The organism is Photorhabdus sp. RM322S, from assembly GCF_042879395.1.
GTDB classification, from domain to species: Bacteria; Pseudomonadota; Gammaproteobacteria; order Enterobacterales; family Enterobacteriaceae; genus Photorhabdus; species Photorhabdus khanii.
In genome coordinates this window covers 1-57,671 of sequence record NZ_JBHFKW010000002.1, presented here as the reverse complement: position 1 = coordinate 57,671, position 57,671 = coordinate 1, and the positions used below count along the sequence as shown (strand labels likewise).

Genomic DNA, 57,671 nt, shown 5'->3' with positions numbered 1-57,671 from the left:
TTAACTTCAACAATAGCATTGTTAAGGTTAGTTATATCTGTCATATCGACTCCAATCTTATTGAATGTTTAAAAAAATAGTCGGCCAGTTTTATTTAATTCAAGCATCACTGCCCGCTCTATATGTTTATTTTCAATCCTTTCACCGTTATCATTTTCGGCTAATATTGATGATAATAAGGCAATGTTTCTGATATTAGCTCCAGTCAGATCTGTTTGTTTAGCCAAATACTCAAAATCAAGTTCGTCTGATAAATTGAGTTTTTCAGGCCAGATTGCTTGCCACATCTCTTTGCGTAATACTTCATCGGGGTAAGTAAAATGAGAAATAAAGGTAAAACGGCGATTAAAAGCACTGTCTAAATGACTGCGATTATTGGTGGCTAAAATCACTAATCCCGGATAATTTTCCAGTCGTTGTAATAAATAAGAAACTTCAATATTGGCATGTCTATCCTGAGCATCTTTGGTTTCACTACGTTTGCCGAATAAGGCATCTGCTTCATCGAAAAACAGCACCCCGGAATCCGATTCTGCCAGATCGAAAATACGAGATATATTCTTCTCGGTTTCACCGATGTATTTATTCACAACGGTAGAAAGATCTACTTTAATCAGATCAACACCAAGATGCCCGGCAATCACTTCTGCGGCCATCGTTTTTCCGGTCCCTGACTCACCATAAAATAGGGCGCTAATACCAGTGCCATAACCTATTTTTTCCTGAAAACCCGCGTTTAATATTTGGTCACGGTAATTAATGGCGGCAATGATTTCTTTCAGTTGTTGAGTTAATCCCGCTGAAATTACTAAATCATTAAAATTGCGCTTTGGGGTTATTCGCTGGGCTAATTTACCGAAATTTTGTTGAGCGCGGAAACTTAATGCTTTACGCAAATCCGCTTCTTCCAATTGGCCTTCCGGTTGTCGCAGGGCCTGGTATTGATAAGCTTCTGTAAGAATTAGCGGTAATGTTTCCGGTGTAAATGAAAAACGTTGACATAGCTGAGTAATATCCATTTCCTGAATGACATTATCCGGCAGATTTTCTTTCAACATGGCTTGCTTATCCGCCAAAGTAGCGATCGGCATCTCAATTTGCACCATTGGCAGATGTTTAATCCACACTAATGAATCCCCCGGTTCTGCCAAACAAACCACTTTCAATTTTGGTTGATTCAACAGGGCGGATAATTCGTTGTGTAATATTTTCTTTTCCTCTGCCAGTAAAGAAAAGTTGCGAATTAATAAGCAGGCATCGTGTAGTCTGGCTTCTCTTATTACGCCTGTTAGCAGGTCAGATATTGCGGTGGTGTTCTCTTCGTCTGGCAAACGGGCTAAATCGAGGGTTAAGGTATTGATGCCATGAAATGCCATAATATTACTCACTGTCAGTTCTCTGGCGCTATCCTGTTTTCCTCTGAGTATCACCAGCGGGCGTATTTCGTCCGTTTCATTTAATAATATCTTTTCAAGTGAATGATAAAGAATTTGCGGATACCGAGTGTGTAGGGCAGGGTGACACCAGTAAGCACAAATTATCAAGGGAGGTAGAATGACTCGCTGACCTGATAGAAAATGCCAGACTGCATTGTGAGTCAAAAATTGAGTTTGTAGCCAAATGGGTTCCTCTTGGTTATTGAGTCGTAATAAATGGTGACTAATTAACGGAGTTTGCGGTAAAAAGCTGTTTTGCAGTAATTGCCAATCACTTTGGCGTTGGCTAAATAATTCAATCGCTAAAGCAAAACTGGGCCACTGTTTTTTACTGTTACCGTGCAGAACAGCAAATAGTGCATGATAACGGCTGTCAAAATGTGGCAATAAACCTAGTAGTAAGACATTACACTCAAATTCAGTAAGTTCAAAACGCTCTATCAGCAATGATAATGTACCGGAAATAGACTTATTCTCTGTTGCCTCATGATTAATAATATCATTCTGTTTTAACCAATGGGGAATGCCTAATGGTTTTATCAAACGTTGCTCTATTTCATCTTCGGTCAGTAAAAAACTTTCTGGTAAGGAATCGTACCAATTTCCCTTTTGGTAATAGTAGCGTTGTAATAGCAGATCAATACGTTCCAAATGAGGATAAATCCAATGTAACTCTGCTGCCATACAGTGGTTATTTGTTAGAGGAAAGTTCATATAAACCTTTTAAATATTTTGCCAGTCGATCTGTAAAGGGCGATCCAACCAGGGAAGTTTTGCGATATTGAGCGGCCAAGGCCAATCGGTTAATAGCGCATCGAATGGTTCATGTTGTACCGTAATTTTGATTTCCTGTTTATCGACCAGCAATTCACCTGGTCGTTGTAAAAATAACTGGCGGACATCATTGCGGCTTAACTTTTTCCAACTGGGAAGTTGTCTGATAATCGTGTCCAGCCATTGATCTGCTATCAATTGTGTCTCTGGTTCAACAGGGAATGATTCCGTATCTTCATTGGCCGTTAGCCCACACAGAACGCGATTTAGTGTCTTTCGTTCTGTTTGTGTTTCTTCGGCTCCCCAAATGAGATAATCGAGGAGATCAACCGCGCTGAACTGGGCTTGACGATGGATAAATTTTTGCTTTTCAAGCAAACCAAGCTGATTAAATAATGCGGGTAGTATTGGCCAAAGAACCAATATCCCCGCATTACTTACCTGATGTGGCAGAGCTTGTTCAGATAATAAAGTTGGTTCAGAGTGTGGCTTGTTATTAGATCGGCGTGGGTTGCGATTATTTCCTCCCGTTGTAATAAAGTATTTCGACAGATATTGGTATTCTTCAATTGACAGATGTTTTTTACATAACTGTGAAATTGGTTTTGTTTGCCAGAATTGTTCCAGCCACTCATTCAGTGGGGAATTGTGAGCGATAACTTGGCGAAATAGCACAATAATAGGTGCTGTATTAAGCGTACCCTTATTAATTTCAGCTATGATACGTGAGATGATTTTTGCATCGGGTTTAGGTATTTCCTGTGTATTATGCCGTTGTATATATTCCAGTGCATTGAATACCAGTTGTTCGGAGGAGACAGGCTCCTCCCGATGTTGTGGTCTGTTTATTTTTTCTGATAACTTACGATTAATGGCGGTTAATAAAGTCGGTTGCCTGATAGACAGAAGTTTTTGCAGGCTGTGTTCAGATAAGCAGCTTTTTGCCAGTAATAGTGTCCAGTTGTTTTGTACCTGTGTTAATTGATTAATGAGTTGTTTAATATTGATATCTGTAATTTTACTATTTTTTATTTTCTCCATTGGGTTTGATGTGGAATCTTTCTGATGTAAGTAATGAATGAAATCATCAGCATTAATTGAATTATTATCGTGTAATAAAGGGAAAGTACCAGTAACTTTATGAGATATAGATTCTTTCGAAAGGATATTTTTCTCCTGATTATTTATCTGATATTGGTTTAATGCCTTACTTAGAGTAGAATTGAGCTTAACAGGGAACAGTGAATTAAAATCATGCAAGCTTATTTCGCCAAGATTTAGGATTAGTGTTTTCAAATATATATTATGATTAATGTCATGTTGGTTAAAGCATGAGTTGATTAGTTGTTTTATATTGGATTGATTAAGCAGGGAGCCATGCAGTACTTTTTTAGCCATCAGTTGATTATTAGCTTCAATAGTAATGGTGATCCGGTTTAATAAATTTTTCTCTGACGTCATGCTAATATTCTCTCTATGATTAATAGATAATTTAAATTTTCAATTTCTTGATAAATCTTAAAGTTTCATAATAAAGGCTAGGATATAATACGGTACAGTGACATTATTTTTATGGTTGTGTTCACCGCTAGTCAGGTTTATAGGGTGAGAATGGGGGTCCCCATTACCATCTATAGCTGTATGCGGTGCATAAGTAGGCTCCGTGCTACCAGTCCCTCCCCCAGAGACAAAAACGGTACGACCTGCATTATGATAATCATGATGGCAAAACTCATGATATTCGTAGGTTTCTCCTTGAATATGGGAATGCTTACCATTCTCGCCCGGTGTGAGTGAATGCCCTTCCGTATTCCCTCTGATATGTACACTTTGGTTTTCTGATGTGAATGTGAATTTTTTATCGTTTTTATTGCCCGAAAAAAGATTTGAAGAATGACCATTAATATCCTGTGTTGTACCTCCCATGATAAATCTGTTGATAAGATTAGGCGTTCCATCTGTTTTACCATCACATAATGCCCAACCATCAGGAATGCTACTGCCAGAGAACATCACAATCATTCCTCGTGGGAGTACATTATTGGGATCAATATTGACTCCGTTACTGTCTACCTTAATACCGTTACCTGCTTTGATTGAAACACCATTTTCATCAACGGTAATACCATTGTTAGCTTTAACAGCTACATTATCGATATTTACAACAATTCCATTTCCGGAGCCAACACATATTCCATTGTCTTTATTGATAAGACCTCTGCCAAGGTCTACAGATAAAATATCATCTTTTAGTATTAATGGAGAAAAATCTTTGCTGGAAATGATTCCCATTTTTAAATTGAGCCTACCACCATCATCCAGTTTCAATCCTTTTCCAGGTCCGTTTTGTTGTGGTGCTCGTCCGATTGCTTTTCTTCCCATATCAGCAATATCAATTAAGTTGAAGAAATCCGTTTGTAACGGAATACTTCCTTCTTTAAAGCGATTTTTTAAGTCACTTGCTGAAATGTTATTATCTTTTTCAGTTATCGAATTTTTTTCTGTGCTCATTTTTATCACCTTATATTATAAATGATATTAGATTTAGCTCCAAGGCCATATTAATATTTCCTTTGTGATTAATAAGTATGTGTGAACCTACTTATATACTTTACCATAACTAACTGATTTATTTTTTCATAATATATCTCATGAAATGTACGAATATTTCTAGATGACCACTTCCCCAGGATAAGTTCCAATTATTATATGATTTATTAGTATTGCCTGAAATTATATTAATATTACGGCTGGTTTGACTGTCATTTAAATTAGGAGTGCCATTCTTTCCATCACATAATACCCAACCATGAGGCACAGGTTCATCACTATAAAATGGCACAATTGTTCCCCTGGGAATAATGGAATTAATGATTGCATTTATATCAACACTGACACCATTGCTATCTACTTTAATACCACCATTATCTTTGGCCTTGACATCTAGTCCCTCGCCACCTACTTTTACCCCCCAACCAATTCCTACAGATATTCCGCCAGATTCTACTTTAATTGTTGAATTTTTAGATTTCACGGCAACATCATTTGTATTTACCTTAATACCATAACCTTCGCCGACGCTAACACCATGACCTTTTGTTAATACGATTCCCAGACCATCATCTACTTTTAATCCTCTGCTTGACAGGGATAAGCCAGTTAATGCCCGATCATTATTTGCTAACTGAATAGAGACACCATTACTATCAACATTAATACCATCACTAGCTTTAACTTTTATACCTTCATTAACTATTTCGATACCGTGATGATCATCGACTTCCAGTTTATCATTATTAATCCACAGTCCCTTACCTCTGTTTACTGCTAACCCATCAGCACCAGATATTAGGCTTTTATCCTTAATTCTTACACTTATTCCATCCTGATTCGCTTGTAAGCCACCATTAGCGTAAATTTTTACCGCTAATTCACTATTATCTTTCAGTTCTAGGGCTGAATTAGGGTTATTGGTTTGACCGGGTGCTTTACCAACTGCCTTACGACCAATATCAGCAATATCAATCAAGTCGGCAAAATCAGTTTGTAACGGGATACTGCCTTCTTTAAAGCGATTTTTTAAGTCACTTGCTGAAATGTTATTATCTTTTTCAGTTATCGAATTTTTTTCTGTGCTCATTTTTATCACCTTATATTATAATTGGTATTGTATCTTTATATTTTAAATATCCAGTATCTATTTCTGTATAATTAAATAAAAGTAATTGGTAGTATTTAAATGTTTAATGGAGAGATCTTTGGTATAAAATAAATTAATATTTATTGCAATCAGTTAAGGATAACTTCTGGAGTTCTATTAGAACTATCAGTATTCACTGGGATATGTTCTCCAGTATAAGGAACATATAATAACTGATTGTTTTTTATTGCCTCTTCATGCCATTCACTTTCATCTTGACCAATTACCTCAACACGTTGTTGTATAGTGGCAATTCGCATACTACCAATACCTGTTAACCCAGAGGGTAGACGTCCCAGGGTTAACGTTTCTAATATTTTATATGCCTCGTCTCCTAAAGGGGCTCCATTGTTTTGCCAACGTTTATAGGTAATTGCAAAATTCGCGAAATGTTCTGGCGACAGCCAGTGAATAATCATAGAAATATGAGCAGGAAATTCAGCTAAGATTTCGTTTTTTACCCAAGATTCCAGTTTGTGGGGATCAACATTGTCATTCTCAATTAATTGGCGATTAATCACTACGCTGACAACAAATGAAAAGCGATCGGTATGGGCATATTTTTCACTGGAGAAATACCAACGATAACGCCATGCTTTTGCTTTTGATGGGAAATCATTTTGTTGATTTTCGCATTTCTTAAGTTTTATCCGGCCTCTAATGCGATCAAACTCTTTCACGCAAGCTTTAAGTACATAATCAGATGGAGACTTAGAACGAACAGGTGTTCCCGTAGATGGATGAGATGGCTTGTATGGTGAAATCACATATTTTAATGTGATTTCGTCATTTTCTTTGATCATAGCAGGAAAAGGGCTATGAGGACTGGAGGTGATCCAGAGTTCATCTTCTTCTTTATTATTTTGGTGTGTTTCATCTGCATGAACCAGTTGATAATCCATATCTTCCATCCACACTGGGCTGTCGTCCCAACGCAGTTTACCTTCTTCAAATGCCTTTTTCACTCTGTTCAGATTATGCTCCAGATCAGTACTGTTGCGGGTGTTGAGAGAGAATGAATCTTTTCCAATGTCAGTGATCATTTGACCACGTAATGTGAATTCTATATTACTTGTATCTTTAATAATAATCAGGTTAATCACCTGACCATGTAGTAACCGGCCTTCTGTATCTTTTTGCGTAATAATTAAGAGGTGACTTTTAGAATCTGGATCATTTTTAATTTCCAAATAATTAGGTGTTTGTTTTTCATCGAATATTGTATCAGGTTTTACTGGTAAGAGTTGACGATGTTCAATCAAGTAAAAGGGGAGTTTATCCAGCTCTAGTTTTTCTTCGAAACACTTTCCTCCCAAGCCAATACGGGCGGCAATACGTTTTTGAAGCGCCGATACCTTATCAATACGAATATTATTACGTTGATAGGCTAATTCAGGTTGTTGAGCCAGATAGCCACGTTGTGTAGACAGAAAATCCGGTGCGCTTGATGTAAGTGGTTTGGCTGCACAATGAGTACCAAAATATTTCAACAAATGATTCAGTATCTTCAATTCCTTTGCGTAGTTTTGCTGATGGATACCGTTATTATTATTGATTTGAGAATCATCATTTAACTTTTTAATTAAATCGGGTTTTATTTTCTGGTGGATTTTTTGACCAACAGAGTTGGTTTGAAAAGGCCATTGTGAACCATATATCGTATTTCCCCGTTGTTTAAATGCCAATAGCTTTTGTAATAGGGCGAGTTCATCGCAACTATTCGCCAACATTTGTTCAAAAGGCAGCATAAATTGATGTAATTGCACTTGCTGTTGGGTATTGGTCTGTAATCCATAGCAAGCGGGTAATTTATTGCCTGCTGGGTAATAATCCCGTACTTTACGATGTTTTCCCCAGTTCAATAGTTCCGGCTGTGTATTAATAAGAGGTTCTGTAATTATCTTTTCTTCTATCTGTTGTTTAGTCACGACAATTTTAACCCCGCCTTTGGCTGTCATGGTGAGCGATGAGATAATGGATGTTAATGGATCGTTGTCCCATAGTATGGGGTAGTGTCCCGGAGTGATTTCCCAGGACCAATTATCTTCTGGAAGAGGAGAAATTATTGTTTTATTGTATTGTTCAGATAAATTCAAACTAGTGACACTTTTTACCCCATTGATTGTGAGTAGCCGATTAACCAGAGGGCTTAGATTTAATACTGTAGGATGGGTATAATCTTTGATCTGCGGTAATTCTGGTATCCAACCGTGACGTAAATAAGGGCCTTCAAATATCTGTTCATTACTGTAACCTTTTTTAATCATATCCTGTGTGGTATAGCGTAATGGGCTTCCAAGCACCAGTTGTTCCGCTGTCATATAAACTTTAGCGAATATATCAGCGATATCTTTGGCATTATCGTTAAGCTGAATATCAATTTTCAATGGCAGAACGACTGGTTTTAGCCAAATTATTTTACTAACTGATTCCCCCAAGTTACGGTTTTCTTTCAGAAAATCTTTGAGTTTTTTATATACCAGAGGCGGATTTTTATTGTCACTATAAGTTTCCCGGCTGGGACGTAAATAAAGCCAATAGTTTCCTTTCAGCGTTAATTTTCTATCTGGTTGGGAGTTTTTAAAACTATACTCTCGATTTTCTTTGTTATACCAGTATTCATAACGTTTACTTTCAGGCTCACGAATGAGCTGTGCATCGTTAAAGAAAAAATAACCATCACTTTTATCGTTGCTATGTAAATCCAATAAGGCCCGGCGATAATCCTCTTCGGTGATAGGACCACAGGTTAATATCTGTTGTGGGCCAAACTCCTTAGGGAAAATACCATCACCGGGTGTCTGTTCCTCTTGTTTAGGAGTAAGGATATCTTTCAATGATAACGAATGGCGGTAAGCTAAATCAGATGCGCCATAACAACAGGCTTCCAATAAAGTGATACCGGGATCATTTTCCCCTGTATCACTCCAGTTCTTTCCAGCTTGTTGCTCAATAACGGTTTTTGCCTGGGTAAGTAAGGTATCAAAGGTAATATCGTCTTTAATGATAGGAAATAGGGTATCTTGATTATTCATTTGTTAACTCCTTCGTTTAGGGGTTTTTATTCCAGACTAAAATCAGTACTTCATCATCGTCAGCGTCTATACTTTCACCAACGGCACTCTCTGATTGACTGGCTTTTTTCAGCGTTAATTTAGTGACCCGTTCAACCAAAGAGGATTGTTGAATCGTGGCTAATAACTGGTAATAGTCAATGCGATTACCTGGTGTTACGCCGATAGCGATATTTTCTCCCCACGGCATATATTTTCGTCTTAATTCTTGTTGTAGTTGATGATGTCCATAATCAGGGTTAACACCCGAAATAAATATAACTTGATAATTTACCTTGACATCAATGTAGGTTGGATTTTTGATTTCAATAGTTGTCCAGAGACTACTTAATCGATCTATCCATTCGACCATTTCTGTTAACTGGGCCGGATTCAGCTCTGGACGTAGCGCATCATGATTATCTCTATAACGGTTGTCGGGGATTACAATCAATAGTCTCTTTTCCGGTGAAGGAATCTTAGTTAATTCATTGACGGAAGGATGTTTGACATCAAATAAGCTGACAAAATTCTCTTTTAGTAAGGTGACAATATCATTCCAGCTGAGCGCTCGGTTACGATGAGAGAGCCGGGCGGGAATCCGCGTGAGGAATGCTTGTTCTGTTTCTTTTGGGCGCCCGTTCCAGGATGCCCAGGGTTGAGTCACTTCACTGATGGCAACAGATGCATTGACCGGTTGTTTAATGCTGTCGGCAGCCAATTTGTTGATAAGGTGATCTTGCTCAACGGTTTCTGAGTTGATTAACGTGGCAGTTGTGGCGTTATACAGTATACCTTTAATTTTGGGGTAATTTGGTGGGGTTATTTTTATCTGTTTTTTTTCCTGATCTATCTGTGCTTTCAGCCAATACCGTCCATACGGCATTTTGTATGCTTCATTTGAAGCATCCTGTGGTAATTTAGTACTCCAAGCTCCCCATTCATACAAGTTACGGGTTTGGTCGTCAACCTGCTTAGTTAGTGGTTGCCAGGTACTTAGATGATTAAGATAAGACCAGGATAAAGCAAGTTCTTTAGTGCCTTCTAATTGCCAATACAAGGATAAAGTTTGCCCTGGTAGTACACCTGTAAAGCCTAAATAGAATGTGTCATTGGTCAAAGGTCGTGTTTCTCTTGGTGTATCGTCCCAAATAAAATAGGTCAGGGGATGAACGGCGAATTGCTTGGTTTCAGCTGTGGTGTCGTCGATCTTGATTCCTGTAATTTTGGGTAGAGTGGTTCCCTGAGTGGTGCCCAGTTTTAATACCGGAACATTAAAATTCAGGCCCTGAAGGATATCAGATGAGTTGGCAGGTGCATCACCAGATGATAATTCGAGTTCAATAGTCGTCTGGTTAATAAGTTTTATTGACAGGGGAAGCCAGTTATCTCCCGAACTTATCTTAGCGGTTATGTGTTTAGGCTCACCATCCCAAGAGTTTTCTAAGGTCAATGTAATAAGATGTTTTCCCGTTAGATTGGCAAATAAAGGCGAGGCAATCGGGTAGATGGACAGGACCGGGATGTCATAGTCCGTTGGACTAAAAAGCTGAATACCGTTTGCTGGTAATTCAATGTTACCTAAAAGGTTAAGAGGTGTTGCAGATTTCCAGCCATCGTCATCTTTTCGATACCAACGCAGGTCGGTTAGTGTTACCTGATTCGTCTGTGGTGCCATTTGTGCCTTTATCCAATACCGTCCAGCCGGCATTTGAGAGGCTTGATTAGAAGCATCCTGAGGTAATAGGGCACTCCAACCTCCCTTATCAAACAGATTGCGGGTTCTGTCGTGAATTGGCTGAGTTAATGGCTGCCAGGTATTATTTTTATTCAGATAAGACCAGGATAAAGGTAGTTCTTTAAGCCCTTCTAACTGCCAGTACAGGGATAAAGTTTGCCCTGGTAATACATCGGTAAAGCCTAAATAAAATGTGTCACTGATTAATGATGGCATTTCTGCATTTGTGTTGCTCCAGCCAAAAGGAGTTAGGGGATAAACGGTATATTGCCCGGTTTCAAATTTTGCTTTGAATTCAACATGTAATGCACTGATTTTTGGGGTATAGGGTTGATTTTTATTCGTGGGATTTTGCAAATATTGAGCATGCATAAAATCCTGTCCAGACAATTCTATACGTATTGATGCCGGCCAGTCATTGGGCGATGGGTTGTCTGCAAAGGAGTAATCCATTGCAGGTAAGGTAAACGTTAGGCTTTTTCCTTGTGGTTTTGTATCTTCACGAAATAATGCTTGAGCCTCATTTCCATTGAGTACGTCTTTCGTTTTTTGAGAAGTGACTAAATAACCTTGTACTTTAAATACGTCATTATTGTCAGGTTTAGGATCGTATGTGTCATACCATGTTTTGAAATTCTCTGTAGGCAATCCAACCCATTGAAGAGTCAGAGTAAGTGTTGCTTCTTTAGAACCATACCATTCAGGAGCCACTAAATTAAAACCAGAACCTGACGATGGTGATTGACCAAAAGGGAAACTGGTAGCATTTGTTTGTTCAATACCGTCATCAGAGGCATAGAGCACATTGTGGTTGCCGTTAATATTGATCTCAATACCTGTAATCTTGGGTAGAATAATTCCTTGAGTGGTGCTCAGTTTTAAGACCGGTAGATCAAACGTCATATTATCAAGATTGTCTGGAGGGCTGATAGGAGCGTCCTTAGCTGATAAGCAAAGTTTAAGATGTGTGTTATTTTCTTTTTCTACCAATAAGGGAAGCCAATCATTTCCCGAACTGATTTTAGCGGTGATGTGATGAGGATTACCCGTCCACTCGTTTTCCAGTGTGACCTTAATACTACGTTCTCCTTTCGACATGGCAAATAAAGAGGAGGTAATCAGATAACCAGATGAAACCGGGGTATCGTTAGAGGTTGGGCTAAAAAGCTTAATACCGTTTTCAGGTAATTTAATATTATCTGAAAGATTAAGGGGCATTGCAGATTGCCAGCCATCGTTATCTTTCCGATACCAACGCAGGTCGGTCAGTTTTCCTTGGTTCGCCAGTAAATCTGCATCTGATGCATACTGTAATGGGTTTCCGGCACTGTCCTGCCCGGCATCAAAGAGGGTTCCTTTAGGGATAAGGTATTCTGTATTGTCTGTATTTAGGGTAATGCCTAAAGCAACGCTATCCGCTTGGGCACTTCTGGGTTTTAGACCCAATAATTCCCGGTAATAAAGATCACGATGCCGCGCAGGGAAGGTGTTGAATAATACTTTGGTTGTTTCTAATAGTTTTAAAAAAGCCAGGACAAAAGCTTGATGTGCCGGTAAAAAGCCCTTTGCTTTATTCGCATTTTGATAAATATCCGCTAGTTTTTCAGGATTATTTTCCTGAATAAAGTAGAAACTGTCCCAGAACTTATTTTTATCTTGACCGAAAGGAATTTTTTCAGCGTATTCTTTAAGCCAGTTTAAAATATCCAGCGTACTTCTTTCATCAAGTTTAAAATCTGTATCTGGTACGATAGCAGCAAGTTTATTTTCTAATTCGGTGAGTCCCATATTATACCACCTGTTATTAGGCTATATCCCTGATATATTTTCAGGAGTTCGTTGTTATTTAGAAATAAGGTTGAAGGTTTTTTTATCCGGCATTGATAGCATATTGACTGGCAATAAAACGGCCTTTTCCCATACTTGGTGTTGTCACATCAGGCCCGGTTGATGGGTTATTCGCCGGTTGTGTCGGGGTAAAACGGGCAGTAAATTGCTGTCCGGCAACAATGACTGTGATAGGACTGCGACAAAAATTCACCTGTTGGCTGGCATCTAATTGGGCAATGGTGACCATACCCATGCCGAGTATCGGATGGGTGGGGGTAATATATTGCGCCTGGAGTTGTACCTTTTTTTCATCACCCACAATAACGATCTTTTTGCCTTGGATTTGCGCGTGTCCGCTGCCTCTGATAGTCGCCAGCCCTAAAATGGTGACCTGCCGGTTGCCGAATAATGGTTCGAATAGCAGACTATCGCCATCGACGATCAGTTGTTTGCTCATAAGCTCACCTTTGCCCGACCTTCATTGACTTCAAGAATCCCTTCAAGCTGTTGAGTGATTTCGCTGCCTCTTAGGGCATAAGTCACTTGAATATGTAGAGTATTCGGTGAGCCTGTTTTCTGATTGACTTGAATATCTGTGATTTCTGCTCGAGGTTCATAGCGTAGTACTCGCTCTTCAATACGGGTTTGAATATCCGACAACAATTCGTCACTGATATTTTCAAACATATAATCATTTAGACCACAACCATAATCTTCACGCATAATTCGTTCGCCGGGTTCAGTCAGAAAAAGGATCTTCATACTTTGGCGAACATTTTCGGCGCCTTCGGCCATTGCTATTCCAGTTTCAATAGAAAACTCTAGCGGAAATTTCCAACCGCGACCATAAATATCGGCTAATATTTGATTCGTCATTCCAATACCTCACTACTGTGTTAAGTTAATTTTCGCACCCTTAATATCGACGCCGGATTTTCCTGTGGCTGACAGGGATTTTTCCGCTTGTATTTTAATTTCCTGGGCCTGAGTGATGAGATTCTGAGTTGAATTAAACGTAATATCTTTATCCTGTTGCAGAGAAACTTTATTTTCTCCGCTATTAAGTGCCACTGTGTTTTCTTTGTTATCGAATATTAATGCTTGTTGTTTATCTCCCTGTTTGATGACTAAAGTTTTCACTGGATTTTTCTCACTGGGTTCTAACGGAGATTTATTTTTAGGATTATGCATGGAACCTAATATCACCGGAAAACGGGGATCGCACTCAAAGAAACCAACAATCACTTCATCCCCCGGTTCTGGATAAAAGCAAAATCCACTTTCATGACTGGCATAAGGTTTACCCAGCCGGGCAAAAAGTACACCTTGAGTCAGGTTTAACGCCGGGATTCTGATCGGAATACGGCCCAGTGATTGGCTGTCTTGTTGGTATTTTTCCACAATACCGATATGCAGCTCTTTAACTTGCGGTACGGGATGTTCCACGTCTGGCTGCATACCTAAGGTTAACCGGGTGCGCCAGCCTTGTCGTTGATTAATTCTCTGACTGACACCGGTGATAATCACCTGACCATCCATGCCTTGACCAAAGCCGTTTAGTGCAAGGAGATCACCGGGTTGATAGTGGTCATTGCCTTCAACTTCAACGCTGCCGGAGATGTTATGGCTTCGCAGGTTATCCATGATGCCTTGAGCAAGATGTTTGGTTTGTTCATTATCCAGCGGGTAGCTGAGAACCCATTGCCATTCTTGACTGGTGAGGGTTTCGATGCTGTCTATTGCCAGCTTGTGACTGCCAAGCCCGCTGTTTTTTGCCTGAGTTCCTTGGGAAAGCTTTTGTTGGGCAATATCCCAGGCGCGTATATTCACTGTCTTAGGGCTGTGTTGGTTATTCCATTGCAGATCCGCTTCAAACAGCACGATGTCCTGATCGCCGCCACGTGGGTGGATCGTATGTACAGTTGAATGATTCAGGGCCTTAGGTGTTGTCAACGTCACCGATTCATTGCCGGGCAGCAGCCAGGTGTTAGTGGCAACCAGTCGGCTTTTTAAGAATGCCCAGTCATTGCAACGAAATTGCACCATTTGTTCATGAGTGGTTTTGAGTTGAGGCGCTTGTTTTATCTTTGTTTGAATACCGTTTTGATTGAATAGTTTCTTGATAATCGCTTCATCACTCTGTTTATTGAATAGCTGCGAGTGAAAGCTATGGGTTAGTTTTTGTAGATGATGTTTTACTGTCAGAGTAACGATGCTGTCCTGACCTTTAAGCCCCAGTGTCTGTCGAACGATGACGCCCTTAAACAACACGGCTTTTTGGAGTTGAACAATAAGTTCATGGCTTGGACGGCAGCTTGCTAATTCAGCCTGCGTCTTGGTGTCAAAAATATGACCGGCATCACCAGCTATGCCCAGAGTGATGTTGGCCGAAGGAATGCCATTGATGTGATGGTTTACTGTCAGGCTGATGACAGTAAACTGGTTGAGTGTTTTGCCACCTATCTTGATGGTTACTGAGGGTATTTTCATGCATCCCCCTTAGCTTGCAGTGTTTGTCCGGGGGTAAAGTCATCAAGATTATCCAGTCCGTTTTGCCAGGCCAGAGAGAGATAATCGATGCCACCGGCCAGAGAAGCACCTGCACCCAATGCTATCAGTGGCAGGGAGAGCATATCGGTTACGCTGACTGCGGTGGCTGGCGGGGATTTTAATTGCCGTTCGGTAGCTTGAATAACGAAGCTTTCGTCTGCAACCAGCGATAAGGTGGCACTGGCCCGCAGCGGCGTGGCGTCCCGATCAAACAGGGTGTAATTAATGGTGAGGCCATTGGCACGGCAGGCAAAATAGCCTTTGTTTTCCCAGCGCATTTTGCCCCATTTGATTTTAAGGAAGTGGGGCACTTTGGTGCTGGCATCTACCGCACACAGGGATTTCAGGGTCGCAAGCTGGGTTTCTATTGGTGTGTTATTACCGGGCATGGATGCATCAAACAGCAGAACTAATGACAATCCGGCTGGCTGGGATAACATATAGCGGCTGCTTTGGCTGGCACGGTTAACACTTTCATCTTGTTGATAGCGGGTTTGATAATCGAGTTGGATCGTGTCGGGGTTATACATGGCCTGTAAACTGCCGACGGAAACTTTCCCTTCCCGGTCTTTGAAGGCGGTGAGGGTGAGTCTGGACAGGCCGCGTTCAATTAAGCTCATAATAGCCTCCTGTTTCACGCAATGCGTCTAACACTTCCTGTTTCACCAGATCAATCAGACGGGCGTTATCCAGTTTTTCCTGGGCTAATGTTAGTGGGGATAATGGGTCACTCGCGGAATCGGTGACTTTGGCCTGAATAATCAGTTCCTTAATTTCTATAGTCATGCTTTCACTCCTAACCAGCGCATATCCTGGTAACGTAATTCCAGGGAATTCACCAAAACGGCATTGCTATTGGCATCAAAGTCGCTGGTGGACCATCGAACCGGTAGCGCATTACTGATTGTCCAGCTTCCCACGGGTAAAGACTGTTCATTTAGCAGCATGACGACAACATCGGCATAAATCGCTTTTTCGCCGCGCAGGACGCGATCAAACACTAAGGTTAGCGGTGTGATCGTCATGACACCACGCTCCAGCACCAGGCTGCCATGCTGGATTTTTTCGGCCAGCCAGACATTTCTGGCGTTTTCCCCGCCCTGGCTGTGTTGGGTGGTTTGCAACTCACGGTTCAGACCTGATATCCGTTGAAAGGCGATGTCGAGCGGGCTGGGGATATTGTTAAAAAGAAAGCTGGCGATAAAACGGTGTGACACTGACGGGGTGTATAAATTGTGCATGTTTTGCCCCTGTTTAATTTAATGGGTGGTTCCGGTACGGGTATCAAATGTCAGATTCAGCTCAATAAATTCCGCCGGAATTAATAGGGCCAGTTTGATTTTCATGATCATTTTCCCGGCCAGTATATCCGCTTCACTCATTGATTCGTTCACACCCAGTAGTAACTCAAATGCCTGATCTTCCTGGGTGCCGCGCAATCCGCCTTTTAACCATAACTGACGCAGCCAGTTGTAGGCCTGACCTTTAAACTTCATCCAGGTGATCGCGTTATTAGGTTCAAAGACAAAGGCACGGCCCAGTTGAGTCATATGGGTTTCGATATAGGAAACCAGACGGCGGATTTGGATATAGCGCCAGGGAGAATCGGGTATGTTGTCCAGAGTGCGGCATCCCCAGATTTTAATGCCTTTGCCGGGGAAGCTGCGAACCAGATTCAGTGAGGTACTGTCCCGATTAAAGAGGCCGTCGGCTTCAATATAAGAGCGTACCGGGCTGATCACCTTGGCTAAAGCTACATTGGCGGGCGCGGTCCATATTCCTTTCTGGCTGTCGTTACACTGGATGACGGCGGCGACCGCAGCGGTAGGCGAAAGTACGATATGTTTATCTTTCTCCTGATAAGTGCTTATCAGCCTTGGCCAGTATACGGCACCCCACTGTCGATCACTTGAGGAAAAATTAGCTAGGCAATTAGCTGCTAGTGTTGGATCGTCCGGGGCATCCAGTAATCCCATGATGCCGCGCCGACTTTTACAAAGGTCGAGTATTGATTGCCATGCTTGTTGCCAAAGGTTTTCTTTAGTGTGGGTGATAGCCTTTAATCCTAGGCTGTCGAGTGGTTCTATGAAAAAATCAAGTAATAATAACCCGGCTTTTATTCCTTGGGTAATGATATCATCTTGGTTAAAGCGGGTAATATCAGGAGCGATAATTAGCGTGATTTCATGTTCTGCGGAAATCGCTTGTTTCACCCACTCCTGTTGTAGGGCGGTGATCAATAATTGAAAATCGGCTAGCGATTTATCATGACCCAATGACAGTACATAGGCTTGTTGTCCGCCGTTTTCAAAAAAGTGGCGCACTGAATAATAGGTTAATCCTGATTCACCAAAATTTGGGGTAAAATCAGTCAGGCTGTTTAGTTTAACGGTGGTTTTATTGCTTGGTTTTTTTGGGGTATAACCAATAAAAACGGGTACACCGATAAATTTATTATTTGGCTTCAAGGATATAGAGTGTTCCGTTATTGTGACTCCAGGCTGTTTTGTCTCTGTTGTCATTATAATCTCCTCAATGACTGAATGGACGCGGTGTTAAACCGCGCCTCAGTACGATTACTGTGCTACGTTTTGTGAAAATTGAAGGATAATAAATTCAGCCGGACGCACGGCGGCCATACCGACTTTGACAATCATTTTGCCTTGTTGAATGTCAGTGTCGGACATGGTGACACCTTTACCAATTTGGACGAAGTAGGCTTCTTGCGGTTTATTTCCCGCTAGTGCTCCTTGTTGCCAAAGTTGATAGAGGTAGTTGTCAATGGCTGCTTGAACCCGTTTCCAGGTTGGCTGGCTATTCGGTTCAAAGACAGCAAATTGCATTGCCTTTTTGATATCCCGTTCTGCCGCATTAAATAAACGTCGAACCGGGATATAGCGCCAATTGTCCGTTTTATCTAATGTGCGGGCTCCCCAAATTAGTGTGCCTTTGCCGGTAAAGGCACGGATGACATTAATACCCGCTTCATTCATGGTACCTTGATCGGTATCTGTGATCGCCACAGACGGTTTAGCATTATTCAATGCCAGGTTAGCGGGAGCTTTCCAGACACCACGATTGGCATCGGTTGCGGCATAGGCACCCGCGACTGCGGCACTTGGGGGGAGAGTAATTGGTATTGTTGGTATGTTAGCAACTTTCCATTTACTATCGATTTCTGTTTTAGCCTTAGCATATTCTCCTGGAGAGACAGTTTTCAGTGCAGCTAGTGTAGTAGCATCTTCATAACCGCTCAGAGTAATATCAGCATCTGCTGGTTGGCTATAAGTAAAAGAAGTCACTAAATCAGGGTAATAGACAGCGGTTTTATCTAGTTGGGTATTGGGTTTATTGGTTCCATCTGAACTATCAGCAATCAGGAAGTAACCTACTTTTTTATCCCCTAATAGCGGGTTTACTGCACTGTAGACCGCCTGTTTTGTGTGGGGTGTTAGTGTTGTATCCGTTTCAGGACAGACCAGTAAGGTAATCTCTTGTTGTTTTTCAATCAGATCTGGCAGTGCTGCTAATTCTGTTTCTCCTAACGGCAACAGATAACATACGCCGCCGCCATTGTTAAAGTAGTGTTGTATTGCAAAGGCACTCAAAGAAGTAGCTGTGACAGTAGCTGCATATGTATAAGTTTTTGGGGAATTCTCATCCCCACTTGTAGTTGTAGCTTTCACTGATACGGCCGGTGAGAGTGAAAACTGCGAAGTAAAATCCAACCAATTGGCGATTCTAATACAGCTCCCTTTTGCGGGTTGGCTCCCGTCTTTTTTGAAAAACTTACCAATAAAAACGGGAATCGCTGTGGGGCTGGAGTTAATCGATAGTGATAGTGAGGCGTCTTCTTCAATATAAACGCCCGGTGTGGCATAGGTTGCAGAAGCCATAAGGTTTTCCTTAAATAAGGTAAATAGGCGGTGATCCTGAATCAATTACCGGCTCTATTAAGACTGGGCAACGTTCTGGGTAAATTGCAGAATAATGAATTCAGCAGGCCGAACCGCCGCCATACCGACTTTGACAATCATTCTTCCCTGTTTTATATCGTCTTCGGTCATGGTGGTGCCTTTACCGATTTGCACAAAGTAAGCCTGTTCAGCTTTGTTGCCTGCCAGTCCGCCTTGTTGCCAGAGGGAATAGAGATAGTTATCGATAGCCCGGTGTACGGCTTTCCAGGTTGGTTGGCTGTTGGGTTCAAATACCGCGAAACTCATGGCATTTTTGATATCCCGCTCCGCGCTGTTAAACAGGCGGCGAACCGGGATATAACGCCAGTTATCGTTATCCTCAAGTGTGCGAGCTCCCCAGACGGTAGTACCGGTATTTGGAAATTCACGGATCATATTGATGGCTTTAGCGGTATTATAGGTACCTTGCAAATCATCTGTGACTTTAAACTTCGGTTTCACTCCGCCTTGTAATACAACATTTGCAGGTGCTTTCCAAACACCTCGGCTGTTATCGACACTGGCATAAATACCGGCCATCACGGCGCTAGGTGGAATATCAACGTTGGTTTTATTTGTCCCCCATTCGGCAGTTAGCCAAGGGTAATAAACGGCGGCAAAAGAGTTTTGGTCATAATCATCTCGAGATGTGCCATTAGAATTTAACTCTCCGGTTGGACCATCAAGAATGGCAAATAATCCTTTTCCTGATTGACAAAGTGTACTTACCGCAGTCTTGATATCTTCTCCGGCAGCAACCAGTAATGTGACATCGTCAAGTTTTGGAACTTGATTTGTTAGTTCACTCGTTTTTACGATATAGCAATATCCACCGCCATTAATAAAATAGGCACGTAATGAAACATCAAGCGTGTCGTCGGGATTAAACGGCCCGTTTTTTATTTTTAAATACTCCAGCCAGCTATTAATACGAATATGGGTATTAGTTGATATTAATGAATTTTCATTTTTGACAGCAAAAACAGGCACTGCCGTTGCACTGGAGCGAACAGAAAGTGACAGTGAGGCGTCTTCTTCAATATAAACGCCGGGATAGGTTGTCGTTGTTGGCATATATTGCCTCCAATTATTGGGCGGTATTTTGTGTAAATGTTTTAAGCTGCCTGAATGGTTACCCGATCCGCAGTAAGTTTTATTTCTTGAACTGCAATATCATTGCTGGTGGCATCAAAAGAAGGGGAGGTTAATGAAGTTGGGAACGCATTTGCTACGCTCCAGGTCATTAAAATTTCTGTCCCGGCTTCATTGGTCAGATTAATTGCAACGTCTTTTTTCTCAACCTGATTAAGCTGAATGGAATTAAGCCAGTCAAAAAGTTTAGTATCCCCAGGGAATACCCCTTTACGTAGCGTAATATTGATTAACTGACGTTGGCCCGGCATTTTATAATAATTACCGGTACCATCTTTATATTCTATTACATCATACGTAATATCGAGCCCAGAAACGCTGTTGAAAGGGATTTGTTCATCACCAACGGAGACAACAAATCGATAAGTAGGAATAGGATAGTTAACAGCGATTTGATCTGTAGTTGTGGCCATAATTATTTCCTTTATTTTTCATTTATATTGCGAATTAAAAGTGATTATTGCTTTGTTTTTATTAGCACTGAGCTATAGACAATAGCTACCGCACTAACCTGATTTGCCTTGGTTATTCTTTATATAGAAACGTTACTCGGTGAATTTGAGATCACATTGATGATCACGTTGAATTATAGTGAACCCAAGTTAATTTCAAATACTAATTATTAATATTTAAAATTATCAATTAATCAAACTATAACTACATAAATTATTTTGTAATCACATGGTTATATTTTTCTATAAAAGGATGAATAAATAGTGTGTTATAAATTTTGATATATAAATGATGGTGAGTTTTGGCAAAGCGATTTGTTAACAGAGGGTTACGTATACTTATTTTCTTAAGTTTAATATGTCAGATTATTAGGTTTTAATAACGAACAATGGAGATTAATGTTGCTGTTTTATAGTTTTCCTATAATAACAAATATTTTTTGTGGGGATTCTAATAGAGATAACTTGGATTTGTTTCCTTTACTTATTTCCATATTACTATCTATTATTACTAGGCTATGATTCATATCGTTTGGTTTTTATGGATAAAGTTACTTCTGGTTTTAATAACCTAATTAATCTGTCTAAAGGAATATTATCTTATGAATTACAAATGCTTATTAACTATTTCAACCGCAGTATCGTTTGCCATTTTTAGTTTTTCATCATTTAGTCACGATAAACTTTCTCTTCCTGCTACTGAAATCACTAAAAAAGTTAATGCTGAGATGGCATCAACATTACCATTCAATGATAAATCTGATTTTGATGATGCTAAACGAGGTCTTATTGCCAGACCTGATTCTCTGATTATTCGTGATGATAAAGGTAACGTAATATTAGATCTTGATAGTTATCGTAAATTTATTACCGATAAAACACCGGCTCCAGATACCGTTAACCCCAGCTTGTGGCGTAATGCACAACTTAATGTGGAATATGGGCTCTATAAAGTGAGCGATCGTATTTATCAAGTGCGTGGTTATGATATAGCTAATGTGACCTTTATTGCAGGAGATACCGGGTGGATTGTTTTAGATCCGGCTACATCCACTGAAACAGCAAAAGCAGCCTATGATCTGGTCAGTAAACACTTGGGTAAGAAGCCGGTGGTGAGTGTGATTTACAGCCATTCTCACGTTGATCACTACGGTGGTGTACGCGGTATTGTCAACGAGGAGGATGTTAAAGCAGGAAAAGTGCAAGTTATTGCGCCAGAAGGTTTTATGGAACAGGCTGCTAGTGAAAAGGTGATTGCCGGTAATGCCATGAGTCGTCGGGCTATTTATATGTTTGGTTCTTTGTTGCCACGGGCTCCACAGGGGCATGTAGGGACAGGTTTGAGTGCGGAAGTTGCGACTGGAACGGTAACGTTGATCCCACCAACACGTACTATCAAGCTGACGGGTGAAAAAGTAACGATTGATGGTGTGGAGATGGTATTTCAGGTGACGCCTGGTACGGAAGCTCCCGCAGAGATGAATACTTGGTTTCCACAATGGAAAGCGATGTGGATGGCGGAAAATACCACGAATACCATGCATAATATTTTGTCGTTGCGAGGTGTTCAGGTACGTAATGCTTTAGCCTGGTCGAAATATATTGATCAAATTATTGAGTTATATGGGGATCAAGTCGAGGTAAAATTCCAGAGCCACCAATGGCCGATGTGGGGTAAAGAGCGTGTGGTGGATTATTTTAAAAAACAACGCGATTTATACAAATATATTCATGACCAAACAGTGAATCTGATGAATAAAGGCTACACGGGTGAAGAAATTTCCGAGATGCTCAGATTGCCACCAGAGCTTGCACGTTATTTTCCGAACCGTGGCTATCATGGATCACTGAGCCATAATGTGCGGGCGGTTTATCAGTTCTATATGGGTTGGTACAGTGGAAATCCTTCTGATTTGAATAACTTGCCTCCGAAACCTTCTGCGATTAAATATGTGGAATATATGGGCGGTGAAGCGGCGTTGATAAAACGGGCGCAGGCTGATTTTGATAAGGGCGAATACCGTTGGGTGGCTCAAGTGCTCAAACATGTTGTTTTTGCTAATCCCGATAGTGTGGTGGGAAAAACCTTACTGGCTAAAACTTATGAGCAGTTGGGTTATCAATCCGAATCAAACTCCTGGCGTTCGATCTATTTGCAGGGCGCATCGGAACTGCGTCACGGTGTACCAAAATCTGGCGGCCTGAATGCTGGTAGCCCGGATACTATTCGTGCCATATCACCTGAAATGTTATTCGATTACCTGGCAGTGCGGTTGAATGGGCCTAAAGCTGCCGGTAAGAAATTGGTGATGAACATTAATCTCACCGATCTCAATAAGCGTTATACACTGACCGTGGAAAATGGGGTGCTGAATTATACGGATAAACAAGTGACACGGGCTGATGTCACATTAACGTTAGCCAAGACTGTTCTGGATAAAATTCACTTGAGCAAAGAAGAGTTTGACGATCAGGTACAAAAACGGAATGTGAAAATTAAGGGCGATCGCACTAAGTTTAATGAATTTATTGGGATGCTGGATAACTTTCCATTCTGGTTCAATATTGTGACGCCTCGAGCAGAGCAGAATATGATGTAATTCCTGACATCTGGTTGCTGATTTTTAAATACAAACTACAGCGGTTACGCTGTAGTTTGATTCAATATAGTTTTATGAGGAAAGTCAGGCTGTGGGACGAGCGACGATATTACGCGTTTCCATTCTGACTTCTTCAATACGGACGTTGATAATATCATTCAATTGGTAAACGGCTTCACCTTTGATAATCACGGTGCCGGTTTCTTGACTACATTGCAGTTCATCGCGCACCGCATGCAGGAATGGTGCCGGTATAAAGGCGACCGCGCCATTCTCTACCAGACGGACACGCAAACCACCGCGGGTAATATCAATGACTTCTGCGGTAAATTGTTGTTCGGTTCCTGCATGGGGTTGCAGGAAACGCGCATATAGCCAATCACCCACATCGCGTTCAGCCATACGGTTCAGGCGGCGACGTTCAGCCAGTTGCAGGCAGGTTTCTTCTGCTGGTTTTTCTGCATCCGTTTTTTGAATAATTGCTTTCAGTAAGCGATGGTTAACCATATCGCTGTATTTACGGATGGGTGATGTCCAGGTGGCGTAAGCATCAAAACCGAGGCCAAAATGAGGGCCAGGCTCAGGTTTAATTTCTGCAAAAGTTTGGAAACGGCGAATACGGCTATCAAGGAATTGTGTTGGCTGTTTATCCAATTCACGACGTAATTTGCAGAAGCCATCCAATGTCAGCAACTCTTCTGCATTTTCTTCGATACCATTTTCTTTTAGTAATTCAACCACTTGTTCAATCTGGAGTGGCTCAAAACCGGTATGGACATTGTAGACGCCAAAGCCTAACTTATCGCGCAGTATTTTTGCCGCGCACAGGTTAGAAGTGATCATCGCTTCTTCAACAATACGGTTTGATGCACGGCGTTGTTCTACGACGATATCCAGCACATAACCATTTTCATCAAGGATAAAGCGGTAATCAGGGCGATCTTTGAAAATCAGTGCATGTTGATGACGCCATTGGTTACGGCGTTCACTCATTTCTTTCAAGAGATTGATTTGCGTCGCAATGGATTCAGAAGCAGGTTTCCAGCTACCTTTTCCTTCCAGCCAGTCAGAAACCTCGTCATAAACCAGTTTCGCTTTTGATTCAACCCAGGTAGAGAAAAACGCGATATCGTCACCAAGCTGACCATCTTCAAGAATAGACACCTGACAAACCAAGGCGGGACGGCGCTCATTAGGACGCAGAGAACATAAGTTTTCTGACAGATCGCGTGGCAGCATGGGGATATTGAAACCTGGCAGGTAGTTAGTGAAAGCACGTTGATGAGCAATCTTGTCCAGTTCGCTGTCAGCCGCGATATAAGCTGTTGGATCAGCAATGGCTATGCTGAGTTTCAGGCTGCCGTCATCTTGTTTGACGACATGCAAAGCGTCATCCATATCTTCTGTGGTGGCACTGTCGATAGTGACAAAATCCAGAGAAGTTAAGTCTATCCGCTCAAGATCGCCATCATTCAACTGGCAATCGGCCGTCATCTCTGGCGCATTACGTTCCAGATTGTGACGGGTCAATGTTACCCACCAGGGCGCATAGTGATTGTCGCCTTCGGTGATATAGCCGGTAATTTCTGCATGAAAGCCACGGCTTCCTTTCAGAGGATGATGGCGCATTTCAGCGACGGCCCAGTCACCGTTCTGAAACGGATGAGTGACTTGATTGGCCGGGCGGCAAGGGATGGCGTCTTTTAGCAGAGGGTGATCAGGAACGATCCATAAACGGTTGTCATTTTCTTTTTTCTGGATACGGCCAACGAAGCGATTTAGAAATGGTTCGACCAATGTTTCGGGTTCGGCGATCTCTCTTTCTTTATCAGTATGAATAGCGGCGGTAACCCGATCGCCATGCATCACTTTTTTCATTTGTGGAGGCGGAATGAAATAGCTTTTTTGTCCGTCGACTTCCAGAAATCCGAAACCTTTTTCTGTGCCTTTTACGAGGCCCTCTACGCGGAGTGTCTGGGAATGAAGTTGCTGTTTTAGCTGTGCAAGCAGCGGATTATTTTGAAACATAATATCCGGAGAAAGTTGAGGGTTATTATCAGATAGTTTTGGAACAACATTTTTACGCGAATCAGCAGTGTCGAGCAAGTAACATCTTCAAAATAGCATAAAACAGTATGGATTTTGTAATGAAAATTATAATAGTTACGCAGGGTAAACTTTTTCTTTAAGCTTAAAAGCAATATAACATGGTGAAAGTTGAAAATCGTATTTGCAAAATAAATCACCTAATAGCCCAAATTTTTTGCAATCTGGATTTAAGAGGGATTTCCATTATTATGGTAGTATAATGCGGTTTTTTGTTGGAGTGAGTGGCTATGAACAAAGTAAATTCAAATTTCACGACAGCAGTAAAGCGCGCTGCGAGGGGCATGTTAAGGCGTCAAGTGGAGCCTTCAAATCGTGCTAGTGCTGTTTATGGGTTTAGTAATCATGCTCTGAAGAAATCTGGTGAAGAGCTGAAAATAGCATGGAGCTCCGCGTCTCTGTCTGTTAGGCATCCTAAAGGTTAGTGTGGTGTTGTGGCTAAAGAATATAGTTGTATCTATGAACAGTTAGTAGACTCGGATGATGATATTCATGGAATCATTTCCTATTCTGTCTACAAACGTCAAAAAATTCAGTTCATTAAAGATTTTAAACAAAAACATCAAAGAGCGCCAACAGATATCGATCTTCAACCTTTCAATGAATTATCAATGTCTCCGGCGCAACTTGAGTTTTACCGTAGCGAGGCTACTGTGTTGACAGAGAGGTTTTTGGCTGATGTTCTTGAAGAAGATCTTGAGGAAAGGGAAGTATTCTTTTCAGCAAAAGTCCATTCTGAACTGAATAATATTAAACCTAACCATGTATTAGATATTATCAAAGGCGCTGCTGGTTCTCTGTTATTCGTTCTTTTGACTGGTGTATTGTACTTCTCTGTTTGGTCTTTATCGACGTCACCAAAGATGGTTGTCGAGCAAATATTTGATGTGAAGATTGTATCTGCCAAAGACTAAGAGCATGAGAAATAAGTTAACAGGAAATTGGATATTCTTGATAGCGTGTAGAATTTCTGATTCTAATTGGGTGTAAGGGGAGGGTGAGTGAAATCATCTTCTTTCCGATCATTCGTCTCACCGCAACGGCCCTTAGCCTTTTACAACTCTTGTTTGCAATCGTACTCGCATAAATCTTCAATAATGCAAGAACCACAACGAGGTTTACGGGCTATACAGGTATAACGTCCATGTAAAATAAGCCAGTGATGGCAATCGACTTTAAATTCAGCCGGAACGACTTGCAGTAATTTATTTTCGACTTCATTGACATTTTTACCGGGAGCAAAATGAGTACGGTTACACACCCGAAAAATATGGGTGTCTACAGCAATGGTTGGCCAGCCAAAAGCGGTGTTTAACACCACATTGGCTGTCTTGCGGCCAACGCCTGGCAATGCTTCCAATGCAGCACGATCCTCAGGAACTTCACCATCATGTTTTTCCAGTAAGATCCGGCAGGTTTTAATGGTGTTTTCCGCTTTGGTGTTATACAGGCCGATGGTTTTTATATACTCTTTCAGCCCATCCACGCCGAGGTTAAGAATGGCCTGAGGTGTGTTGGCAACCGGATAGAGTTTCGCTGTCGCTTTATTAACACTGACATCTGTCGCCTGAGCTGAGAGCAGTACTGAAATAAGCAGCTCAAAGGGCGTGGTGAAAACCAATTCAGTCGTTGGTTTTGGGTTGTTATCGCGTAAGCGCGTTAAAATTTCGATACGGCTTTGTTTGTTCATATCAAATGGTGCTCTCTGGTTCTGGTGATATTGCTACTGCATTGCTTTTTTCTTTTATTGCTCTGGTTTTCATTTTTTCATCAATCAGGTATTTTGCTGCCAGCATTAATCCCAGGCCAATAAAAGCGCCCGGAGGCAAGATAGCCAGTAGGAAAGGGGAATCCATATGAACAATTTCTATCCGTAATATTTTAGCCCAATTGCCTAGCAGCAGATCAGCGCCATCAAACAGAGTTCCATTGCCAAGAATTTCCCTCATAGCACCGAGAACAAACAGCGCAAAAGTGGCACCTAATCCCATGGCTAAACCATCAATGGCAGAAGGCATGACCGGATTTTTGGCAGCATAGGCTTCAGCGCGACCAATAACAATGCAGTTAGTGACGATCAATGGAATGAAAATCCCCAGTGATTCATATAGACCAAAAGCGTAGGCGTTAATCAGCATTTGTACGGTACTGACAACCGAAGCGATTATCATGACGTAAATCGGGATGCGGATTTCATTGGGAACCCAGCGACGCAGGCTGGACACAGCAATGTTGGTACAGACCAGAACCAGTGTGGTTGCTAGCCCTAAACCCAGTGCATTGGTTGCCGTGGAAGACACCGCCAGCAGTGGACATAATCCCAACAGCTGTACTAAAGCGGAGTTATTTTTCCACAGCCCTTGGGTAAACAACTTTTTGGTTTCACTCATGATTTTTCTCCACAGGGCTCCAGAGAAGAGAGATGTTCAGGTACAGTTTGTAAATAGAGAGTGGTCCACTTGACGGAGTTTACCACAGCGCGTGGGGTAATAGTGGCACCGGTAAATTGATCAAACTCGCCACCATCTTTTCTCACCGCCCAGTGCCGGTTATTATCTGATTTTACGGTTTTCCCTGAGAATACTTTGATCCAGTCTGAAATCCGGGTTTCAATTTTATCGCCCAGGCCAGGGGTTTCATGATGTTCTGTTACTCGTACGCCTAACACTTTTCCTGAGAAATTTGCCCCGACCAGTAACTGAATAGCCCCTGAATAGCCATCTGGTGCTGTACTTTCCAACGCTGCGGCCACCGGCTGACCATTTTTGCGGGCCAGATAGAGACGATGAGGTAGTTTGTTTCCCAAAGCATCGGCACTGATCAAATAACATTCGTTTTGCATATCGTTGTCATACAAAGCAGGTGGAACAACCTGATCAAGCAGTGACTTATGCTGTAACGCGGCCTGTTCTGCAATGGTACTTTTAGTCAGTGAATTCACAACAGCCGTCAATCCGGTAGTAATTGCAGCGAAAATAGCCAGTGTGATGCCGTGACGTCGCATTGTTTCTAACATAACGGCTCCTTATTTGTGCCCGTAAGCGCGGGGTTGAGTGTAATGGTCAATCAGTGGCACGGTGATGTTCGCCAATAAGACAGCAAATGCTATCGCATCAGGATAACCACCATAAACACGGATGACCCAGACTAGCAAGCCAATCATTGCGCCAAAAACTAAACGACCTTTGGGTGTTGTGGATGCACTGACCGGATCGGTTGCAATGAAAAATGCGCCCAGCATGGTTGCACCAGAAAATAGTTGTAATAATGGCGGGGAATAACGGCTGGGATCAATCAACCAGCTTGCGAGTGAACATAGACCTAACATGACGATAAATGCCACAGGAATTTGCCAGCTTATAACCTTTCTGTTGAGCATAATAAGCCCGCCAATAAGATAGGTAATGTTGACCCATTGCCAGCCAACGCCTGCCAGAGATCCCTGTAATATTGGCTGACGCAGAACATCATCAATGTTGTGTGTCAGTAAACCGGTTTTAAAACTATCCAGTGGTGTTGCCTGGCTTATTCCGTCGAAACCTTGCTGCAACTGTTGCAATGTTGCTCCATCGGGAATATGCCCGGTGAAGATCACCATCAGACTGTCCAGCGGTGTGATTTGTGCTGCCATCAAATCCATAGGCGGCAACCAACTGGTCATTTGCACCGGGAATGATATTAGCAACACGACATAACCAACCATTGCCGGGTTGAACGGGTTTTGACCAAGACCACCATACAGGTGTTTGGCAATGATCACGGCAAAAGCGGTTCCTAGTACAATCAGCCACCAGGGAGCCAGTGGTGGAAGACTGATCCCTAAAAGTAAGCCTGTCAACAACGCGGAATTATCCTGCAAACGAGTCATAATCGTCTGTTTACGCAGAGACAGAGCAAATGATTCCGCCAGCAGGGCAGTAATAACTGCAAGCAAGATTTGGAACAATGTACCGTAGCTAAAAAAGTAAGTTTGTACCGCAATACCGGGTATCGCTGCCAGCACAACCCACAGCATAATGCGGCTGGTGCTTTGTTGATTGTGTGTAAAAGGCGAACTTGCGACTTTTAGCTTTTTATTGTCAGTTTGAACGGGCCTGAATTTCATTGATAACAATCACTATTCTGTTGAAATTTTCTGTTGTTCCTGAGCGGCTTTTTTTGCCTTAACTCTGGCAATAGCGGCAGCAACGGCAGCTTTGCGCGGATCAGTTTCTTCTGCTGGCGGTGTTTCTGCCTGAATGTCGGTTACTTGCTGTGTTTGAGCTTTCTTGGCTTTGACACGAGCAATAGCGGCAGCAACGGTAGCTTTGCGCGGATCAGTTTCTTCTGCTGGCGGTGTTTCTGCCTGAATGTCGGTTACTTGCTGTGTTTGAGCTTTCTTGGCTTTGGCACGAGCAATAGCGGCGGCAACGGCAGCTTTGCGCGGATCAGTATCTTCTGTTGGCGGTGTTTCTGCCTGAATGTCGGTTACTTGCTGCGTTTGAGCTTTCTTGGCTTTGACACGAGCAATAGCGGCGGCAACGGCAGCTTTGCGTGGATCTGATTCTTCTGCTGGTGGTGCTTCTTCCTGAGTTTCAGCTACTTGCTGTATCTGAGCCTTTTTAGCTTTAACTCGGGCAATGGCAGCCGCGACTGCATCTTTACGCGGATCTTGCTTTTCATCAGCGGTAGATTCTGGTTCTATTGTTTCCAGTGACGGTGTCACTTCCTGACTTTGGGCAGTTTTCTTTGCTTTAGCTCTGGCAATCGCGGCTGCCAATGCGGTTTTGCGAGGATCTTCTGAACCTGTTGGTTCAGGTGTAACAGTATTGATATTTTCAGTAGCCTGTTTTTCTGCCTGACGAGTACGAAGCTGCTCTTTTCTTGCCTGACGAGCGGCGATGACTGCTGAATTGTCTGGTGCTTGTCCCGGTTCTATAGAAACAATTTTGCCAGCGTCAGCCTGTTTTTCCTTCACACGGGAGAGCGCGGCTTGCACAGCATTTTTATCTGTATTATCGATCTGGACAGCGGCTTTTTTATGTCGTTCCTCGCGAGCCAGTTTCTCCCGTTCCATACGAGCTTGTTTAGCTTCGAAACGAATTTTGGCTTCCGCTGAACGGAGGTTTTCCTGATCCAACGCCTGAATTTCAGCTTTCTCCTGGCGGTAATATTGCACCAGAGGAATATTACTCGGGCAGACATAAGCACAGGCACCACATTCAATACAATCGAACAGGTTGTGATCTCTGGCTTTCTCATGCTCTTGTCCACGGCTGAACCAATAGAGCTGTTGCGGCAATAAATTGGCAGGGCAGGCTTCCACACATAATCCACAACGGATACAAGCCTCTTCCGCTGTATTTGAGTCCATTTCCTGATGTGATGGTGCCAGAATGCAGTTACTGATTTTAACCACAGGGACATTTAAGTCAGGTAAAGTGAATCCCATGAGAGGACCCCCCATAATCACCATCTGTTCTGATTGTGGTTCAAAACCGGCTAATTGGAGAAGAAATTGTACCGGTGTACCGAGTCGCGTCCAGAAGTTCCCCGGTGAAGCGACTGCTTCGCCGGTAAGGGTGACGACACGTTCAATCAAAGGTTCGCCATCAATAATGGCACGTTTGATCGCAACCACAGTCCCGACGTTTTGCATCAGAACACCGATAGCAGAGGAGCGGCCGCCGGAAGGCACTTCTTTACCGGTCAAAATCTTGGTCAGCTGTTTCGCGCCACCGGAAGGGTATTTGGTCGGAATAACCCGGACGATGATAGATTTATCGCCGTTTAGAGCGGTTTTCAGTGCTTTTATTGCTTCTGGTTTATTATCTTCGATACCAATCAGGATCTGTTCCGGTTTAAGCAGATGTTCCAGAATACGAATGCCTTCAATGAGTTCGTCCGCATGTTCCTGCATCAGGCGGTCATCAGCGGTAATATAAGGTTCACATTCTGCGGCATTGATGATCAACGTCTTAATACCATGCCGGCCACTTTGCAGTTTGGAGGCAGTAGGAAAGCCAGCGCCACCTAAACCGGCGATACCTGCCTGATGGATGCGGTTAAGCATCGTGTCTGCATCAAGTGATTGATAATCAGGTGCCTGAACGCGTTCACACCATTGATCTGTACCATCAGGGAGCAAACGGACACACAACTCTTTCAACCCGGATGGGTGCGCTGTTATGCACGGTTCAATGGCAATGATAGTGCCGGAAGTTGATGCGTGAACCGGTACGGTACGTCCAGTGCCAAACGTCAGAGGCTGGCCTTTAAGCACTTTATCACCGGCTTTAACCAGCAATTCGCCTTCGGTACCCAAATGTTGTTGCAACGGGATGATTAGCTCTTCCGGCAGTGGCGCAATGCGCAATGGTGTTTGGCTGGATTGCAGCTTCATTTCAGGTGGGTGAATACCACCTTTAAAATCCCAGATTTTGTTTTTGTTGAGTAAATTGAACAAATTAAGCATGGTGTTCAGCCTCAATGTTTTTAACCGGGATACGGTTAACGGAAGCTGCCTGGGATGGCTGAACAGTGATATTCTTTACCGGAATGGTTTTTAAATCCCACTTCCAGTTCGCAGTCGTTGTTGCCACAGGGATCATCGTAATACAGTCTGTCGGGCAAGGAGCAACGCACAGGTCGCATCCAGTACATAAATCTTCAACAACGGTATGCATGGCGCGGGTTGCACCAACGATAGCGTCTACAGGACATGCCTGAATACATTTAGTGCAGCCAATGCAATTCTCTTCATCAACAAATGCGACTTTGCGGACCGGGTTTTTTATGCTTTCATCACCATCCAGTGGTTGTGGATCGACCCCAAGCAGCTCGGAGATTTTCAGCATGACTTGTTCACCACCAGGCGCACATTTGTTAATAATTTCACCATTATTCGCCACAGCTTCAGCATAAGGGCGGCAGCCAGGATAACCACATTGCCCGCACTGGCTTTGCGGTAAAATATCATCAATGTTTTCAACGATAGGATCTTCTTCCACCTGAAAACGACGAGCAGCAAAACCCAGGATTAACCCAAAAATTAACCCTAGTGCACTTAGTGCACCAATAGCAATCCATAACGATATCATCAGAACTTCACCAAACCACTAAAACCCATAAAAGCCAGGGACATTAATCCTGCGGTAATCAGGCCGATAGATGAACCTTTGAAAGGGGCGGGTACATCGGCAACGGCCAGGCGTTCACGAATAGCGGCAAACAGGACCATCACCAGAGAGAAACCGGCAGCGGCCCCGAAACCATAAATAGCGGATTGCAGAAAATCGTGTGATTGATTGATATTCAGTAGCGCTACACCCAGTACGGCACAGTTAGTGGTAATCAACGGCAGGAAAATACCCAGTAACCGGTATAACGTCGGGCTGGTTTTACGTACAACAAGTTCTGTAAATTGCACCACAACGGCAATGACAAGAATGAAACTCAGGGTACGCAGATAGATTAAATCCAGGGGTAGCAAAATAAAGGTATTCACCAGCCATGAACATACCGAGGCCAGTGTCATAACAAATGTGGTAGCAAAGCCCATCCCGATGGCGGTTTCCAGCTTTTTAGAGACGCCCATAAAAGGGCATAAGCCAAGAAATTTCACCAGGACGAAATTGTTAACCAATACGGTTCCGACAAATAAAAGAAAGTAGTCAGTCATTGCTGTGCCTGAAATAAAGTCGTTTACTTTTTATAAGATGATAAAAATGCCCGCACCTTACTGTGGGGCAATCTATTGTTATGATAACAACCGAAGAAAATTGCGGTTATCGATCTTGTGTGAAAGTCATTTTGACCCGGAGAGAACGCTTAATGTAGGGAACAAAAATAGCGGCGGCTAATAGTGGCCATGCCAATGCCCGTAAAGCAATTTGATCAGGAACGGGGGAGAAGGTGAACGTTTTCAATGCGATTAATACGGTAACAATAAGCCAGATAATAAAAATTTGCGGGAATCTTTTTGACCGGCGGAAAAGCAGTTTCAATACCCATAGGGTGAAACACCACATTACCGCGGTAATGGCAACAGAAAGAAACCACATTAAAGTAAAGTGATTATTCCCGATGCTCAACGAAGGGTTCTGACTGAGAAAAGTCATAATATATAAAGCGAGCATGACACTGGCACTGAGAAAGGTCATGATCAGATAAGCAGCTGGGGCCAGAATCCAGCCATTAATTCTGTGGTAATCATTAGTTTTATACATAAGCTATTCCCACTAAAGCTATGTGAAAAAGAAATAGTAGGCGATTCTGTCTGGTTAGTGAATAGATTAGTTCAGAGATAATTTGCGAAACGGTAATCACCGATGATATTTTTTCCTGATGTTGAATTGCAGCATATGAATAATAAGTTTGAGGACCTGTTATGAGTGATCTGTTAAAGGTTGGGTTGGTGGGATATGGTTATGCCAGCAAAACCTTCCATGCACCATTAATTGCCGGGACTGCCGGTGTTAAATTGGTTGCCATTTCCAGTAGTAACGCTGAAAAAGTGAAATCAGACTGGCCAAATATTGCGGTCGTATCCCGTCCTGAGGATCTTTTCAACAATCCTGAAATTGATTTGATTGTTATTCCCACGCCTAATGACACTCATTATCCTCTGGCACAGCAGGCACTGGCAGCCGGTAAACATGTTGTGGTGGATAAACCTTTTACTATTACGGTTGAACAGGCCGAATCTTTAAAGCAACAAGCAGAACAGGCGGGGTTATTACTTTCCGTATTTCATAACCGCCGTTGGGATTCTGGTTTTCTGACGATAAAATCCCTGATTAAAGAAAATAGATTGGGAAAATTGAAATATTTCGAATCCCATTTTGACCGTTATCGTCCGGTTATTCGTCAAAGATGGCGTGAGGCGGCGGGAGAGGGAAGCGGTATTTGGTATGATTTAGGCCCTCATTTACTTGATCAGGCGGTTCAATTGTTTGGTAAACCGCAATCCATTACGGCTGATTTGGGGATGATCCGCCCACAAGCTGAAGCGGTGGATTATTTTCATGTATTGCTGAATTATCCGGATATCAAAGTGGTTCTCCACGCAACAACACTAGCGGCGGCTGAATCTGCGGTTTATACGCTGCATGGTATGGAAGGCAGTTACGTGAAATATGGTCTTGATCCTCAGGAAGAACGATTGAAAGCAGGGGAAAGGCTGCCACATGCCGATTGGGGATATGATATTCGTGATGGAATTGTGACGCTGTCACGTGAAGATGAATTAGTGACGGAATATATCCCGACGTTGCCCGGTAATTATGCTGCTTATTATGCTGCGATCCGCGATGCTATTACGATAGATAAACCCAATCCGGTAACGGCAAGTGAAGCCATTCAAATCATGAAATTAATTGAAGCCGGTACCGAATCAGCAAAACAACAACGAACAGTGGCAGTTTAATCGTGACTTTTATTGATTAGTCCGGCTTGCCGGGCTAACTATTTGCAAAGCAAGGAAAATAACTGATGACTTGGTGGCAAAAGTTAAGAATAGATCCTTTTTTGATGATATTAGTGACGGTAGTTGTTATTGCGACATTCTTGCCTTGTGAGGGGGAAATTAAAGTCTGGTTTCAACGGCTAACGACGGCGGCTATTGCTTTGCTGTTCTTTATGCATGGGGCTAAATTATCCCGCCAAGCCATTATTGCCGGTATGGGGCATTGGCGGCTTCATTTAGTGGTCTTTCTCAGTACTTTTGTCTTATTCCCGATTATAGGATTGGGATTGAATCTGCTGGTCCCTGAGATCATGACATCGGCAGTTTATTGGGGATTTCTTTACCTTTGTGCATTACCAGCCACGGTTCAATCAGCCATTGCTTTTACTTCTGTTGCGGGTGGTAATGTTGCTGCTGCCATTTGCAGTGCTTCGGCATCCAGTATTTTGGGGGTATTTTTATCGCCAATATTAGTTGGGTTGATGATCCATACACAAGGTGAAGGCAGCGCTGATACATTGGAAGCAATAAAATCCATTGTGCTTCAATTGATGGTTCCCTTTATTATCGGGCATCTGTCACGGCCATTGATTGCACGTTGGGTGGAGAGACATAAAAAACTGGTTAATATGACGGACCGGTCATCAATTCTTTTAGTGGTTTATGTGGCTTTTAGTGAAGCTGTGGTAGAAGGCATCTGGCATAAGATTGATGGTTATTCACTCCTGATGATTGGGGTTGTTTGCTGTATTGTGCTGTCGGTTGTGTTGGTTATTAATACTTATATTGCCCGCTGGTTGGGTTTTAATAAAGAAGACGAAATTACAATTGTTTTTTGTGGTTCGAAAAAGAGTCTGGCTAATGGTGTGCCAATGGCAAATGTTTTGTTCCCGGCTGCGACGGTTGGTGTGATGTTGCTGCCATTGATGATTTTTCATCAAATTCAGTTGATGGTGTGTGCGGTGTTAGCGCAACGTTATGCCAGGAGGTTAAGACGGAAATAGATGTGTAAATATATTAATGCAATTTTACATTTCAGATACTTTTCTTTCGAGATCTAAAAGATTCACCATCTCCCGGTGAAGAGAATGTTGGCAGGGTGTTCTGTTTAATATTTTAGCTTTCGAGGATTTGGATAAAAAACAGCTATAAAAACCATTAATTTTGAGGGGATAATTGTCATCGGCTTTATTCTCTGATCTCGGTATTTTGTTTGGTGACAATTATCAGATCATAAATAAAGCCTTTTTTCTATCTAAAATAACCGGTTGGCGCTAAAGATCCTGTTTATGAGTAGGGTATAAGAGCTGTCAGGGTTTGGCCGGGGGCCATTGCTGGGCAGCATGGAGCACGCGCAGCACAACCACCGTACCGCTGTCGATGCGATAAACAATCACATAATTAGGCCGCACGACGATTTCACGTGTGCCGCGCACGCGGCCGGGGCGGTACAGTTTAGGCTGCTGCGCAACGAGTTCGATTTTAGTATCAAAGTCTGCGTCAAGCTCAAGCGCGGCATTGGGGTTGTTTTGTGAGATGTAATCAAAGATACACTCCCGATCTGCTTCCGCGATCTTTCGCCAAATGATTTTCATATGCGACCCTATACAATGCGTTTACGCAAGGCTTCACGTTTGGCGGCAAATTTGGCCTTGACATCAGCGTGAGGGATACCTCCGGGTTCGTCTATGGCTTGCTGCACCTGCTCACGAAACCACGCATCATATGCAGCCGCCTCGTGGGTACGCTTGAGCGCTTCGGCACGATCGGGCCTGCGAGAGGTCGAGGTATTGAGAGTGTCGGGGGTGTAGTTTGATGAATCCACGTCGAAGCGGGCAATGCCAATTTTTTTGAGGTAGGAAACCAGCGTCTCGAACTTGCGAAACAGCCGCACATTGCGGCTGCGCTGAGCTGCAAGTGGTCGCTCGTACATTCCATAACACACCATTACGGTCCAGCCACCTGGCTGGCCTACGATGTGCGCTCCTCTGACAGCTCCGGCTTCCACAAGATGGGAGAGTGTGCCGTGGTCGATAGTTTCAGCCATGTTGTTACCTCGCAATTTTTGAATATTTCACAATAGGTCTATTATAATTTATAGTGCAAATTATAGTAAATTGCAATGCTCTTAATTGTTACTTCACTCAAAAAGGGAAGGATGTAGCTTGAGGTGTTAAATAAAGTGAGTTTGATTTATACTGGAATGGGTGTTTTACCCTTCGTAAAGTTTTGTTTTAATCAGAAACCCGCACGTTGCCGCGTCGGGTTTCACTTTTTCTATTTCAAAATGAAAACCGTACTCCAGCTAGCTCATTAATTCTGGTGCCGGGATACCAACACTCAAATTGTGACTTTAGCTCGCCATTCAGAACGGCCGTCCGAGGAGAGCATTTAAATGATTGCCCCACAGTTTTTATGCTCTCAACTGAGTTGGTAATACGCCACATAACAATATTTCGTTTACCCGTGACTTGTTCAAATGAGCGTTATTATAATTGTGTACCCGAAAATAAATCATCGTCTCCATCATCAAAAATAGCAAAAAAGGATTCTGGTTTTATTTCACAGGATAGGACCTTTTCATCTCCATACTTATCTGTTCTATAAAAGCGATAATGAATAAACTGGTTATCCCATAATATAATCGATATGACGCGGCTTAATTAAATGTATTCTCATTCGCATAATATGATTGATAACCATTCTCTTTTTCACCCATCCCATCAGGCACGATGTATTGATTATTTAGTGAATTGAAAAATAGTATAAATTTAAAAAATATAACCGATCGCTATCGCATTGAATGACCCTCATGACAACAAAATAGATAAGTCGCTATCACCTTATGAAAATAAATACTATCTTTTTTGAGAAAAACATCATCTCGTTTAGGTTTTGTTAATATATTGTCTGTTGTTTATCCCATTTGGCGAGTTTTTTCTCTGATAAGCGCTAAACAAAAAGTGCTTTTTTTAAAAAAATATCTTGCTTTTTTAAAAGACAGTTTAGAAAATCACCCTGGTTAGGAAATGGCCTGTCCGATAAATATCTTTATTTATGGGGGTGGTCTTGTCGGTGTTCTCTTATTTTCTGCTCGGTTAACTGCCTGTCCTGAAATACCTGAAACCGGTTTTATCTTCCTGAAATTCATTATGGCCTGACTCAGGTTATAGAGTTCTTTTTTATTATTGAGGAGCCGCTTGTGGCACAGAGCTTTCAAAACGAAATCCCCAAAGCGCGGATTAATATTAAATTGGATTTACATACCGGGGGGGCACAGAAAAAAGTCGAGTTACCGCTGAAATTATTAGTGATGGGCGATTACAGCCATGGTCAGGAACAGCGTCCCCTTTCGGAAAGAGAAAAGGTGGATATAAACAAAAACAATTTTGACCGGGTATTGGCTGAATTTAGCCCCACGATGAATCTGACGATTGAAAATACCCTGGCCGGCGACGGAAGTGAGACGAATATCGCGCTGGCTTTCCGACAAATAAACGATTTCGAGCCGGAGCACGTCGCCCGCCAAATTCCCCCACTGCGGGCATTGCTGGCGATGCGTAATTTGTTACGCGACCTGAAATCTAACCTGCTCGACAATGCCACTTTTCGCCGGGAGTTAGAACATATCCTCCAGGATGACCTGCTGAGTGATGAATTACGGGCAGAACTGGCGGCGCTGGCCCCGCAGGCAGACTGATTATCAGCCTGTTTTCATAAACTTTAAGTCAGGAGAGACGAATGACGGTACAAGAGCAAACTACTGCGGCTGTGACTACCACAACCCACAGTGAAGGCGGGATTTATTCCGCGTTGTTTGAAAAAATTAATTTACAGCCGGTCGAACAACTGGGCGACATCGACCGCTTTCAAAACAACGATGCCCTGGCCGATGTGACGACGGATGAGCGCGTGACCGCGGCGGTCAGTGTTTTTCTGACGCTGCTGAAAGCATCGGCTCAAAAAGTTAAGCGGCTCGACAAAACCTTGTTGGATCATCATATCGGTGCGCTGGACAGTCAAATCAGTCGTCAACTGGATGTGGTGCTACATCACCCGGCATTCCAGCAAGTGGAATCGGCCTGGCGGGGCCTGAAATTTCTGGTTGATCGGACCGATTTTCGCCAAAACGTCAGAATTGAAGTGCTGGATGTGGCTAAGGCGGATTTGCAGCAGGATTTTGACGACGCGCCGGAAATTATCCAAAGCGGTTTCTATCGCCATACTTACATTCAGGAATACGATACACCGGGTGGCGAACCTGTCGGATCGGTGATTGCCAATTATGAATTTGGCGCAGGGGCGCAGGATATTGCCCTGTTACGGAACATTGCTAAAGTGGCTGCGGCGGCGCATATGCCCTTTATTGCCGCCGCCGGTCCGGCGTTCTTCGGCAAAGACACGATGGCGGAAGTCGCGGCCATTAAAGACATCGGTAACTACTTTGACCGGGCCGAATACATCAAGTGGAAATCCTTCCGTGACAGCGACGATGCCCGTTATATCGGCCTGACGTTACCGCGGGTGCTGGGGCGTCTGCCGTATGGCCCGGATACCGTGCCGGTGCGAACGTTTAATTATGTCGAACAGGTGAAAGGGCCGGATCACAACAAATATTTGTGGACCAATGCCGCGTTTGCGTTTGCAGCCAACATGATGAAAAGCTTTGTCAACAATGGCTGGTGTGTGCAGATCCGCGGGCCAAAGGCCGGTGGTGCGGTGACTGACTTGCCGATCCACCTCTACGATCTGGGGACCGGCAGTCAGGTTAAAATTCCCTCGGAAGTGATGATCCCGGAAACCCGCGAGTTTGAATTCGCTAATCTGGGCTTTATTCCGCTCTCTTACTACAAAAACCGCGATTACGCCTGTTTCTTTTCGGCTAACTCAACGCAGAAACCGGCGGTGTACGACACCGGTGAAGCCACGGCCAACAGCCGTATCAATGCCCGTCTGCCGTATATCTTCCTGCTGTCCCGCATTGCCCATTACCTGAAGCTGATTCAGCGGGAGAACATCGGCACCACCAAGGACCGGCGTCTGCTTGAAATTGAATTGAACCACTGGATCAACACGCTGGTGACGGAGATGACCGATCCGTCTGACGATTTGCAGGCCTCTCATCCGCTACGTGAAGCGCGGGTGATTGTTGAAGATATTGATGACAATCCGGGGTTCTTCCGGGTCAGGCTGTATGCGGTGCCGCATTTCCAGGTCGAAGGACTGGACGTCAATCTGTCTCTGGTTTCTCAGATGCCGAAAGCCAAAGGGTAAACCTCATGAAAATTTCACGCCCGCTCTGGATTGAGGACGCCTTTTTGACCCCTCAACAATTTCAGCAACAAGCGAACTGGGAAGCGCTGACCAACAATTGTATTGCACACCTGGGGTTGATCCATCCCTGGGGGGTGCTGGATATACAGTTTGATCAGGATGCCCTGCGCTTCAATCGGCTCAAAATTCAGCATCTTAGAGTCCGTTTACCGGACGGAACGTTGATTGACACGGATCATGCTGACAATCTGCCTGCGGCCTGTGATTTGCAGCACGTTGTGCCGGCGGATTTGCGAACGGTTGAGGTATTACTGGCATTACCGCTGGAACACGCCAACGGCGGGAATTGCCGTCAGCATAGTGAAGACGTCGCGCCGGGGCAACCGCCGCTGCGTTATCAACAGGAGTGGGTTGAAGTACAGGATAGGTACGGCAGTCTCTGTGAGTCCATGGCGGTTGAGCGTTACGCCTTTTCCCTGCGTTTTGAGCAGGATGAAAATGGGGCTTATCTGACCTGTCCGCTGGCGCGTCTGGTACGTGACGGGCAAGCAGGCTGGACGATGGATAACGACTTTATTCCTCCGTTGCTCTCTTTTGCTGCGCATCCGCCCCTGTTGGAACAGCTCGATCTCTTGCTGACTCAGCTACGGGCTAAGCGTACTCGTCTCATGGGGATGCGCCGTGAGAGTAATCAACGGATGGCCGATTTCGCCGTGGCTGATGTGTCGCTGTTCTGGCTGTTAAATGCGCTCAACAGTTATGAACCGGTGTTGAATGATTTTAAAGCGGCCCCGGCGTTGCATCCGGAGATCATCTACCGTGAGCTGGTCAAGCTGGCGGGTGCGTTGTTGACCTTCTCGTTGGATCATGATCTCGACGCGATCCCCCGTTATCAACACCGTCAGTTGAGTGCGGTTTTCCCGCCGCTGATGCAGCTTATCAGCACCCTGCTTGAAGCCAGCTTGCCATCCCGGGTCGTTGCCATTGAACTGGTGGTGGTGCGCGAGAATCAGTGGAAAGCCTCGTTTCATGATAGACGCCTGTGCGAAGAGGCCGATTTCTATCTCTCCGTGCGATCGTCGATACCGGCACACCAGTTGCAAACCCAGTTTCCGCAATTATGTAAAGTGGGGGCACCTGATGATATTGACCGGCTGATTAACCGCTCATTGAGCGGTGTGCCTTTGCGCCCGCTGAGCCATGTGCCGGCGGCCGTCCCGCTGCGGTTGGAAAACCAGTATTTTGCTTTCGATCTGAATAATCCGCAGGCTAAAGCCATGCTGGCGGCGGGGAGCTGTGCTTTCTACGTCCCGGGAACCTTGTCGGGTGTTCAGTTAGAACTGTTTGCGGTATTACGCTCATGAACAAAGTGATGTCAATTGACCCCCTGATACTCGATATCGGGATAGTGGTGATTGCGCTGAAAAACGGGGATAAGTCAGTGCAGGGTGAGGCGTTATATCAAAAAGGGATTGCATTGATAGAAACGACACAGCAGCAATTAAGAGACCATGAGGTGAGCGAAGATGACGTCACCCAGGTGATCTATGCCTTATGTGCTTTGCTGGATGAAACCGTCCTGAGCCGTCCTGACCGGGATGATGGGCATGAAACCTGGTCGAAGACGCTGTTGCAGACGCGATTTTTTAATACCCACCATGCCGGGGAGCGGCTGTTTGAACGTATCCGTCAGGTGCTGAATCAATCACACCCCTCCCCGTTGGTCCTGACGGGCTTCCAGCGCGTATTGGCATTGGGTTTTCAGGGCGGTGATAGCGTACAGATTGCCCAGGAACGCCAGTCCTTACTGGCGGCATTGACTGAACGTGCGGGGGAAATGGTGGTGCAGCCGCACCAGGCGATCCGAACCCATGCGCGCCGTCGTCAGGGGCGATTCTGGCGTTCACGCTCCCTGGGGTTCTGGGGGTGTCAGGCTGTGCTCGCGGTGGTTTTGATGTGGTGGGGTCTGCATCTCTATCTTCAGCAATGCCTGTCTGTTGGGTAAGGATAAGGAGAACACATTGAGTGGCGCATTAAGAAGAGCACTCTGGCTTTTGGCTGGCGTTTTGGCGGCGGTGCTGTGCCGGTTTTTCTTCCCGCTGAGCAAGGTATCGGTTGCCGTGTGGCTGGGGGTGATCCTGATGGTCACGATAATTGCCTGGTGGCAGACTGGCCGCGCTGTGCGGGAAATGTCCTGTCAGGACCGTGTGGGTCGTTTGCTGGCGGCACTGCCTGCGCCCTCATGGCGTCAGCCTGTGGTGCTGACTTGCGGGGAGAATGTGGCCAGCCTGTTTGCCGGAGAACTGCTGCGCGTCACGTCACAGGGCTGTTTTATCTGTGTACGGCGGCAAAGTGAGATGAGTGCGCTGGCGGAAGCGATTATGGCGGCCAGACCGGACTGGTCCCCTCAGATCAGTGTGTTATTAACCCTCTTCCCTGAACAGCAACGGGATCAGGCGGTTATGACGGCCCAGATCCGGGCGTTTCGTTATCAGGTGGCGAGTGTGGCCCAACTCACCGCTTGTCATACACCGGCGTTCATTGCGGGCTATCTTGATGGGGATATCAGCCCGTGGTTTGAATTGCAGGCAGGCCACCCGATGATGACGGTATGGAGTGAAAAACGTTCCGCCATCGGAATGAATACCTGGTTGACCGAAGGGGAGGCACAGCAACGCACCGACCGTTTACAACAGGCGGTTGCGGTTGCGGCCTGGCAACGTTGGATGGGGGAAAACGTGCTGAGCGAGTGCCAATCACCGGAGCAGGCCAGCCCGCCGTGTTATCCCCTCGCGATGGCATTGATGTTTTTGCCCCAAACCCCGCAGGTAAACAACCTGTGGACGAAATGGCTGATCGCCCGTACTACCTTACCCCGTATCAGCCACAGTACTGCGGGTGCGGTGAGTGTCTCGCCTTTTCCCGATGCCCTGCTGCGCTTGCTGCCACGTTATGGGGGGGATACACCGCGCCGGCGGGCGGTGGCTTGGGGGATGGGCTTGCTGACCGGGTTTGTTTGTCTGGCATTGACCGCCAGCGCCTGGAATAACTATCGCTTGTGGCGCCAAATATACAGTGACTTACAACAGTATCACGCGATGGGCATGAAAGAGGCTGGCGCTCGGAGGCAGGCTTACCATCAACTCAAGCTTAACGCGGCATTGCTGGAAAAATACCGTCGTGATGGCGAACCGGTGCGTTTGGGGTTGGGGCTTTACGTGGGCGATCAGCTTTATGCGCCACTGATGGCGGCTATCAACCGCACAGTGTTACCGGTATCACCGCCGGTTTTGCCGCAGAGAGATAAAACACGGCCGCAGACATTGAGCCTTAACAGTCTGTCACTGTTTGATGTTGGCCAGTCTCGCCTTAAGGCCGGATCGACCAAAGTATTAATCAACGCGCTGATCCACATCCGTGCTAAACCGGGCTGGCTGATTATGATCACCGGCCATACCGACTCTACCGGCGATGCCGCGAAAAATCAGGCGCTGTCACTGGCGCGGGCAGACGCGGTACGCGACTGGATCTTACACACCAGTGATATACCCCCCGCGTGTGTCGTCGTACAAGGCGAGGGCGCAACGCAGCCGATCGCCACCAATTCAACACCTGCGGGGCGTACAGCCAACCGCAGAGTTGAAATCCGTCTGGTACCGGGCGCCGTCGCCTGTCGGTGACGGCAACAAGTGCCAGGCTTTTTATCAACAACAACGTCGCCGGTGCAGGCGACATCACATAGCAACAACAGGAGTCCTATTATGGCGATCCCCGCTTATTTATGGTTGAAAGATGACGGCGGTGCCGACATCAAAGGGTCTGTCGATGTGCAGAACCGGGAAGGCAGCATTGAAATCGTGGCGCTGGAACATGCGCTGCATATTCCGACGGACAACAACACCGGCAAGTTGACCGGAACCCGCGTGCACGCGCCGCTCGTGTTCACCAAAGAAGTCGATGCATCCACCCCGTATTTGTATAAAGCGGTCACCTCCGGCCAGACCCTGAAATCGGCGGAAATCAAGTGGTACCAGATTGATGACGCCGGTCAGGAGAAAGAATATTTCACCACTAAACTGGACAACGTGAAGGTGGTGAAAGTGGCACCGCTGATGCATGACATCAAAGATCCGGCCAAAGAGAAGCACAACCATCTGGAACGTGTGGAGTTCCGCTACGAAAAAATTACCTGGACGTACAAGGACGGCAACATCATTCACTCCGATGCGTGGAATGAGCGCAATCAGGCGTAATGCCCTGACGGCGGCTATGCCGACGGGATAGCCGCCATTTAACCTAACAGGCGCGGCGTGATTGCGGCGCCTGTTCAATACAAAATCCGGTGGGAGACCCCACCAGACAACTTTTTACCCGGGAATGGGCACAGTTTGGGCAAGCAATCACGGAGGCGTCTCAGCCGTGCGGTCGCTATGGCGAAACGTGATCCCCTGCTTGAAGTGGCCTGACCTCATGATATGACCGGAACTTGATATGGATACAGTCTCTACTGCATTATTGCGTCGCTTAAATCCCTATTGTGCTCGGGCGTTGGACGCGGCGGCGGCGCTTTGCCAGACACGGGCACAGGCTGAGATCACGGTAGAACACTGGCTGCTCAAACTGTTTGAAACTGGTGAAGGCGATATGGTCGTGATTGCCCGGCGTTATGAATGGGCGATGGACGCGCTGTGGCAATCGCTGCTCACAACGATTGAGCGGCTGCCTCATCGCCTTCATCAGCGTCCACGGTTGTCGACAGCCCTGTGTCATTGGTTACAGGCGGCCTGGCTGATTGCGTCGCGGGAAGAAGATCCGGTATCTATTCGCTCAGTGCACCTGTTGCAGGCGCTGTGTAATCAGCCGGTGTGGTGGCGTGCTCAGGATACCTGGCCGTTACTCAGCCTGAGTGAGACCCAGCTGCAACGTCTGCGCCCGTTGCTGGATCAACAATCAGAGGAAAGTCCGGAAAGACAGGCCATGGCGGGTCTGACCGAGAGCGGCGCCGAATTTGCCGGAGCGGAAATGGGCACCGATGAATCAGCCCGACAGACCGCATCCTTACCCCCGGCATTACAGGGCGCTCTGGACCAATTCACGCAGGATATCACGGCCCGGGCGGCAGAGGGTCACATCGATCCGGTGTTTGGCCGTGACAGTGAAATCCGCCAGATGATCGACATTCTGTCGCGCCGGCGTAAAAACAACCCGATCCTGGTCGGTGAACCGGGAGTGGGAAAAACGGCTCTGGTGGAAGGATTGGCCCTGCGTATTGCCGAAGGCCATGTCCCCGCCAGCCTGAAAACCGTCAGCGTGCGGGCGCTGGATCTGGGGTTGTTGCAGGCGGGAGCCGGGGTAAAAGGCGAATTTGAACAGCGGCTGAAAAATGTGATGGCGGCGGTACAACAGTCACCGACCCCGATTTTACTGTTTATTGATGAAGCCCATACGCTGATTGGTACCGGTAATCAGGCGGGCGGCGTGGATGCCGCTAACCTGTTAAAACCGGCGCTGGCGCGGGGAACATTACGCACCCTTGCCGCCACTACCTGGTCGGAATACAAACAGTATTTTGAACGGGATGCGGCACTGGAACGGCGTTTCCAGATGATCAAAGTGGACGAGCCGGACGATGAAACCGCCTGCCTGATGCTGCGGGGCCTGAAAGCGCATTATGCCCGTCATCATGGTGTCCATATTCAGGACGCCGCGGTTAAAGCGGCGGTCACCTTATCCCGCCGTTACCTGACCGGGCGCCAGCTGCCGGATAAAGCGGTGGATCTGCTCGATACCGCCAGTGCGCGGGTGCGGATGAGTTTGGACACCGTACCGGAAGCATTGACGCTGCTCCGGGCTCAGTTGACTGCACTGGAGAGGGAGCAACAGGCGATAGCGGAAGATAGGGCGTTGGGGCAGCCTGCTTGTTCTGATCGTCTGGCCCAGATTGCGGCACGGCACGGTGAGCTGTGCCGGCAACAGCAACAACGGGAGGAACAATACCAACAGGAAAAACAGCTCACGCAACAGTTACTGGCTATTCGGCAGGACATCAGCCGGCAGGGGGAGTTAGCCGCATTACAACAGCGGCTGGCAGCCTGTCAACAGGGGCAACCGTTGCTATCACCGGATGTGGATGTGCGCACCGTAGCGACAGTGGTGGCCGACTGGACCGGTATTCCCTTAAGCAGTTTGCTGAAAGACGAACAAACCGACCTGTTGCATCTGGAGCAGCATTTAGCGGAACGGGTTATCGGTCAGGCTCCTGCGTTGCGGGCCATCGCCCAACGTCTCCGGGCGGCGAAAACTGGCCTGACCCCGGAACAGGGGCCGTTGGGGGTGTTTCTGCTGGTTGGGCCGAGCGGGGTCGGGAAAACCGAAACCGCGCTGGCCTTAGCGGATAGCCTGTTTGGTGGCGAGCGTTCACTGATCACCATTAACCTGTCGGAATACCAGGAGGCACACACGGTTTCCCAGTTGAAAGGTTCTCCCCCGGGGTATGTGGGTTACGGGCAGGGGGGTATCCTGACGGAAGCGGTACGCCAGCGTCCTTACAGTGTTGTGTTGTTGGATGAAGTGGAAAAAGCCCACCGTGACGTGCTGAACCTGTTCTATCAGGTGTTTGATCGCGGTTTTATGCGGGACGGTGAAGGGCGCGAGATTGATTTTCGTCACACGGTGATATTGATGACTGCCAACTTGGGCAGTGATCCGCTGATGGCGCTATTGGCCCAACAGCCCGATGCCCCGCCCGCGCTGTTACATGAGTTGTTACATCCCATTCTGCGCGACCACTTCCAGCCGGCCCTGCTGGCGCGTTTCCAGACCGTCATTTACCGTCCGTTATCGGCGGAGGCACTCAGGCGCATTGTGGACATCAAATTGGGGCAGGTCACCCGGCGTCTGCATACCCATTATGGCCTGACCTGCACGGTGGGAAGTGGCCTTTGTGACACATTGGTAAATGCCTGCCTGCTACCGGACAGTGGTGCCCGCAATATTGACAGCCTGCTCAGCCAGCAAATTTTACCGGTGTTATCGCAGGCGTTGTTGGAACGTCTGGCACACCATTATAAACCTGCCGAGGTGACGTTAGGTTTCGATCAGGAAGAGGGGATCACCCTCTCTTTCACCGAGCAAACTGCGGTATCTGATATCTGAGGAAAACGATTGATGGATAGAAAAATGCTTCGCGCCCGTCAGCGCCAGGCGGGTAAAGCCGCACTGCCAGGCCATGCCCGTTACCGGCTTGAAGTGCGGCGCTGTGACGCAGTGCTGGAGGTGTTCAGCTTCACCGGCGAAGAGCGCCTGTGCGCCCCTTATTGCTACACCATTGATTTCACCAGCCCGAACAGGGATATCGACCCGGCGGTGATGTTGAACAAACCGGCCACGTTTATCTTGCAGGCACCGGAAAACCGGGAACAGGTGCGTAAAGTACACGGCGTCATCACCCGGTTTAACCGGCTTGCCACCTCGGTGGATGAAACCCACTATCAGGTCTGTCTGGAGCCGCGTCTGGCGTTGCTGCACCATACCCGACGCTGTGCGATTTACCAGAACCAGTCAGTCCCGGAAACGGTGGAAAAGATCCTGCGTGACCGCCACGGTTTTCGGGGCCAGGATTTTCTGTTCACCCTGGTGCGGGAATATCCCCGGCGGGAACTGGGGGTGCAGTGGCAGGAGAGTGATCTGGATTTTATCCAGCGTATTTTAGCGGAAGTGGGGATTGGGTATCGCTTCGAGATGGACAGCCGTCTGGGGATTGACGTGGTGCGGTTTGGGGATAACCAGCGTAATTATCAGTACGACGTGCGTTTACCGTTACGTGACCCGGCGGGCATGAATCACAACGACCGTGATTCGGTGTGGGATTTGCATGTTGAACATCAGGTGGTCACGCAAAGGGTGAAGGTGCGGGACTACAACTACCGGGAAGCGGGCAATGACCTGCAATATCAGGTCAGCCAGGATCGGGATACTACCGTAGTCGGTGAAATTTACCGTTATGGCGATAACATTCTGGCACGGGGAGAACCGATCCAGCCCCAGCCGGAAACGGCAGGATTTTATGCCCGTTTGCATCACGAGCGCGATTTGTACCGGCAGCACCTGATCCGGGGTCAAAGCTCTTCCCCCATGTTAGTCCCCGGTTTAGTGCTGGAGCTTGAAGGGGAGAGACCGGCAGGGGTGGGAAAAGCGGGGGTACTGATTGTCTCCATGCGAAGCAGTGCCCGGCGTGACAGCAACTATCTGGTCAGTTTTAGCGGTATCCCTTACAGCGAAATCATGAGCTACCGGCCGGCACTGCGGGAACGACCGGTGATATCCGGCACGGTGCCGGCGCGGGTGACCAGCGACTGGCCGAACGATACCTACAGCCATATCGATAAAATGGGGCGTTACCGCATCAAGTTTGATTTTGATTTGGATGAATGGCCGCTGGGAGGCGAAAGCCTGTGGGTGCGTTTAGCCCGACCGTATGCCGGTAACACCTACGGCTTCCACTGGCCGCTGCTCCAGGGGACCGAAGTGGCGGTGGCGTTTGAACAGGGCAACCCCGACCGGCCTTATATCGCTCATGCGTTGCATGACTCGCGTCACGAAGATCATGTGACCCTCGACAACGCCAGACGTAATGTCCTGCGTACCCCGGCGAACAACAAATTGCGGATGGACGACGAACGCGGCAAAGAACATATCAAGCTGAGTACTGAATACGGCGGTAAGAGTCAGCTGAATCTGGGGCATCTGGTGGATGGACAGCGACCGCACCCCAATCAGCGCGGCGAAGGGTTTGAACTGCGCACCGACGACTGGGGGGCGATCCGGGCCGGGAAGGGGTTGTTTATCAGTGCCGATCAACAGACCAAAGCCTCGGGTCAGCAACTGGATATGTCGGCAGTGATAGAGCAATTAGAAACAGCCCTGTCTATCGCTAAATCCTTATCGAAGGCAGCTGAAATCGGCCAGGGTAAACCGGGGGACTCGGCAGGACAGGTAGTTCTTAACCAAGTGCTGGAAGGGTTGAAAAAGCCGGGGATCCTGATGCATGCACCACAAGGGATAGGGATTATCAGCCCTGAAACGGTCAGAGTGGCATCGGGTCACCACAGTGTTGGGGTGATAGCGGGGAAAAATGCTGATATCAGCGCATTAAAAGACATTACTGCTGTTGGTGGTGAGTCAGTGAGTCTGTTTGCGCAAAGGTCAGGCATGAAATTGTTTGCTCATCAGGGAAAGCTGGAGATACAGGCACAGGATGATGAACTGTCAGCGCTGGCTAAAAAGGATATTGACATAACTAGTGCTGAGGGAAAGGTCACGATCAATGCCAGTCGGGAAATCGTATTGTCCAGTGGCGGTGGTTATATTCGGATTAAAGACGGCAATATCGAATTAGGTTGCCCCGGCAACATATTACTGAAAGCAGCTAATGTGCAAAAGATAGGCGCTGAGAATATTAATGCCCCAGTGCCGGCTCTGCCCCGGGGTTTTAGTGGGTTTTTTACTTTGAAAGATCAGGATAGTGGGCAAGTTTTACCTCACAAGCGCTATCGCATTACCACAGCGGATGGGCAGGTGTTTGAAGGGGTGAGTGATGAAAACGGTAAAACAGTTGAAATTCATACTGCGACACCTGACAAGCTGAACATTGAACACTTTTAAATTCTTGAGAGGAAAATTGTATGGCCGTAACGACCGGAAAAACCGCTGTAAAACCGCAAAATACCGATGTGCACGTGAAGGCAGAGCCGGCACTTTATTTTCATCCTGACAGTGAAACCCTGATTTTTGTGGATAAGGAAGATATCCATGCACTGGAGGCGGAGCATAACCTGCTGAGTCTCTGTGTGGAACAGCGCATTGAGGCTGAATTGAAGTTAGAAGCGCTGACGGAACAGTGTACCCGGCAGACAATGGTGCCTGCTTACGGGCATGAAGTGCAGCTCAAAGCGGCTTATAACGAACTGAATGGTGCCTGCGACCGGTTGCATAATCAACTGACGACATTAAGTCCTCCGGAGTATTTGCCTAAAACCACGTTACTGGATGAAAACGCTAAAAAAAGTGCGATTGGTATCACTGAACTGATAGCAATGAACAAGGGCTATCAGGGCTACAAGTACACCTACGTCCGATCGGACAAAATCAAAAGCCACTGGCGGCGCTATAAGCTGAATGATCAGGACAAGAAAAGCGGTGGTAAAAGTTTCCTGCGGGAAGTGGCGTATACCGACAAAGAGGGCAACAGTCGCACCCGGATGGAGATTGACGGGAAGAAACTGGAAGAGCAAATCAGCAAACTGAAATCGTCATTAACCGTGGTAGATGTGAAGTTGATTGATGATCACAGTGGTGTTTGGGGGAAGTGGGCGCAAGACCTGAATAACAACCTGAAAATGTCACCATATGAGGGAGAGCATATTGCGTTTGATTCGCAATCACAACTGATGCGCTGGTCTTATGGTGCGGGAGCTAAAGTTTCACTGAATCCACTGGAAATCAGTAAAAAGGGGCTGAAAGGGCTGTTGGATGGGTCAGGGAAGGTTAATTTCTATGCCAATTTTGCGCTGGCGGAATCGCGAACAAGGGCAACATTGCATCTGCCAGACAGAACCGGGGTGAAACTGTGCTATCCACGCAAGGATGGCAGTGAAGGGGTGCTGGGTATATGGCGGTTTGATTTGACGCTGACGTTATCGGGCAGCGTGGGGGCCAGTCTGGGGATTGAGGCGGGAGTGAACCTGAAAGGTAATGTAGCGAAAGGGATGCCGACCAAGATGGCGCTGGATAGCAACGGTATACCGGGTCGTCGCAAGGTAGATGTATCTAAGATGCTGGAGGATTCGGATAGCGGCGGGGAGTTGAGTGTGTTTGTTGGGGCAGAGTGCAGCGCCAATGTTAGTGGTGGTTTGATGTGGAAAAACCCGGAAAAAAATCCAATGGAATTTCGGCCGCTGGCGAAAGTGAGTGTGGGTTTTACGGGACAGGCTGGTGTGGGTTTCAGCAGAATGGTGATGTTCAGCTACCTGAATGGCCACATTCGAGTAGTCGCCAAAGGTGGGGTGTGCTGGGGGATCGGCGGCAAAGGATCTGTCGGTTTTGATATTGATGGCGAGGCGATATGGGAAGAGTTTATACCGTGCTTGTCCTATATGTTGCGCAATATGGATTATACGAAGATATTGGAGTTGATGACTGAGGAGCATTATTACGCGTTTTGTATGATGCCACTATTAAAACTGGGAGAGTACGCGCTTACTGAAAGCGTGGATGGTTTAGTTTCTGCTCTAAACCAATCCTGGGAGGATAAGGAAAAACGGGTGGCACTGATGGAGAAGATTAATGCCAGTCAGGGGGATGTGCTGAAATATGCTCCGCCGGAAACCCGAGGTGCAGTGATTGCGGCGTTGATTGAAATTAACTTCTGGGATGAGGTGGCTAGTCCAGCCAGTCACCGTGCATTAAAAGGGGAAGCTATGACGGTGTTCAGTGCTCGTAAGCGGGCAGTGCTGGCTGTGCTGAAATGGGTGCAGTCAAAAAGCGACTACGAAAATGTGATGCAGCGCCTGTACAAAATACCGGGTGAAGGAAAAGGTGACTGGAAGAAAGGCGAAGAAGAAGTGATTGCCTTTTTAGGTCGGGGTGAAGCACCACAAATTTATGGGCGTAGTGATAATTTTGTTCCCTTGGCTGCCAAAGTCACTATTGAGCCAAGTCATTATGCAAAAAATTTGAAAGACATTTATGACTGGCTGCCTACCAGCGAGGAAGTGGTTAAAAGCTTGAATGAACCTTTGAAACCGGTAAATGCAGAGTTGTTTAAAAGTATTACACAGGTGGTTGTTGAACAGCATCGTTATGTAAGGATATTTAAATGATGAAACGAATAAAGTGTTATCCCATGCTAGTCGGTTTGGTGTTACTCATACTGGCGGGCTGCAAAGATGAAAAGAAAATTCAGGCAGAACAGCAGTCTTTGGTAAAAGAAGTGCTGGCGGAGATGGTGCCAGTGGCCGGCGGCAGTTTTATGATGGGGGATTTTGGTCCTCGGGTGGCGGAGCACCTGCCTTACAGCTTTGATTTGGATAATAAGCCAGAACATAAGGTAACTCTGGATAGTTTTAGTATCTCGAAATACCGGGTGACTTGGACTCAGTTTAACCGTTACCGGGCGATGCTTGGGTTACCAGAGAATAATTTTTATCAACACTTTAAAAAGGTTGGGAAAGAATACGAATCTTATCAAGCTCTGCTGGGAGAAAAATATCCGGCTTCGGTGTACTGGCAGGAGGCTAAGGACTTTTGCCAGTGGTTGGGTAAAGTGAGTGGTGAGAAAGTCGATTTACCGACGGAGGCACAATGGGAGTATGCAGCCCGTAGCCGTGGTCAGTTATTTATTTTTGCCAACAATAATAATGTGTATGAACCGAATAAAAATTTTACGGGGGATATTCGCCCGGTTGGGTCTTATCCTCCGAATCCGTTAGGGCTGTACGATATGATGGGGAATGGACAGGATTGGGTGAATGATTGGTATGCCGCAGACTATTATCAGCACTCACCAGAACATAATCCGCGAGGCCCTGAAAAGGGAAAAGAAAAAGTATTGAGAGGCTCTGTTGGACAGATTGACCAAAAAAATCTGGTGATTAATCGCTATAAGATAGCGTTGGATTATTTTGAAAAACCAAAAAGTAACCCACCTGGATACGGTTTTCGCTGTGTAGTCAATTTACCTGAAACAGAGAATTCAACTGTAGATTTGAATAATTCCCGCCACAACAAGGAAATATTGAAATGATAAAACGAACGACATGTTATCTCATGCTGGTCGGACTGGCATTGCTGACATTGGCGGGCTGCAAAGATAAAAAGAAAATTCAGGCAGAGCAGCAGGCTTTGGTGAAAGAAGCGTTGGTGGAAATGGTGCCAGTGGAAGGTGGCAGTTTTATGATGGGGGATTTTGGTCCTCGGGTGGCGGAGCACCTGCCTTACAGCTTTGATTTGGATAATAAGCCAGAACATAAGGTAACGCTGGATAGTTTTAGTATCTCAAAATACCGAGTGACCTGGGGGCAGTTTAACCGTTATCTGGCTATTTTGGGGTTGCCAAAAACTGCAACATACAATTATCTGAAAGGAGCAATAGATGTTGCGTATTTCGTTCAGAGTACTGGGGATAACTATCCAGCTTCAGTGGACTGGCAGCAGGCTAAAGACTATTGCCAGTGGATAGGAAAAATGAGTAGTCAGAGGGTAGATTTACCCACAGAAGCGGAGTGGGAGTACGCGGCACGGAGTCGGGGCCAGTTATTTATTTTTGCTAATAATAACAATGTGTATGAGCTGGGGAAAAATTTTGCGGGTGATATTAGCCCAGTGGGTTCTTATCCTCCTAATCCACTGGGACTGTATGACATGATGGGTAATAGACGAGATTGGGTTAATGATTGGTATGCCGCAGATTATTACCAGCATTCACCAGAACATAATCCACAAGGTCCTAAAAAGGGAGATAAAAAAGTATTAAGAGGGTCTGTCGGAAGTAGTGATCAAGAAAACTTGGTGATTAATCGCTATAGCTATCATCTTGGTGAAAAGGTTTATCCACCGGGTTTTGGCTTCCGCTGTGTAGTCAATTTACCTGAAACAAAGAATTCAACTGTAGATTTGAAGAATTTCCGCAACAACAAGGAAATATTGAAATGATAAAACGAACGACATGTTATCTCATTCTGGTCGGACTGGCATTGCTGACATTGGCAGGTTGCAAAGATAAAAAGAAAATTCAGGCAGAACAGCAGGCGTTGGTAAAAGAGGTTTTGGCGGAAATGGTACCAGTGGCCGGAGGCAGCTTTATGATGGGGGATTTTGTCATGCGCGACGGTGACAACCTGTTTTACAACTCAGATATAGATAATAAATATGAACATAAAGTAACACTGAACAGTTTTAGCATTGCTAAATATAAGGTGACTTGGGGGCAATTTAATCGCTACCGAGAGATTCTGGATCTGCCGAAAACGGCAACGTATAACAAACTGAAACAAGATAGGATTTCTCAGTATTTTGTCGAGAGTACAGGTGATAACTATCCGGCTTCAGTAGACTGGCAGGATGCTAAAGATTATTGCCAGTGGCTGGGCAAAGTAAGCGGTAAGAGGGGAGATTTGCCGACAGAGGCGCAATGGGAGTATGCGGCGCGCAGTCGAGGTCAATTATTTATCTTTGCTAGCAGTGATAACTATTACGATGAAGAAAAGGGGTTCTCTTCAAGTGATAGCCCGGTGGGATCTTTTCCACCGAATCCTCTGGGGTTGTACGACATGATGGGTAATGGCACTGACTGGATCAATGATTGGTATGCCGAAGACTATTATCAGCGTTCACCAGAGCATAACCCACAAGGGCCTGAGCATGGTGATAAAAAGGTTGTGAGAGGCTATGTCGGACTAGGTGTTGGGGGGGTACTGAATAGCACAACGGTGGCAAGAAATAGTGTGTCATTAAAAAAAGATAAAGTTAATTCTCCAGGCTATGGTTTCCGTTGTGTGATTAATCAACCGGTAGTTAAAAATTCAACTCTGGATTTGGAAAGTATCCGCGATAATAAAGAAGCGCGGGTTGAACTAATGGAAAAAATCAATGCGAGTCAGGGAGATGTATTAAAGTCTGTGTCACTGGAAACCAAGGGGGAGGTCATTGCGGTTCTGATTGATACTAATCTCTGGGATGGCGTTGCAAATCCGGTGAAACACGACGCGCAGAAGTGTGGTAAAGGGACAATACTTGATGCGCGTAAGCGAGCAGTGCTGGCGGCGTTAAAATGGGTGCAGTCAAAGCGCGACTACGAGGATGTGATGCAACATATGGAGATAGTACCGACCATTGATAGGCAGGTGAGTTGGCCGACTAATGAAGCAAAAGTGATTGCCTTTTTAAGCCAAGGTGAAGCGCCGAAAAATTACGGGCGCAGTGATAATTTTATTCCTTTTGCCGCTAAGGTCACCATTCAGCCGAGCCATTATGTTGAAAATTTACGAGGCATTTATCGCTCATTGCCTGCTGTTCAGGCAAACATCAATGAACCATTGAAACCGGTGAATGTGGCGTTATTAAGTAGCTGCACACAAGTGACCGTAGAGCAACATGGCTGGCAGAAGGTAAATGTGGTGGCGCATTGAATTATTGGATTATGTTTTTTGCTGTGTGAGCAAATTATTTTGAAACTAAAAATGCAACTTTGGGTCTAAAAGTTTCTGGTAATAAATGTCAGCGACTGGATAACTTGCTTCTCAGAAAGAATAAGTTTGGACATCAGATTATGCGAAGTCGTGATTCTGACGATGATTTCTAGTTTATCATCGGAACTAATTTTAACTAATGAAAAGGTATTAAAGAGATGAAAATCAAAAAAGAGTGGAGTTTGTCTAATAGCGATGCTATTACGGATATGCCCTCCCTGTCTGAAAAGCGTAGCTGGGTGGTGAGGAAATGGAAATGGCTTATTCTTGGTCTTCTTCCTTTATTTGTCGTGGGCGTGTTCACTCTTGTCATGGGTTCAATGAAATCCTCAGAACCCTATGAAAAAGCATTATCACTGGCGCAATCTAATCCTGTTGTGAAGCATATTCTCGGGCAGCCGATTGAGGTGGGTTGGTTTATTTCCGGCAGTATCAGCAATAGTAGCGCAGGGTTGGAAATACCCATTAAGGGAAGTAAATCAAGCGGAACAATATATGTTGATGCTGACAAGTATTCAGGACATTGGCGATATAAAACAATGGCTGTTCAGCCCGATCAAGGGGGTGAATTGATTAACCTGCTGAGTCCCAATGTGAAGTAATCATACTGGTTCTGTGTGAATAATCTTAATATGTGAAATTAATTATTTGTTGACAATGGATGGCTCCCTGAGGTAAATATTATTTCCTTTTATAGTTTGATTAATTCTTTCATTCTCCAGATATTCTATAATATTATCTGGACGTAATGAGATTTATTATCAAAAGAGAAAGCCATAAGATGTAGAGTTAATGGTATTGGATTCTATGTAATTAAATATCATTCTCTCCTATGGTGGTTGCCAGGTTATCTATCTAAATGTAGCAAAGGTTTTTGTAGGGTAAAAATATGGGCTGGAATAAACCCGTGATAGCAATACAGCAAAAGCCTGTTTCGCCGGTATTATGGCGTTGGCTTGTCTCATTCATTGCGATTATTTGCGTCTGTATTGCCTGCTATCTGTTATGGTCTGAATTTCTCAGGCAGCAGCAAGGGTGGATGATCCTGGGTGCTGTGGGCCTGATATGGCTGACCGCATTTGGGCTTCGATTATCTCTCTTTGGTTACCGGCTGGAGATGTATCGTCTTTGGCATCAAGAGAATCAATATATCGAGAAAGAATGGCAATCCTGGGCGGATCGGTATATGTCGGTATTATACAGTAGCGTATTTTTGCCGGAGAAAATAACGGCGGCGACTATCATGCAAGAAGAATCGAAAATTGCAGTTCAATATGGCATAGGGAAAATCATCGATTACTTTTCATGGTCAGAAAATAAATGGCAGGACTCAGTAAAGATATTGTTACATAGTGTAGAAAATGCTATTTCTGAACTGCTGCCTGACAGGCCAATCTATACAACGGTTATCACCAATTGCCCTGAGCAGAAATATGAAGAGCTAGAAATGATATTGCAACAAAATTGGCAATCGATTTTTCCTTCACGTAAGCCATTGTCTCAATTAAATCTAGTGCCTTATTTGTCGGCAATGCATATTGAACATTGGTTAAAAGATCCTGCCAGTGAAGTGCAATTGCTAATATTGCTGCAAATTGAAAGTGCCGGACAGTTTTCAGAAGGTTTGGGGGTATTTCTGATGGCAACAGATGATTTGGTGAAAAAATTTGATTTGGTTGAAAAAGCCAGAATTTATCGACCAATGGAAATTAATTCAGAGGAATTCGAGCGAGAATTCGGAATATTTATCAATACCCAATTATCTGCGAAATCGGCGACAGGAATGATAGGGGATGATAACGGTATATATACCTATTCTTCAAAAATAATGTCAGTGATCCAAGATAATCATGCAGCATTAAAACTTGAGCAAATTAAAAATGTTGAAAAGTTTATTGGTGTGCCAGGTCAAGGCGCTTATTGGTTGGCGGCTGGGTTAGCAATTGATCTGTCTCAATATAATTCAGGGGGTTATTTAGTTTTGTCAAAAAATGAAGATAACTGGGTGATAAATACCGTTCAGGCATTGGAGGAACAATGGAAATAATCGATAATAAATGGACCAAAGCCGGTAATGCCGTGTTATTTATCGTCATTGCTGCCGTGCTGGCATTTTTTATCTGGTTTTATGGTGAGAAAGTCGGATTGAATGAAAATGATAAGAAAGTATTTGCCTGGGGATTATCTGTTTTGATTTTTGGCGTATTTCGTCTTTTGCCGATAATCGCCGGGATTTATCGGCAGGAACATATAAGAAGAAAAATCGAACAGGAAGGATTACATCCGGCCAGAGAAAAGCGTTTAAAAATTCATTCATCTGAAGATGAGAATGTGGAAATTATCAGTTTTCATCTCAATCG

48 protein-coding genes (1 of these 48 running past the window's edge) are annotated in these 57,671 nt (G+C 45.1%); 20 read left to right on the top strand and 28 right to left on the bottom strand.

Annotated features, from left to right (window positions below; genetic code table 11):
- The 17 genes from ACGF63_RS01465 to ACGF63_RS01385 all read right to left on the bottom strand — a co-directional run.
- On the bottom strand, positions 1-44 hold the beginning of the coding sequence (locus ACGF63_RS01465; protein WP_152961988.1) for a DUF4255 domain-containing protein. Its footprint begins 907 nt before the window's first position; only the first 44 of its 951 coding nucleotides appear in the window; it begins with the start codon at positions 42-44; its stop codon lies off the left edge, out of view.
- Between the two features lie 24 nt (positions 45-68).
- Positions 69-2,150: an ATP-binding protein gene (locus tag ACGF63_RS01460; protein WP_387628396.1), complete on the bottom strand. Its 2,082-nt coding sequence runs from the start codon at positions 2,148-2,150 to the stop codon at positions 69-71.
- Positions 2,151-2,159: 9 nt separating this feature from the next.
- Positions 2,160-3,671 (bottom strand): contractile injection system tape measure protein, encoded by a 1,512-nt coding sequence (locus ACGF63_RS01455; protein WP_387628393.1) that lies wholly within the window; start codon positions 3,669-3,671, stop codon positions 2,160-2,162.
- A gap of 57 nt (positions 3,672-3,728) precedes the next feature.
- Positions 3,729-4,721, bottom strand: a complete 993-nt coding sequence (locus ACGF63_RS01450; protein ID WP_203448907.1) for a tail fiber protein — start codon at positions 4,719-4,721, stop codon at positions 3,729-3,731.
- A gap of 118 nt (positions 4,722-4,839) precedes the next feature.
- The gene (locus ACGF63_RS01445; RefSeq protein WP_152961993.1) at positions 4,840-5,850 is read right to left on the bottom strand and encodes a hypothetical protein; all 1,011 of its coding nucleotides are present in this window, start codon (positions 5,848-5,850) and stop codon (positions 4,840-4,842) included.
- Between the two features lie 149 nt (positions 5,851-5,999).
- Positions 6,000-8,945, bottom strand: a complete 2,946-nt coding sequence (locus tag ACGF63_RS01440; protein ID WP_387628390.1) for a hypothetical protein — start codon at positions 8,943-8,945, stop codon at positions 6,000-6,002.
- A 16-nt stretch (positions 8,946-8,961) separates the two neighbouring features.
- The gene (locus ACGF63_RS01435) at positions 8,962-12,489 is read right to left on the bottom strand and encodes a hypothetical protein (RefSeq protein ID WP_152961996.1); all 3,528 of its coding nucleotides are present in this window, start codon (positions 12,487-12,489) and stop codon (positions 8,962-8,964) included.
- Positions 12,490-12,571: 82 nt separating this feature from the next.
- Positions 12,572-12,988 carry a hypothetical protein gene (locus tag ACGF63_RS01430; protein WP_152961998.1) on the bottom strand — a complete coding sequence of 139 codons (417 nt, stop codon included), beginning with the start codon at positions 12,986-12,988 and terminating at the stop codon, positions 12,572-12,574.
- Complete coding sequence (locus tag ACGF63_RS01425; protein WP_152962000.1) at positions 12,985-13,407, bottom strand: GPW/gp25 family protein; 423 nt, start codon at positions 13,405-13,407, stop codon at positions 12,985-12,987. The genes ACGF63_RS01430 and ACGF63_RS01425 overlap by 4 nt, the downstream gene beginning before the upstream one ends.
- Before the next feature lie 12 nt (positions 13,408-13,419).
- On the bottom strand, positions 13,420-15,021 hold the full coding sequence (locus ACGF63_RS01420; RefSeq protein WP_387628386.1) for a phage baseplate assembly protein V: 1,602 nt from the start codon (positions 15,019-15,021) through the stop codon (positions 13,420-13,422).
- Positions 15,018-15,701, bottom strand: a complete 684-nt coding sequence (locus ACGF63_RS01415) for a hypothetical protein (protein ID WP_152962003.1) — start codon at positions 15,699-15,701, stop codon at positions 15,018-15,020. Before ACGF63_RS01415 ends, ACGF63_RS01420 begins: the two co-directional genes overlap by 4 nt.
- Positions 15,688-15,867 carry a DUF5908 family protein gene (locus tag ACGF63_RS01410; protein ID WP_152962005.1) on the bottom strand — a complete coding sequence of 60 codons (180 nt, stop codon included), beginning with the start codon at positions 15,865-15,867 and terminating at the stop codon, positions 15,688-15,690. Before ACGF63_RS01410 ends, ACGF63_RS01415 begins: the two co-directional genes overlap by 14 nt.
- Positions 15,864-16,322 carry a phage tail protein gene (locus ACGF63_RS01405; RefSeq protein ID WP_036847045.1) on the bottom strand — a complete coding sequence of 153 codons (459 nt, stop codon included), beginning with the start codon at positions 16,320-16,322 and terminating at the stop codon, positions 15,864-15,866. Before ACGF63_RS01405 ends, ACGF63_RS01410 begins: the two co-directional genes overlap by 4 nt.
- Positions 16,323-16,340: 18 nt before the next feature.
- The gene (locus ACGF63_RS01400; protein WP_152962007.1) at positions 16,341-17,603 is read right to left on the bottom strand and encodes a phage tail sheath C-terminal domain-containing protein; all 1,263 of its coding nucleotides are present in this window, start codon (positions 17,601-17,603) and stop codon (positions 16,341-16,343) included.
- 54 nt (positions 17,604-17,657) lie between these two features.
- A complete protein-coding gene (locus tag ACGF63_RS01395; RefSeq protein WP_152962009.1) occupies positions 17,658-18,977 on the bottom strand; it encodes a phage tail sheath C-terminal domain-containing protein in 1,320 nt (439 codons plus the stop codon).
- A gap of 57 nt (positions 18,978-19,034) precedes the next feature.
- The gene (locus ACGF63_RS01390) at positions 19,035-20,111 is read right to left on the bottom strand and encodes a phage tail sheath C-terminal domain-containing protein (protein WP_152962011.1); all 1,077 of its coding nucleotides are present in this window, start codon (positions 20,109-20,111) and stop codon (positions 19,035-19,037) included.
- A gap of 41 nt (positions 20,112-20,152) precedes the next feature.
- Positions 20,153-20,602, bottom strand: coding sequence for a phage tail protein (locus ACGF63_RS01385; RefSeq protein ID WP_387628380.1), 450 nt, complete (start codon positions 20,600-20,602; stop codon positions 20,153-20,155).
- A 641-nt stretch (positions 20,603-21,243) separates the two neighbouring features.
- Here ACGF63_RS01385 and ACGF63_RS01380 point away from each other — a divergent pair.
- Positions 21,244-23,241, top strand: a complete 1,998-nt coding sequence (locus ACGF63_RS01380) for an alkyl/aryl-sulfatase (protein WP_387628378.1) — start codon at positions 21,244-21,246, stop codon at positions 23,239-23,241.
- Between the two features lie 84 nt (positions 23,242-23,325).
- Here ACGF63_RS01380 and ACGF63_RS01375 read toward each other — a convergent pair whose 3' ends face one another.
- The gene (locus ACGF63_RS01375; RefSeq protein ID WP_387628375.1) at positions 23,326-25,269 is read right to left on the bottom strand and encodes an exoribonuclease II; all 1,944 of its coding nucleotides are present in this window, start codon (positions 25,267-25,269) and stop codon (positions 23,326-23,328) included.
- Positions 25,270-25,781: 512 nt separating this feature from the next.
- Between ACGF63_RS01375 and ACGF63_RS01370 the strand changes: the two genes are divergently transcribed.
- Entirely contained in the window at positions 25,782-26,261 is a 480-nt protein-coding gene (locus ACGF63_RS01370; protein ID WP_162524076.1) for a hypothetical protein, read from the top strand.
- A gap of 140 nt (positions 26,262-26,401) precedes the next feature.
- Here the strand turns inward: ACGF63_RS01370 and nth are convergent, their stop codons facing one another.
- The 8 genes from nth to ACGF63_RS01330 all read right to left on the bottom strand — a co-directional run bounded on the left by nth (position 26,402) and on the right by ACGF63_RS01330 (position 33,554).
- Complete coding sequence (nth, locus tag ACGF63_RS01365; protein WP_036847068.1) at positions 26,402-27,037, bottom strand: endonuclease III; 636 nt, start codon at positions 27,035-27,037, stop codon at positions 26,402-26,404.
- Position 27,038: 1 nt separating this feature from the next.
- Positions 27,039-27,737 carry an electron transport complex subunit E gene (locus tag ACGF63_RS01360; protein ID WP_387628371.1) on the bottom strand — a complete coding sequence of 233 codons (699 nt, stop codon included), beginning with the start codon at positions 27,735-27,737 and terminating at the stop codon, positions 27,039-27,041.
- A complete protein-coding gene (gene rsxG, locus ACGF63_RS01355) occupies positions 27,734-28,363 on the bottom strand; it encodes an electron transport complex subunit RsxG (protein WP_036847076.1) in 630 nt (209 codons plus the stop codon). The genes ACGF63_RS01360 and rsxG overlap by 4 nt, the downstream gene beginning before the upstream one ends.
- 9 nt (positions 28,364-28,372) lie before the next feature.
- Complete coding sequence (rsxD, locus tag ACGF63_RS01350; protein WP_387628367.1) at positions 28,373-29,452, bottom strand: electron transport complex subunit RsxD; 1,080 nt, start codon at positions 29,450-29,452, stop codon at positions 28,373-28,375.
- Positions 29,453-29,464: 12 nt separating this feature from the next.
- Entirely contained in the window at positions 29,465-31,801 is a 2,337-nt protein-coding gene (rsxC, locus tag ACGF63_RS01345; RefSeq protein WP_387628365.1) for an electron transport complex subunit RsxC, read from the bottom strand.
- On the bottom strand, positions 31,794-32,426 hold the full coding sequence (rsxB, locus tag ACGF63_RS01340) for an electron transport complex subunit RsxB (RefSeq protein ID WP_387628362.1): 633 nt from the start codon (positions 32,424-32,426) through the stop codon (positions 31,794-31,796). Before rsxB ends, rsxC begins: the two co-directional genes overlap by 8 nt.
- Complete coding sequence (rsxA, locus tag ACGF63_RS01335; protein WP_011146612.1) at positions 32,426-33,007, bottom strand: electron transport complex subunit RsxA; 582 nt, start codon at positions 33,005-33,007, stop codon at positions 32,426-32,428. Before rsxA ends, rsxB begins: the two co-directional genes overlap by 1 nt.
- Positions 33,008-33,113: 106 nt before the next feature.
- Positions 33,114-33,554 (bottom strand): DUF2569 domain-containing protein, encoded by a 441-nt coding sequence (locus tag ACGF63_RS01330; RefSeq protein WP_387628360.1) that lies wholly within the window; start codon positions 33,552-33,554, stop codon positions 33,114-33,116.
- 161 nt (positions 33,555-33,715) lie between these two features.
- On the opposite strand from ACGF63_RS01330, the gene ACGF63_RS01325 reads away from it, so the two are divergent.
- Both ACGF63_RS01325 and ACGF63_RS01320 read left to right on the top strand, forming a co-directional pair.
- Complete coding sequence (locus ACGF63_RS01325) at positions 33,716-34,753, top strand: oxidoreductase (protein WP_387628357.1); 1,038 nt, start codon at positions 33,716-33,718, stop codon at positions 34,751-34,753.
- A 65-nt stretch (positions 34,754-34,818) separates the two neighbouring features.
- On the top strand, positions 34,819-35,796 hold the full coding sequence (locus ACGF63_RS01320; RefSeq protein ID WP_387628355.1) for a bile acid:sodium symporter family protein: 978 nt from the start codon (positions 34,819-34,821) through the stop codon (positions 35,794-35,796).
- A 306-nt stretch (positions 35,797-36,102) separates the two neighbouring features.
- Here the strand turns inward: ACGF63_RS01320 and ACGF63_RS01315 are convergent, their stop codons facing one another.
- Both ACGF63_RS01315 and ACGF63_RS01310 read right to left on the bottom strand, forming a co-directional pair.
- On the bottom strand, positions 36,103-36,387 hold the full coding sequence (locus ACGF63_RS01315; protein WP_132354564.1) for a type II toxin-antitoxin system RelE/ParE family toxin: 285 nt from the start codon (positions 36,385-36,387) through the stop codon (positions 36,103-36,105).
- A gap of 8 nt (positions 36,388-36,395) precedes the next feature.
- Entirely contained in the window at positions 36,396-36,839 is a 444-nt protein-coding gene (locus tag ACGF63_RS01310) for a hypothetical protein (protein WP_387628351.1), read from the bottom strand.
- A gap of 1,155 nt (positions 36,840-37,994) precedes the next feature.
- On the opposite strand from ACGF63_RS01310, the gene tssB reads away from it, so the two are divergent.
- The 16 genes from tssB to ACGF63_RS01230 form a co-directional block, all read left to right on the top strand.
- Entirely contained in the window at positions 37,995-38,492 is a 498-nt protein-coding gene (gene tssB, locus ACGF63_RS01305) for a type VI secretion system contractile sheath small subunit (protein WP_387628349.1), read from the top strand.
- 41 nt (positions 38,493-38,533) lie between these two features.
- Positions 38,534-40,066: a type VI secretion system contractile sheath large subunit gene (gene tssC / locus ACGF63_RS01300; protein ID WP_036847102.1), complete on the top strand. Its 1,533-nt coding sequence runs from the start codon at positions 38,534-38,536 to the stop codon at positions 40,064-40,066.
- A 5-nt stretch (positions 40,067-40,071) separates the two neighbouring features.
- Entirely contained in the window at positions 40,072-41,430 is a 1,359-nt protein-coding gene (gene tssK, locus ACGF63_RS01295; protein WP_036847103.1) for a type VI secretion system baseplate subunit TssK, read from the top strand.
- Between the two features lie 8 nt (positions 41,431-41,438).
- Complete coding sequence (gene tssL, locus ACGF63_RS01290) at positions 41,439-42,071, top strand: type VI secretion system protein TssL, short form (protein ID WP_239002284.1); 633 nt, start codon at positions 41,439-41,441, stop codon at positions 42,069-42,071.
- A 16-nt stretch (positions 42,072-42,087) separates the two neighbouring features.
- A complete protein-coding gene (locus ACGF63_RS01285; protein WP_387628344.1) occupies positions 42,088-43,746 on the top strand; it encodes an OmpA family protein in 1,659 nt (552 codons plus the stop codon).
- 81 nt (positions 43,747-43,827) lie between these two features.
- Positions 43,828-44,319, top strand: coding sequence for an Hcp family type VI secretion system effector (locus ACGF63_RS01280; protein ID WP_036847109.1), 492 nt, complete (start codon positions 43,828-43,830; stop codon positions 44,317-44,319).
- Between the two features lie 57 nt (positions 44,320-44,376).
- On the top strand, positions 44,377-44,532 hold the full coding sequence (locus tag ACGF63_RS01275) for a hypothetical protein (RefSeq protein ID WP_387628341.1): 156 nt from the start codon (positions 44,377-44,379) through the stop codon (positions 44,530-44,532).
- A gap of 25 nt (positions 44,533-44,557) precedes the next feature.
- Positions 44,558-47,221, top strand: coding sequence for a type VI secretion system ATPase TssH (gene tssH / locus ACGF63_RS01270; RefSeq protein ID WP_387628338.1), 2,664 nt, complete (start codon positions 44,558-44,560; stop codon positions 47,219-47,221).
- A 12-nt stretch (positions 47,222-47,233) separates the two neighbouring features.
- Entirely contained in the window at positions 47,234-49,729 is a 2,496-nt protein-coding gene (locus ACGF63_RS01265) for a type VI secretion system Vgr family protein (RefSeq protein ID WP_387628335.1), read from the top strand.
- A 20-nt stretch (positions 49,730-49,749) separates the two neighbouring features.
- A complete protein-coding gene (locus tag ACGF63_RS01260) occupies positions 49,750-51,945 on the top strand; it encodes a hypothetical protein (RefSeq protein ID WP_387628331.1) in 2,196 nt (731 codons plus the stop codon).
- Positions 51,942-52,868, top strand: a complete 927-nt coding sequence (locus ACGF63_RS01255; protein ID WP_387628329.1) for a formylglycine-generating enzyme family protein — start codon at positions 51,942-51,944, stop codon at positions 52,866-52,868. Before ACGF63_RS01260 ends, ACGF63_RS01255 begins: the two co-directional genes overlap by 4 nt.
- Positions 52,865-53,776: a formylglycine-generating enzyme family protein gene (locus tag ACGF63_RS01250; RefSeq protein WP_387628326.1), complete on the top strand. Its 912-nt coding sequence runs from the start codon at positions 52,865-52,867 to the stop codon at positions 53,774-53,776. Before ACGF63_RS01255 ends, ACGF63_RS01250 begins: the two co-directional genes overlap by 4 nt.
- A complete protein-coding gene (locus tag ACGF63_RS01245) occupies positions 53,773-55,251 on the top strand; it encodes a formylglycine-generating enzyme family protein (protein ID WP_387628323.1) in 1,479 nt (492 codons plus the stop codon). The genes ACGF63_RS01250 and ACGF63_RS01245 overlap by 4 nt, the downstream gene beginning before the upstream one ends.
- A gap of 218 nt (positions 55,252-55,469) precedes the next feature.
- Entirely contained in the window at positions 55,470-55,913 is a 444-nt protein-coding gene (locus ACGF63_RS01240; RefSeq protein WP_387628320.1) for a cytochrome c oxidase assembly factor Coa1 family protein, read from the top strand.
- Positions 55,914-56,200: 287 nt separating this feature from the next.
- Entirely contained in the window at positions 56,201-57,358 is a 1,158-nt protein-coding gene (locus ACGF63_RS01235) for a hypothetical protein (RefSeq protein WP_387628317.1), read from the top strand.
- Positions 57,349-57,671, top strand: a 323-nt coding sequence (locus tag ACGF63_RS01230; RefSeq protein ID WP_387628315.1) for a hypothetical protein, incomplete at its 3' end; no start/stop codon positions are given. The genes ACGF63_RS01235 and ACGF63_RS01230, both read left to right, overlap by 10 nt.

Bases quoted from the DNA above. Each gene is read 5' to 3' on its own strand.
- ACGF63_RS01460 (WP_387628396.1), bottom strand. From the start codon at position 2,150: ATGAACTTTCCTCTAACAAATAACCACTGTATGGCAGCAGAGTTACAT.
- ACGF63_RS01455 (WP_387628393.1), bottom strand. From the start codon at position 3,671: ATGACGTCAGAGAAAAATTTATTAAACCGGATCACCATTACTATTGAA.
- ACGF63_RS01450 (WP_203448907.1), bottom strand. From the start codon at position 4,721: ATGAGCACAGAAAAAAATTCGATAACTGAAAAAGATAATAACATTTCA.
- ACGF63_RS01445 (WP_152961993.1), bottom strand. From the start codon at position 5,850: ATGAGCACAGAAAAAAATTCGATAACTGAAAAAGATAATAACATTTCA.
- ACGF63_RS01440 (WP_387628390.1), bottom strand. From the start codon at position 8,945: ATGAATAATCAAGATACCCTATTTCCTATCATTAAAGACGATATTACC.
- ACGF63_RS01435 (WP_152961996.1), bottom strand. From the start codon at position 12,489: ATGGGACTCACCGAATTAGAAAATAAACTTGCTGCTATCGTACCAGAT.
- ACGF63_RS01430 (WP_152961998.1), bottom strand. From the start codon at position 12,988: ATGAGCAAACAACTGATCGTCGATGGCGATAGTCTGCTATTCGAACCA.
- ACGF63_RS01425 (WP_152962000.1), bottom strand. From the start codon at position 13,407: ATGACGAATCAAATATTAGCCGATATTTATGGTCGCGGTTGGAAATTT.
- ACGF63_RS01420 (WP_387628386.1), bottom strand. From the start codon at position 15,021: ATGAAAATACCCTCAGTAACCATCAAGATAGGTGGCAAAACACTCAAC.
- ACGF63_RS01415 (WP_152962003.1), bottom strand. From the start codon at position 15,701: ATGAGCTTAATTGAACGCGGCCTGTCCAGACTCACCCTCACCGCCTTC.
- ACGF63_RS01410 (WP_152962005.1), bottom strand. From the start codon at position 15,867: ATGACTATAGAAATTAAGGAACTGATTATTCAGGCCAAAGTCACCGAT.
- ACGF63_RS01405 (WP_036847045.1), bottom strand. From the start codon at position 16,322: ATGCACAATTTATACACCCCGTCAGTGTCACACCGTTTTATCGCCAGC.
- ACGF63_RS01400 (WP_152962007.1), bottom strand. From the start codon at position 17,603: ATGACAACAGAGACAAAACAGCCTGGAGTCACAATAACGGAACACTCT.
- ACGF63_RS01395 (WP_152962009.1), bottom strand. From the start codon at position 18,977: ATGGCTTCTGCAACCTATGCCACACCGGGCGTTTATATTGAAGAAGAC.
- ACGF63_RS01390 (WP_152962011.1), bottom strand. From the start codon at position 20,111: ATGCCAACAACGACAACCTATCCCGGCGTTTATATTGAAGAAGACGCC.
- ACGF63_RS01385 (WP_387628380.1), bottom strand. From the start codon at position 20,602: ATGGCCACAACTACAGATCAAATCGCTGTTAACTATCCTATTCCTACT.
- ACGF63_RS01380 (WP_387628378.1), top strand. From the start codon at position 21,244: ATGAATTACAAATGCTTATTAACTATTTCAACCGCAGTATCGTTTGCC.
- ACGF63_RS01375 (WP_387628375.1), bottom strand. From the start codon at position 25,269: ATGTTTCAAAATAATCCGCTGCTTGCACAGCTAAAACAGCAACTTCAT.
- nth (WP_036847068.1), bottom strand. From the start codon at position 27,037: ATGAACAAACAAAGCCGTATCGAAATTTTAACGCGCTTACGCGATAAC.
- ACGF63_RS01360 (WP_387628371.1), bottom strand. From the start codon at position 27,737: ATGAGTGAAACCAAAAAGTTGTTTACCCAAGGGCTGTGGAAAAATAAC.
- rsxG (WP_036847076.1), bottom strand. From the start codon at position 28,363: ATGTTAGAAACAATGCGACGTCACGGCATCACACTGGCTATTTTCGCT.
- rsxD (WP_387628367.1), bottom strand. From the start codon at position 29,452: ATGAAATTCAGGCCCGTTCAAACTGACAATAAAAAGCTAAAAGTCGCA.
- rsxC (WP_387628365.1), bottom strand. From the start codon at position 31,801: ATGCTTAATTTGTTCAATTTACTCAACAAAAACAAAATCTGGGATTTT.
- rsxB (WP_387628362.1), bottom strand. From the start codon at position 32,426: ATGATATCGTTATGGATTGCTATTGGTGCACTAAGTGCACTAGGGTTA.
- rsxA (WP_011146612.1), bottom strand. From the start codon at position 33,007: ATGACTGACTACTTTCTTTTATTTGTCGGAACCGTATTGGTTAACAAT.
- ACGF63_RS01330 (WP_387628360.1), bottom strand. From the start codon at position 33,554: ATGTATAAAACTAATGATTACCACAGAATTAATGGCTGGATTCTGGCC.
- ACGF63_RS01325 (WP_387628357.1), top strand. From the start codon at position 33,716: ATGAGTGATCTGTTAAAGGTTGGGTTGGTGGGATATGGTTATGCCAGC.
- ACGF63_RS01320 (WP_387628355.1), top strand. From the start codon at position 34,819: ATGACTTGGTGGCAAAAGTTAAGAATAGATCCTTTTTTGATGATATTA.
- ACGF63_RS01315 (WP_132354564.1), bottom strand. From the start codon at position 36,387: ATGAAAATCATTTGGCGAAAGATCGCGGAAGCAGATCGGGAGTGTATC.
- ACGF63_RS01310 (WP_387628351.1), bottom strand. From the start codon at position 36,839: ATGGCTGAAACTATCGACCACGGCACACTCTCCCATCTTGTGGAAGCC.
- tssC (WP_036847102.1), top strand. From the start codon at position 38,534: ATGACGGTACAAGAGCAAACTACTGCGGCTGTGACTACCACAACCCAC.
- tssK (WP_036847103.1), top strand. From the start codon at position 40,072: ATGAAAATTTCACGCCCGCTCTGGATTGAGGACGCCTTTTTGACCCCT.
- tssL (WP_239002284.1), top strand. From the start codon at position 41,439: ATGTCAATTGACCCCCTGATACTCGATATCGGGATAGTGGTGATTGCG.
- ACGF63_RS01280 (WP_036847109.1), top strand. From the start codon at position 43,828: ATGGCGATCCCCGCTTATTTATGGTTGAAAGATGACGGCGGTGCCGAC.
- tssH (WP_387628338.1), top strand. From the start codon at position 44,558: ATGGATACAGTCTCTACTGCATTATTGCGTCGCTTAAATCCCTATTGT.
- ACGF63_RS01265 (WP_387628335.1), top strand. From the start codon at position 47,234: ATGGATAGAAAAATGCTTCGCGCCCGTCAGCGCCAGGCGGGTAAAGCC.
- ACGF63_RS01260 (WP_387628331.1), top strand. From the start codon at position 49,750: ATGGCCGTAACGACCGGAAAAACCGCTGTAAAACCGCAAAATACCGAT.
- ACGF63_RS01255 (WP_387628329.1), top strand. From the start codon at position 51,942: ATGATGAAACGAATAAAGTGTTATCCCATGCTAGTCGGTTTGGTGTTA.
- ACGF63_RS01250 (WP_387628326.1), top strand. From the start codon at position 52,865: ATGATAAAACGAACGACATGTTATCTCATGCTGGTCGGACTGGCATTG.
- ACGF63_RS01245 (WP_387628323.1), top strand. From the start codon at position 53,773: ATGATAAAACGAACGACATGTTATCTCATTCTGGTCGGACTGGCATTG.
- ACGF63_RS01240 (WP_387628320.1), top strand. From the start codon at position 55,470: ATGAAAATCAAAAAAGAGTGGAGTTTGTCTAATAGCGATGCTATTACG.
- ACGF63_RS01235 (WP_387628317.1), top strand. From the start codon at position 56,201: ATGGGCTGGAATAAACCCGTGATAGCAATACAGCAAAAGCCTGTTTCG.